Raw genomic sequence first — 56,518 nt, 5'->3', positions numbered from 1 at the left:
AATACCGCTACTCGCCTGGAGGCCGACTTCTGGCAAATGGGTCTCAACGCCGTCGCCGGTAGCGAGGCATGAGCGCGCCCGGTATTGAGATTAAGGACCTCACGCTGCGCTTCGGCAGCCGGGAGATTTTCAGCCGTCTGAATGTCGAAATTCGCGGCGGCGAGTGGGTCTCCCTGCTGGGCGCCAGCGGGTGCGGAAAAACCAGCCTGCTGCGCATTATCGCCGGACTGGTGGCGCCTACCGCCGGCACGGTCACTGCCAGCGACGGCAGGCCGCTGGCGGATCGGCTGGCGTGGATGGGCCAGCGCGATTTGCTCTATCCGTGGCTGACCGTGCGCGAAAACGTGGCGCTGGGCGCGCGGCTGCGCGGCGAAAAAGTCGACGGTGAAAAAGTTATGGGGCTGCTGGCAAAGGTCGGGCTGGCAGACTACGCCGACGCCCGGCCCGACGCGCTATCCGGCGGCATGCGCCAGCGTGCGGCGCTGGCAAGAACGCTGTACGAAGACCGGGATCTGGTGCTGATGGATGAGCCCTTTTCGGCGCTGGACGCCATTACCCGCACCCGCGTTCAGACGCTGGCGGCGGAACTGCTGGCAGAGCGCACCGTACTGCTGGTGACTCACGATCCGCTGGAGGCCTGCCGCTTAAGCCACCGCCTGCTGGTACTCGCGCCGCCATCGGGCATAGACGATACGCACGCCCTGACAGGAAAACCGCCGCGCAGGCCCGAGGATCCAACGCTGTTGGCAAGTCAGGCCCGGCTGCTACATCAGTTGACGGGAGCGAATCCATGAGGTCTCCGCTCCTGCGTGCCATCACGCTGTTTGCCGGCCTGCTGCTGCTGTGGCAACTTGTGGCCCTCACCGGCATCCCCGCCTTCCTGCTGCCCTCGCCCGCCGCCACCGCCGATGCACTCTGGCAAAACCGCGCCTACCTCGGCTGGCACAGTCTGATAACCGGCAGCGAGATCCTCTGCGGCCTGCTGCTGGGCACCGCGCTGGGCGTTGTTCTGGCGCTGGGGATGATTCTGTCCCCGATGCTCCAGCGCTGGCTGATGCCGCTGGTGCTCACCAGCCAAGCTATCCCGGTGTTTGCCCTCGCCCCGCTGCTGGTGCTGTGGCTGGGTTTCGGCATGCCGGCCAAAGTGGCCATGGCGGTACTGGTGATCTTTTTCCCGGTCACGTCGGCCTTCTTTGACGGACTGCGGCGGGTCAATAGCGACTATCTCGACCTGGCCCGCACGATGGGTGCCTCGCGGCGGGCGCAGCTGCGTCACGTCCTCGTGATGTCGGCGCTGCCGGCGCTGGGATCCGGCCTGCGGATGGCGGCAGCGGTCGCGCCTATCGGCGCCATTATTGGTGAATGGGTCGGCTCTTCCGAAGGGCTCGGCTACGTGATGATTAACGCTAACGCCCGGATGCAGACCGACCTCTGCTTTGCCGCGCTGTTTATTTTAGTGCTGATGACCGTCCTGCTCTGGCGGGTAACGGACACCCTGATCCGCCGACTGATTAGCTGGTCGCCGGAATAACCTGTTGAAGGAACTGTAAATGCGTAAATACGTTTTAACCGCCCTGCTGCTCTGCGCCGCAGGCAGCGGGCAGGCTGCTGAAAAACTGACTCTGGTGCTGGACTGGTATATCAACCCGGATCACGCGCCCATCATGGTCGCCGAACAAATCGGCGCGTTTAAAGCTCAGGGACTGGACGTCACCCTGATCCCACCGTCGGATCCGGCGCTGCCGCCGCGGCTGGTGGCGGCCGGCAAGGCCGATCTGGCCGTCAGCTATCAGCAGCAGGTGCACTTTTTTGCCGACCAGAACCTGCCTCTGGTGCGGGTCGGCACGCTGATCGACTCACCGCTCGACACGATTATTACGCTGGATAAGAACATCAAAACGCCCGCCGATCTGAAAGGAAAAACCCTGGGCTACTCCATCAGCGGCACCGAGGGCGCCACCATTGCTACCATGGCGAAGTTTTCGCATATCGATCCGGCAAGCATTAAGCTGGTCAACGTCAATTTCCAGCTGACCAGCGCCCTGCTGGCCGGGAAGGTGGATGCGGTGATCGGCGGCTATCGCAATATCGAAGCGCTGGAGCTGACGCTGCAGGGGAAAACGCCGGTGGTAATGAACGTAGAGGATTACGGCGTGCCCGCCTACGACGAGCTGGTGATTGTCGCTAACCGCAACGAGGTGAACGCGCCGAAGATTAAGAAATTCCTCACCGCGCTGCAGCAGGTCGTTGACTATCTGCGCGCCCATCCTCAGGAGAGCTGGGAGGCCTTCGCCCACGCCCATTCCGAACTGAATACGCCGTTCAACAAACTGGCGTGGGCAAAGAGCGTCCCGCTGTTCGCGGCGCATCCGGCGGCGCTGAACCGCGAGCGCTATGCGACCTACGAGCGCTTTTTGTTCGATCACGGCCTGATTAAATCCATCAAGCCGGTGGAGAGCTACGCGGTGGAAATAAAGTAGCGCCGATCAGCGCTGGTACAGCGGATCGCTGGTGCGGACGCAGGTCAGCGCCTGTGCCTGGCTGGCGACCACGTCCCACAGGGCCTGCGCCGCGGTAGAGAGAGAGCGGTTCTTGCGCCGGGCCAGCATCAGCTGGCGCTCTACTACCGGCGTCAGTCGCTTAACCACCAGGTGGCTGCCCTGGGGCAGCGGCAGCGCCAGCGCGGGCAAAATACTGATGCCGATACCGGCCTCAACCATCGGAAATAGCGTCGCCGGATGGCCTATCTCCTGCACGATGCTGGCGCTGATGCCATGCTGGACAAGCGCCGCGTCGATAAGCGGCCGGCTGCCGGAGGCATAGTCCTGCAGTACCAGCCGGGTGCCCTGCAGCGCCTGCCAGCTCACTCCGGGCCCGGCGGCGAGTGGACTGTCTTCGCGACACAACAAAAAGAAGGGTTCCGAAAGCACGGCGCGGCACTCCAAATCCCCTACCGCCCCCGGATCGATAACGATGCCGAAATCCACTTCCCCCTGGCGAATACTCTCCATCACCCACTGCTGCGGCCTGTCGTGCAGGACAAAATCGATATCCGGATACTGCCGGGTGCTGGCGGCAATGCACTGGGGGATAAGATGCGCCGAGATTGTCTGGCTGGCGGCTACCCGCACGGTGCCGGTAAGCTGCTGGCCGACGCGCCCGGCATCGCGCAGGGTGCTGTTCAGTTCGTCCAGCAGCCGCTCAAGCCTGCCCGCCAGCTGCTGGCCCGCCTCGGTCAGCACCACTTCCCGGGTGGTGCGGTCCAGCAGGCGCACGCCGGTCTGGTGCTCCAGCTCTTTGACGCTGTGGCTGACCGCAGACTGGCTGAGGCCAATCATCTCCCCGGCGCGGCTGAAGCTGCGCGCCCGGGCGACGGTGACAAAGACTTTTAGCTGTCGCAGCGAGTAATTCATCTATTCAGTTCATCAATGGATGCAATAAATCAATTTTATTTCTCAAAACGGAAAAAGCACAATAGCCAAATTACAATCAGGAGCGTCTATGAAACTTTTCCGCATTATCGATCCGTTTACTCTGACCCTTATCACCGTGGTTCTGCTGGCTTCCTTCTTTCCCGCGCACGGCAGCTTCGTGCCGTTTGTGGAAGGCTTAACCACCGCCGCCATCGCCCTGCTGTTCTTTATGCACGGCGCCAAGCTCTCCCGTGAGGCGATTATTGCCGGCGGCAGTCACTGGCGTCTGCACCTGTGGGTGATGTGCAGCACCTTCGTGATATTTCCCATACTCGGCGTGCTTTTCGCCCGCTGGGCGCCGATAGACGTCGATCCGGCCATTTACAGCGGCTTTTTGTATCTGTGCATTTTACCGGCTACCGTTCAGTCAGCTATCGCCTTCACCTCAATGGCGGGAGGCAACGTGGCGGCAGCGGTGTGCTCGGCATCGGCATCCAGCCTGCTGGGGATTTTCGTTTCGCCGCTGCTGGTGGGCCTGCTGATGCACCTCCACGGGGCGGAAGCCAGCCTGGAACAGGTGGGTAAAATTATGCTCCAGCTGCTGCTGCCGTTCGTCCTCGGCCACCTGTCGCGGCCGTGGATTGGCAACTGGGTGGCGCGCAATAAGAAATGGATCGGCAAAACCGATCAGACGTCAATTCTGCTGGTGGTTTACTCGGCCTTTAGCGAGGCGGTGGTGAACGGCATCTGGCACAAGGTGGGCGTCGGCTCGCTACTGTTTATCGTGGTGGTGAGCTGCGTCCTGCTGGCCATCGTGATCGCCATAAACATATTTGTCGCGCGGAAATGCGGCTTCAATAAAGCCGATGAGATAACCATTGTGTTCTGCGGCTCGAAAAAGAGTCTGGCCAACGGTATTCCGATGGCCAATATTCTCTTCCCGACGGCGATGATCGGCATGATGGTGCTGCCGCTGATGATCTTCCACCAAATCCAGCTGATGGTCTGCGCGGTGCTGGCCCGCCGCTACAAGCAGCAGACCGATGCGCTACAGGCGAAGAATGCACCTGCGGGGGAAGCGAAAGCCTAGCGGCGGCGCAGGGGCTCAACCAGGTGGCTGAGTCCCTCCGTCTTGATGAGCAGCGTAATCGCCATCAGCTCACCGAGCCGGCCGGCGGGAAACTGCTCCTTGCGGGCAAACCACAGCAGATACTCCTCCGGCAAATCAATCAGCATCCGGCCCTGGTATTTGCCGAACGGCATCACCGTGTTGGCGATTTCAATCAGCTGCTCTTTTTCCATTTCAGGCTCCCAGCAGGCGCAGCATTTCCGCTTCGTCAATCACCTCGATGCCCAGCTCCTGCGCTTTCGCAAGTTTGGAACCCGCGGCTTCGCCGGCTACAACCAGATCGGTTTTCTTCGACACGCTGCCGGCCACTTTCGCCCCCAGCGCCACCAGCTGCGCCTTGGCGTCATCGCGGGACATCTGGCTCAGGCTGCCGGTAAGCACCACGGTTTTACCGGCAAACGGGCTGTCTATCTCCTCGACGTTAATCACCACCGGCGCGGGCCAGTGAACGCCTTCCGCCTGTAGCTGCGCAATCACGTCGCGGTTGCTCTCTTCGGCAAAGAAGTTGAAAACGTGGGTGGCCACCACGATGCCGACGTCCGGCACCTTCTGCAGATCGTCAATGGAAGCCGCAGCCAGCGCATCCAGCGTGCCGTAGTGCGAGGCCAGGCCCGCCGCAGTGGCTTCGCCCACTTCGCGAATGCCCAGCGCGTACAGGAATCGGGCAAACGTCGTCTCTTTCGATTTCTCCAGCGCGCTCACTACATTCTGCGCCGATTTTGGCCCCATTCTGTCCAGCCCGGTCAGCTTGCCGGCGGTGAGGCGGAACAGATCCGCAGGCGTGTGGACGTACTCTTTCTCCACCAGCTGATCGATAATTTTGTCGCCCATTCCGTCCACGTCCAGCGCCCGGCGGGACACGAAATGCTTGAGCGCCTCTTTACGCTGCGCGCCGCAAATCAGGCCACCGGTGCAGCGGGTGACCACTTCCCCTTCCACCCGTTCGACGTCGGAACCGCACACCGGACAGTGCGCAGGAAATTCAATTGCCCGGGTATCGTCCGGACGCTCGGAGAGCACCACGTTGACGACCTGTGGGATAACGTCCCCGGCGCGGCGGATAACCACTTTATCGCCGATGCGCAGGCCCAGGCGCTCAATTTCATCTGCGTTGTGCAGCGTCGCGTTGCTCACCAGTACGCCGGCGACCTGCACCGGCTCCAGGCGGGCAACCGGCGTAATGGCGCCGGTGCGGCCAACCTGAAACTCCACGTCGCGCACGAAGGTCATCTGCTCCTGCGCCGGGAATTTGAAGGCGGTGGCCCAGCGCGGCGCGCGGGCTACGAAGCCGAGCTGCTCCTGTAAATCCAGGGAGTCCACCTTGATCACCACGCCGTCGATATCAAAGCCGAGGGTTGGGCGGTCGTCCTCCACTTTATGATAGTAAGCGAGCACTTCCTCCGGCGTATCGCAGAGCTTTACCCGGTTACTGACCGGCAGCCCCCACGCTTTAAACTGCTGCAGGCGCTCGTAATGGCTGCCCGGCAGCTCGCCGCCTTCAAGAATGCCGATACCGTAGCAGAAGAAAGTGAGCGGCCGCTTCGCGGTCACCCGCGGGTCCAGCTGGCGCAGGGAGCCTGCTGCGGCGTTGCGCGGGTTGGCGAACACTTTACCGCCGGTGCGGCGCGCGTCGTCATTGATTTTCTCGAAGCCCTTCTGCGGCAGGAAAACTTCGCCGCGCACTTCCAGCCGGGCCGGAATATTCTCGCCGCGCAGCTTCAGCGGGATCGCACGAATGGTACGCACGTTGGCGGTAATGTCCTCGCCGGTGGTGCCGTCACCGCGGGTTGCCGCCTGTACCAGCACGCCGTTTTCATACAGCAGGCTCACCGCCAGGCCGTCGAGCTTCAGCTCGCAGCAGTACACCAGCGCATCGGTGCTTTTGAGCCGATCATGTACTCGCTTGTTAAACGCCAGAAAGCTCTCTTCGTCGAAAACGTTGTCCAGCGACAGCATCGGCACTTCATGGCGTACCTGGCTGAAGGCGGTCAGCGGCGCGGCGCCCACGCGCTGGGTGGGCGAGTCCGGCGTGATCAGCTCGGGATGCGCCTCTTCCAGCTCGCGCAGCTCGCGCATCAGCCGATCGTACTCGGCATCCGGCACTTCCGGGGTATCCATAACGTGATACAGATATTCGTGATGGCGAAGCGTAGTTCGCAGGTGGGTTAGTTGGTCTTCAATTGAGTGCATAGTCATTCACCATCAATGATAAAAAACCCCCGACAGGCGGGGGTTCAGAAAAAAGCTGATTGGGCGCCGCGTCGTCAGGCGTTAGCTTCTTTAACTTCGCGGATGCGGTCCTGATACTCGCGCACCTTTTGCGGCGTAATCATCCGCCGCTGGTCGTCAAGCACCACGCCGCCGACTTCATCGGCAATGTACTGGGCAGACTGGAGCATCAGCTTAAAGTTCTGCAGCTCGTCGCCAAATGACGGGACCTGCATAAAGATAGTCACGCCCGGCGTCTGCATATCGGCCATGTTTTCCGGATCGAAGGTACCCGGCTTCACCATATTGGCGAGGCTGAACAGCGCCGGGCCGCCGCCGCCGGGATTGAGATGGCGGTGGTAAATGTTCATGTCGCCGAAAACAAAGCCGGTCTGCTCGATGCTGTTGCGCAGCAGCTCGCCGTTAATGAAAGAACCCTGATGCGCGGCAACGCTGAGCACCACCACGGTTTCTTTGCGCTCTTTCGGCGCCGGCTTAGGTTGTTCAACGCGCGCAGGCGGTTCAGGCGCTTTAGCCACCGGCTCTGGCTGAACGATCTCTGGCTCGTGCGGCTGGAAAGGAGAAGGCTGCGGCGCAGCGGGCTGCTGCACGGGAGCATGCTGGCTCGGCTGCGGCGCGGCAGGCTGCTGGGGAACCGGCTGCTGGCGCGGCGGCTCTTCATAATGCCGGGGAGCCGACTGCGGCTCCTGATGGCGTACCGGCTGCTCGTGACGCGCGGGCGTCACCTGCCGTTCATACGGCGGCTGGTACTGGTGTTGAGGCTGACGAGACGCTTCAGGCTCTGCGCTACCCGTATGCTGGGCAGGCGGATTGCGGTGAACGCGAACTTCACCGACGCCGTCGGCATCTTCATCTTCGTCGAACTCGTCTTCATCCGGCGCGTCTTCATCACGGGATCGCATACGCTTCATAGGGCGATCGCGGAACATCGACGAACGTTCTTTGCGGCTGGTCCAGAAACCGTGTACCAGCAGTGCAATAATGGCTATCGCGCCAACGATGATTAATATCAGACGCAAATCCTGCATCATTATATTCTCTGTTGTTCTAACACCTTGCCACCACGGCAAACATTTACTCACTAAGAGTATTTGTCCCTAAGGTCAAGTGCAAGTGCGGACCAGAAATTCAAAGCATAAAGATGAACTAAAACGTGCCTTTTGCTGTTTTTTCGAACATTTCTGAACTGGTCATTGCCTGACAAATGGATATTATAGGCCCGCAACACGCAGAGCATGAAAAAAGGAGTGCCGCCTGACTATGGCTTCATCAACCTCAACCGCTTCACAAAGCGGTGTTTATTACTTTTCTCAAGGCTGGCAGCTCATCCGCCTCCCCGGCATCCGCCGCTACGTTTTTCTACCGCTGCTGGTCAACATCTTATTAATGGGCGGCGCGTTCTGGTGGCTGTTCAGCCGTCTTGGCGAGTGGATCCCCGCCGTGATGAGTCATGTTCCGGGCTGGCTGCAGTGGCTGAATTATCTGCTATGGCCGGTGGCGGTGCTTTCCATCCTGCTGGTGTTTGGCTACTTTTTCTCAACCATTGCCAACTGGATAGCGGCGCCTTTTAGCGGCCTGCTGGCCGAGCAACTGGAGGCGCGGCTTACCGGAGCAACACCGCCGGATACCGGCATATTCGGCATCATGAAAGACGTGCCGCGCATCATGAAGCGCGAATGGCAGAAGTTTGCCTGGTATCTGCCGCGAGCAGTGGTCCTGCTGCTGCTGTACTTCATTCCCGGCGTCGGCCAGACGCTGGCTCCGGTGCTGTGGTTCCTGTTCAGCGCGTGGATGATGGCAATTCAGTACTGCGATTATCCGTTCGATAACCACAAAGTCCCTTTCAAAACCATGCGCGAGTCGCTGCGCGAGCGCAAAGTCATGAATATGCAGTTCGGGGCGCTGACCAGCCTTTTCACGATGATCCCGGTGCTGAATCTGGTGATTTTGCCGGTAGCTATCTGCGGCGCGACGGCAATGTGGGTAGACTGCTATCGCGACAGGCTGGCCGCCTGGAAATAGCAAATTTTCGTATATGAATGTAAAGATGGCGCGGCTTATTCCGCGCCTTATTCCATCATGACTCGCTTTATTTCTCATCTGCATAACGATATGCGAAAACTTTCCTTCCGCGTGGAGATCATCTGCGTATGCTGGAGACAATTACAGATATCAGACAGTTACAGTTAAGGACGGGCTATGAGTAAGATTTTTGAAGATAATTCGCTAACAATCGGTCATACGCCGCTGGTTCGACTGAACCGTATCGGTAATGGACGCATTCTGGCCAAGGTTGAATCACGCAACCCGAGCTTTAGCGTTAAGTGCCGCATCGGTGCCAATATGATTTGGGACGCCGAGAAGCGCGGCGTGCTGAAACCGGGCGTTGAGCTGGTTGAACCCACCAGCGGCAATACCGGTATCGCACTGGCCTATGTTGCAGCCGCCCGCGGCTACAAGCTGACGCTGACAATGCCAGAAACCATGAGCGTCGAGCGCCGCAAGCTGCTGAAAGCGCTGGGTGCCAATCTGGTGCTGACCGAAGGCGCGAAAGGGATGAAGGGCGCAATTCAGAAAGCCGAAGAAATTGTCTCCGGCGATCCGCAGAAATATCTGCTGCTTCAGCAGTTCAGCAATCCGGCAAACCCGGAAATCCACGAAAAAACCACCGGTCCGGAGATCTGGGAAGATACGGACGGTCAGGTTGACGTGTTTATCGCAGGCGTAGGCACCGGCGGAACCCTGACCGGCGTCACCCGCTACATCAAAAACACCAAGGGCAAACAGGATCTGATAAGTGTTGCGGTTGAGCCGACCGACTCACCGGTGATTGCTCAGGCGCTGGCGGGGGAAGAGATCAAACCCGGCCCGCACAAAATTCAGGGTATCGGCGCCGGCTTCATTCCGGGCAACCTCGATCTGAAACTGGTCGACCGCGTCATTGCTATCAGCAATGAAGAAGCCATCTCTACTGCACGCAGGCTGATGGAAGAAGAAGGCATCCTGGCCGGTATCTCCTCAGGCGCCGCCGTTGCCGCCGCGCTCAAGCTGCAGGAAGATGAGTCCTTTACCAACAAGAATATAGTGGTTATCCTTCCCTCTTCGGGTGAGCGCTATCTGAGTACCGCACTGTTTGCCGATCTCTTCACCGAGAAAGAATTGCAACAGTAGTGCCAGAGTGTAAATTTTGTTTAAAAAAGCACCCGGGCGGGTGCTTTTTTGTGGAGTCCATCATACTTTACCCCCACTTAGCATTGCCTCAACCCGCTGCCTCTGGTATTTAACCTGTCATTATTTCGATGCGCGAAATTAATCGAATAACGAATTGCTATTGCTGAATCGATTATATGATTTGGTTCAAATCTTGCTTTCGCTGCATAATGTTTAATGACGTATCAAACGTCTACGGTCAGAACGGCCACTCAGGATTGCTTTGACCCTCTGCGTCTCGGTTACCTGCATCGACGCTGACTATACTGACCCGAATGCCGCCTGCGGCTGCGTTCAGGTCCCACAACACTAAACCTATAAGTTGGGGAAATATAATGTTCCAGCAAGAAGTTACCATTACCGCGCCGAACGGCCTGCACACCCGCCCTGCTGCTCAGTTTGTGAAAGAAGCTAAAGGCTTCACCTCCGAGATCACCGTGACCTCCAATGGCAAAAGCGCGAGCGCTAAAAGCCTGTTCAAGCTGCAGACTCTGGGCCTGACTCAGGGCACCGTAGTGACGCTCTCTGCTGAAGGCGAAGACGAGCAGAAAGCTGTTGAACATCTGGTAAAACTGATGGCAGAGCTCGAGTAAGTTCAGAGTATCTTTAAGAATCAGTCACAAGTAAGGTAGGGTTATGATTTCAGGCATTTTAGCATCCCCGGGTATCGCTTTCGGCAAAGCACTGCTGCTGAAAGAAGATGAAATTGTCATCGACCGGAAGAAAATTTCTGCCGACAGCGTCGACGAGGAAGTAGCGCGCTTTATTGATGGTCGCGCAAAAGCCTCCGCGCAGCTCGAAGCTATCAAAATGAAAGCAGGCGAGACGTTTGGTGAAGAAAAAGAAGCCATCTTCGAAGGGCATATTATGCTGCTGGAAGATGAGGAGCTGGAGCAGGAAATCATAGCCCTGATTAAAGATAAGCACATGACTGCTGATGCAGCAGCCCATGAAGTTATCGAAGGCCAGGCCACTGCCCTGGAAGAGCTGGACGATGAATACCTGAAAGAGCGCGCTGCTGACGTGCGCGACATTGGTAAGCGCCTGCTGCGCAACATCCTCGGCCTTAATATTATCGATTTAGGCGCTATTCAGGATGAAGTTATCCTGGTGGCCAAAGATCTGACGCCGTCTGAAACCGCACAGCTGAACCTGAAAAAGGTATTGGGTTTCATCACTGATATCGGCGGTCGCACCTCCCACACCTCCATCATGGCCCGCTCTCTGGAGCTGCCGGCAATTGTGGGCACCGGTAGCGTCACTTCCGAAGTGAAAAACGGCGATTACTTAATTCTCGACGCGGTTAATAACAAAGTCTACGTTAACCCGACTAACGACGAAATCGAATCCCTGCGCGCGATTCAGGCCCAGGTTGCCGAAGAGAAAACCGAGCTGGCTAAACTGAAAGACCTGCCGGCGATCACCCTCGACGGTCATCAGGTTGAAGTCTGCGCCAACATCGGTACCGTGCGCGATATCGACGGCGCCGAGCGCAACGGCGCGGAAGGTGTTGGCCTGTACCGCACCGAATTCCTGTTTATGGATCGCGACGCGCTGCCGACGGAAGAAGAGCAGTTTGCTGCTTATAAAGCCGTGGCGGAAGCCTGCGGCTCCCAAGCCGTTATCGTGCGTACCATGGACATCGGCGGCGACAAAGAGCTGCCGTACATGAACTTCCCGAAAGAAGAGAACCCGTTCCTCGGCTGGCGCGCGATTCGTATCGCGATGGATCGTAAAGAGATCCTGCGCGATCAGGTTCGCGCCATCCTGCGGGCATCCGCTTTCGGCAAGCTGCGCATCATGTTCCCGATGATCATCTCCGTTGAAGAAGTTCGCGCGCTGCGCAAAGAGATTGAGATTTACAAGCAGGAACTGCGCGATGAAGGCAAAGCCTTTGATGAAGCCATCGAAATTGGCGTGATGGTTGAAACCCCTGCAGCCGCAACCATTGCGCGTCATTTAGCCAAAGAAGTGGATTTCTTTAGTATCGGAACCAATGATTTAACGCAATATACGCTGGCGGTTGATCGTGGTAATGATATGATCTCGCATCTTTACCAGCCGATGTCACCGTCTGTTCTCAACCTGATCAAGCAAGTTATTGATGCTTCTCATGCTGAAGGCAAGTGGACTGGCATGTGCGGTGAGCTTGCTGGCGATGAACGTGCTACACTTCTGTTGCTGGGTATGGGTCTGGACGAATTCTCAATGAGTGCCATTTCCATCCCGCGTATCAAGAAGATTATCCGTAACACGAACTTCGAAGATGCGAAGGTTTTAGCAGAGCAGGCTCTTGCTCAACCGACAACGGACGAGTTAATGACGCTGGTTAACAAGTTCATTGAAGAAAAAACAATCTGCTAATCCACGAGATGCGGCCCAAATTACTGCTTAGGAGAGAAGGCTAATGGGGTTCTTAAGTAAACTTTTCGGTGACAAAGGTAATAGTGATACCGGAACCATTGAGATCATTGCTCCACTGTCTGGCGAAATCGTCAACATTGAAGACGTACCCGATGTCGTATTTGCTGAAAAAATCGTTGGCGATGGTATTGCTATCAAACCGACCGGCAACAAGATGGTAGCGCCGGTTGACGGCACTATCGGTAAAATTTTTGAAACCAACCACGCGTTCTCTATCGAGTCCGACAGCGGCATTGAGCTGTTCGTCCACTTTGGTATTGATACCGTTGAGCTGAAAGGCGAAGGTTTCAAACGTATCGCGGAAGAAGGCCAGCGCGTTAAAGTTGGCGATCCGGTTATCGAATTCGACCTGCCGCTGCTGGAAGAGAAAGCCAAGTCTACCCTGACGCCGGTTGTTATCTCCAACATGGACGAAATCAAAGAGCTGACCAAACTGTCTGGTAGCGTAACCGTTGGCGAAACGCCGGTTATCCGCATCAAGAAGTAAGTTAGCTACTCTGTAAAGCGGGCCCGCCCTGCTTTAGAAAGCCGTAACGGTGAACGTTACGGCTTTTTTATTATTAACAGAAGCGCTATGATTTTGCTTTAAAAGACAATTACTTCCGCAGCAGGACCCGGGGCATGAAAAAGGATAAGGCAAAACAGCCTAACATCACCGAAGTGGCCAAAGCGGCTAACGTTTCGCGAACCACCGTTTCCCGGGCATTCAACAATCCTGAGCTGCTGGCCAAAGAGACCGTACAACGCGTGCTGCAGGCCGCCGAAAACCTGGGCTATGCTTCCAACCACGCAGCCAGAGCGCTGAGAACCGGACGCTTTGGCAATATCGCCATTATCGTTCCCGATATCGAAAATCCCTTCTTCCCGCCGGTGATCCGCGCCGCCCAGAGCCGCGCCGATGCCGCCGGAGTATGCGTTTTTCTCGGAGATGCCGATGAAAATGCAGCCCGGGAAGAGCTGTTGTTCAGTAAGTTCGCCAGCCAGGTGGATGGTATTGTGCTGGTCTCATCCCGCATGTCGCAGGCACAAATCCTGCGCTGCGCCAGCCTCTGCCCGCTGGTATTAATTAACCGCGATATCAAAGGCCTGCCGCGCGTATTAATTGACTCGGGTACCGGCATCGCTGCCGCCGTCAGGCATCTTGCAGCAGAAGGCCATCGCCACATTGTTTACGTTAACGGGCCAATTAACTCCTGGTCAAATCAGCAACGCAGCGAGTCGGCCCGCGAAGAAGCTCACCGATGCGGAATCACTATCGATACTCTTTCCGTTCCTCGTCCCACCTACGCCGCCGGTAAACATGCAGCAACACTGTTTCCTCAAGGTCCGACTGCCGCTATCGCTTTTGACGACTTGGTTGCTCAGGGCCTGATGGCAATGCTAGCTGAACAGAAAATTAAAGTGCCGGCCGCATTTAGTATTGTGGGCTGCGATGATGTTCTGGGTGAATACCTTTTCCCCACGCTGACTACCGTTTCCTCGCGAACTGCCGATGCAGGTAAAAGCGCTGTAGATCTGCTACTAAATTTGCTGCAGGAAGGTGAAATGCGCGATGTGCGCTATCTGCTGGATACGGAACTTATCCTGCGAAACAGCACGGCACCGCGCGCGGGCTCATAGCTGAGGATGGCCGCCAAGCCACGTCTGCTCTATCTCCAGCGCCCCGTGTCCCGGCATCCATCGAAAGCGAATCAGATCGGCTACCGAGCCGGGTGCGGTACCGTACGTTTTATTCAGCAGGCGGGCCGGATTAGCAACTGCCATTTTCAGCGTGCTTGCCAGACTCATACCAGGCAATCCCGTGCAGCGACCAACGCCGAAACGCAGCGGCAGCGCGGCTCCCGCAAGGTACGGCGATCCGGTCAGCCCCAGCCGTCCGTCTGGCTCCAGCGTCACTTTTCCACCCACCGGCGTATCATAATCGCCCGGCGGCAGCCCACCGGCCATCGCCGTATCTGAGACCAGAATCACGTTTTCAACTCCCTTTGCCCGCACCATTACAGTCAATACTTCATTTGAGAGATGATGCCCATCGGCAATTAACATTGCCATAAGTCGCTCCTCGGCAAGCTGTGACCATATATAGTTGGGATGTCGGGGCAGCATACCGTGGGCGCCGTTGCCAAGATGCGTTGACAAGCTGGCACCGGCTTCAACCGCATCAACGATCTGCTGATGGCTACTGTGGGTGTGTCCGAGGGAAACCCGCACACCTTGCTGCACCAGCGCACGGATATAACGTCCGCACTCCGGGAAGTGCGGCGAAAGCGTTACCAACTTGACCAGGTTACCGCTGGCCTGCTGCCAGCGAGCAAACTCTGCCAGATCAGGTGGACGAATGTGCTCCGCCGGATGCGCGCCCCGGGGGCCGTCCTGTGGTGAAATGGATGGCCCTTCCAGATGCACGCCGAAAATCATTGCCTTAGCAATCCCATCCTGCTGTCGGGCAGCAGAAATAGCACGCAGTGCGCAGAGAATTTTTTCTGGCGAGCTGGTAATAATCGTCGGTAAAAAGGCGGTAACGCCCTCTTTCAGCAGCGCCCGGCACAGGGCGCTGACCTCTTCCACTTGCAACGTGCCGGCATTGATATCGTGACCGAAGTAACCGTTCACCTGCAAATCCACAAGTCCGCCGGAGATGTAGCGAGTTTCCTCTGCCGGCCCTGGTCTCATTGCAACAATACGCCCGGCCTCCAGCTCCAGCTCTACACTCTCGCCAGACTCGGGCAAGCGTCCAGTGATAGTCTGCTTGCTCATCGGATTATCCCTCCGGCAGAGAATCTGCATCCAGATAAAGGGAGCAGGCCGCGTGCGTTCTGAGCACACTGGACGGCCAGCGTGTAGAAATTGGCCCGTGTAGCGTCTGATAAACTGCCTCGCGCTTTGCTGCTCCCGGCACCACGCAGAAAATTTCAGCAGCCGAAAGCAGGCAGGGGATCGTCAGCGTAAGCGCACTGGTTGGTACTTCATTCAATGCTGAAAAACATTGATCGTCTACCTGCTGCTGACGGCAGGTATTGTCCAGCTCCACGACCTTCACCACACAGGTATCGCCAAAATCTGCCACCGGCGGATCGTTAAAGGCCAGATGACCGTTTACCCCGATGCCCATTACCGCAATATCAATAGGCGCTTCGTTGAGCAGCTGCGTATAGCGTTCAATGCATGCCTGGCTGCCCTCTTCGGGGGTTAACAAATTCACCGCCTTGAAGTGCAAATGGCCAAAAATATGTTGGGTAAGCCACTGGCCAAAGCGTTGGGAGGCCGAAGGTGTGAGCCCGAGATATTCGTCCATATGGAACGCGGTAACCCGGCTCCAGTCAATGTCTGACATTTGCCGCAGGGTGGCGAGTGTTTCCGCCTGGCTTGGGGCTGCTGCAAAAATCATACGAACTTCCGGCTGCTGGCTCAGGCGAGCGCGGATAGTATCCGCAATATCCCGTGCCGCGCGTTCTCCCATGGTCTGACGATCGGCATAGCGGTGAATATTCAGTGGGTATTCTTTCATGGTAAAAAAGTGTCCTTTTTCAATAGTAGAGTGTCTTGATCAGTGTGCGCGCTTGAGGCGACGAGCGAGCTGCACGGCTGTAAGGGTCAGAATGCAGCAGGCAACGAGATAAAGCGCGACCAGCGTAGGCTTACCATCACCCACGGTCACCAGCGCGGTGGCGATCATTGGCGTCGCACCGGCGAAAATAACGCTGTTGAGTTCCCGCGACAGGGCCATACCTGAATAGCGATAACGTGCGGGAAAAAGGCTGGTGAGAAACGCACCCTGCGCCCCTGATGTGGCTGCATGACCAATCCCGTAGGCCATGCTCATACCAAGGATCGCCAGCAGCAAGCGGCCCGACTCCAGCATCAGAAAAAACGGGAACGCGAACAGCCCGAGGAAAATAGCGCCAAAAGAGAAGATAGCCGTGAAACCGAATCGGTCAGCAAGCCTGCCCATCACCGGAGTCATCAACGTGTTAACCGTAACGGCCACCATCAGCGCCGCCAACCCGTGGGATTTATCCATTCCTAAAGTGTTCGCCATGTAGCTCAGGCTGAACACACTCAGCACGTAGCCGTAAGCAAGATGTCCGGCCAGGCTACAGAAGCCGAGCAGCACTTCGCGCCAGCTATTTTTAAGTAAGATAACCAGCGGTACCTGCTCCTTCTTCCGTTTGCTAGCGCTCTTTTCCTGAGCAGCGGCATATTCCGGCGTTTCGTCGAGATTCTTACGGATATAAATCGCCACGACAAAAAGCAGTGCAGACAGCAAGAAAGGCACCCGCCACCCCCAACTCATAAAGGCCTCTTCAGGCAGCTGGGTGACTATCCAGAAAGCCCCGGTTGAGCAGAGGATCCCGACGCCTGTAGAGGACATAATGATGGAGGTATAAAACCCGCGTTTTTCTGGCGGCACAAACTCAGCCACGAATGTTTGCGCTCCCGCCAGTTCTGCCCCGGCGCCAAAGCCCTGCATCAGGCGCAGAAGCACCAGTAAAATGGAGGCCCACACGCCGATGTCGTACCAGGTCGGTAGCAGCCCCAGCGCTACCGTTGCCGTTCCCATCAGTAAAATCGAGAATAAAAGCGCCGGTTTGCGCCCGTACTTATCACCAATATGGGCAATCACGATCCCGCCAATTGGACGAGAAAGAAAACCAACGGCAAAGGTGGCGAAAGCCGCAAGCATCGCAAGCCCTGGCGAGAGCGCTGGGAAAAAAAGCTTGTTAATGACTAAACCGGCAATCGCGCCGTAAAGGGAGTAATCAAACCATTCGATTACAGTGCCGACAACGCTCGCGGTAACTACCTTACGCACGGTTTTTTGATCGGCTACATAAATTTGCTCGCGGCAGGCTGCCGCTGTTAGTACGCCCTGACTATCTGTCATAACGACCTCTCATGAAATCAATTTCATTGATATATTTAAATTAAATACTTAATTATCATTAAATTAAAAAATATATAATTCACTTAAAACAAAAATGATGAAATCGATTTCATTAAAAGAAAACCGAGGTTTAAAGTCAACCGGCGTGCAAAAAGGATCCTGGAAACGTGACTCTATTCACGCTCAGCGGAGGGATGAAAGCAGGCGATTAAGGGAGTGGGGAACTCTCCTTCCGCCTGCATCGAGGCAGAAGGAGACGCGGTACGGCACGTATATCAGAATTTTGCGAGGGGTGAGTGTTAAGAACGCGGCGGCAGCAGCAGTTCGTCATACTCTTTATCGAGGGTATAGCGCATCACTTCTACTACCCTGTCGCCCGCCGCCTGCACCGCGTCGGGCAGCGTTTTGCCCTGCACGATAGCGCAGATAAGCTCGGAGCAGAACAGATCGCCGGTGCCTTTCAGATCCGTGCCCACCCGCGGCCAGCCGCAGATACTGATGCAGTCGGCAGTGATCAGCACCACGTGAATATCGTCATCGCCGGGAACCGGCGCGCTAGTAATGGCAACCCACTCGAGGGTGGCGGACAGCAGGCTTTTCGCCGCCGCAATGGCCTCTTCCAGCGTCGTGCACGGTTTACCGCTCAGCACGCCGAGCTCGAACACGTTGGGGGTGATCCCCTGCGCCAGCGGCAGCAGATGATTGCTGTAGGCGGCCGGAATTTCTGGCTTCACGTAGATACCGCTGTCGGTATCACCGATTACCGGATCCACAAGTATCACCAGCTCGGGATGCTTTTCACGCAGCGCCTTCAGCCACGTCGCCAGCAGCTCAATCTGGCTGGCGCTGCCCATATAGCCGGTCGTGACGGCTTTTAGCGTCCGCAGCGCGTCGCGGTCTTCCAGCCCCTGCAGGTAGCCCTTAAACCACGCATCGGGAATGATGCCGCCGTAAATGGTGTCGTAATGCGGGGTGTTGCTGAATAACACGGTTGGGACCGCCAGCACGTTCAAATCGTGCAGCTTAATATTCGGTACCGCTACGCTGTTGCCGACGCTGCCATATACCACCTGCGATTGCACCGCGACGATATCCGCCTGCTGCGCCCGGGTCTTGTCCCGGAATAAAATCATTTCCACGGCTGTTAGATCCCCGCCCCTTGACTGTAACTCTCTTCATCAAACACACCGGTAGACAGATAGCGGTCGCCGCGATCGCACACGATCGCTACCACCACCGCACCCGGATTGGCTTTCGCCACCCGCAGCGCGCCTGCTACCGCACCTCCGGAACTGACCCCGCAGAAGATGCCTTCGCGCACCGCCAGTTCGCGCAGAGTATTCTCCGCTTCGCGCTGGTGAATATCCATGACCTCATCCACTAAAGCGGCATCGAATATGCCCGGCATATAGGCAGCCGGCCAGCGGCGGATGCCGGGGATGCTGCTGCCCTCTTCCGGCTGGAGGCCAATAATGCGCACGTCGCCCGCCTGCTCGCGCAGAAAGCGCGACACACCGGTAATGGTACCGGTGGTACCCATGCTGGAGACAAAGTGGGTCAGCCGCCCGCCGGTTTGCTGCCAGATCTCGGGGCCGGTAGTCGTGTAGTGCGCGTAGGGATTATCGGGATTGTTAAACTGATCGAGGAGCCTGCCTTCGCCGCGCGCCGCCATCGCCTTTGCCAGATCCCGCGCGCCCTCCATGCCCTGCTCCTGAGTGACCAGAATCAGCTCCGCGCCGTAGGCCAGCATCGCCGCCCGCCGCTCGTGGCTCATGTTGTCGGGCATCAGCAGCTTCATGCGGTAGCCTTTTAGCGCGGCGATCATCGCCAGCGCAATCCCGGTATTGCCGCTGGTAGCTTCAATCAGCGCGTCGTCGGGGCGGATCTCACCGCGCTTTTCTGCCTGCACAATCATCGACAGCGCCGCGCGGTCCTTCACCGAACCGGCGGGATTGTTGCCCTCGAGTTTTACCCAGACTTCGCTGCCGTTGTCCGGGCCAATGCGCTGCAGTTTCACCAGCGGCGTATTGCCAATGGTATGTTCCAGAGTTGTCACGGCCATCATCCAATAAAAAGCCCGGCTGCGCTGAGCGAACCGGGCCGGAAAATTAATTGCGTTCGGATAATCTAAACGTATCAGGCGCTCTGCGCCAGGGCAAGCTCCTCGCGGTTTTCGATACGCTCCTGCTCGTGATACAGCCTGGCGTGCTGCAGACCAACGAACAGCCGATCGCCGCGGTGCGGCACCTCGTCGCGCATCACCACCGTCAGCGGCTCGCTGTACCAGCCGAGCGGCTGCACCACCAGCTGGGTATAGTGGCCTTTCGGGCTGGCTTCCAGCACTTCCACCGGCAGCGGCGAATCGAGACTGGTGCGGCGGCTGATATCCACTTCCCACGGGCGCAGAAACAGATCCACCGGTCCCTGATACGCGGGCGTATAGCCCAGCGGCCAGCGGTGGGCCCCGACGTGAAACTGTCCGCCGCGCACCTCGCCCTTCAGGCGGTTCACTTCTCCCATAAACTCCACCACGAAGCGCGTTGCCGGCTCACGCCAGACCTGCTCGGGAATATCCACCTGCTCGATGTTGCCCTGGCTCATCACCACCACTCTGTCGGCAACTTCCATCGCCTCTTCCTGGTCGTGGGTGACGAACACGCTGGTGAACTTCAGCTCCTCGTGCAGCTGGCGCAGCCAGCGGCGCAGCTCTTTACGCACCTGGGCATCCAGCGCGCCAAAAGGTTCGTCGAGCAGCAGGATCTGCGGCTCCACCGCCAGGGCGCGCGCCAGGGCCACGCGCTGCTTCTGGCCGCCGGAAAGCTGGGCCGGATAGCGATCCGCCAGATGCGCCAGCTGAACCATCTCCAGCAGGCGGGTCACTTTGGCTTTAATTTCTGCCGCAGCCGGGCGCTCGCGTCTGGGCAGCACCGTCAGGCCAAAAGCGATGTTGTCGAACACCGTCATGTGGCGAAACAGGGCGTAGTGCTGAAAAACGAAGCCGACTTTGCGGTCCCTGGCATGCAGGCGGCTGACGTCCGTTCCCTGAAAGCGGATCTGCCCGCTGGTCTGGTGCTCCAGGCCAGCGATAATGCGCAACAGCGTGGTTTTACCGGAGCCGGACGGCCCGAGCAGCGCCACCATCTGGCCCGACGGAATATCCAGCGAGATGTCATTCAGCACCTGGGTGCGGCCAAAGGATTTTTTAATATTGACGATCTCAATGCTCATGTTGCTTCTCCTGCCGCGCGCGTTTTTCCTGATTCTCCAGGCGCCACTGCAGCATACTCTTTAAAAACAGGGTCAAAATAGCCAGCAGGGTCAGCAGGGCCGCTGCGGTAAAGGAGCCGACGGTATTGTAATCCTGCTCCAGCAGTTCAATTTGCAGCGGCAGGGACAGCGTCTCACCGCGAATCGAGCCCGACACCACCGACACCGCGCCGAACTCGCCGATGGCACGGGCGTTGGTCAGCACCACGCCGTACAGCAGCGCCCAGCGAATATTCGGTAGCGTGACCCGTCGGAACATCTGCCAGCCGGAGGCGCCCAGCAGGATCGCCGCTTCGTCTTCATTGCTGCCCTGGCTCAGCATCACCGGCACCAGCTCGCGGACCACGAACGGGCAGGTAACGAAAATGGTCGCCAGCACCATCCCCGGCCAGGCAAACATAATCTGGATGTTGTGGGCGTCCAGCCACGGGCCGATGGGGCCGTTGGCGCCGTAAAACAGCAGATACACCAGCCCCGCCACCACCGGCGAGACGGCAAAAGGAATATCCAGCAGGGTCAGCAGCAGCTGGCGGCCCGGAAAATTAAAGCGCGTCACCAGCCACGCCAGCAGCGTGCCGAACAGCAGGTTAACCGGGACGGTTATCAGGGCGATCATCACCGTCAGCCAGATGGCGTGCAGCATGTCCGGATCGGCCAGATTGTGCAGCACCGGCATCAGCCCCTTGCTGAACGCCTGCACGAAGATATAAATCATCGGCACCAGCAGAATAAATGCCGATATCAGCATCCCGGTGCCGATCAGCAGCCATTTGCCCCAGTTAATGCGGGGCGCGTCATAGTGTTTCAATTGCGTAACGTCCGTCATCAGTGACCCACAACCCGTCGTCCGAAACGGCTTTGCAGCGTATTAATTGAGAACAGCAGCAGCAGCGAAGCCGCAAGGATCACCGAGGCAATCGCGCTCGCCGCCGGGTAGTCGAACTGCTGCAGGTTGACGAAGATCATCAGCGAGGTCACTTCCGTCTTCCAGGCAATGTTGCCGGCAATAAAAATAACCGCGCCAAACTCGCCGAGGCTGCGGGTAAACGACAGCGCGATACCCGCGATCAGCGCGGGAGACAGCTCCGGAAGCACGACTTTGCGAAAGCTTTGCAGCCGCGTGGCGCCCAGGGTCTCGGCAGCCTCCTCGTATTCCGGGCCCAGCTCCTCCAGCACCGGCTGAACCGTGCGCACCACGAAGGGAATGCTGGTAAACGCCATCGCCACCGCGATGCCAAGCCAGGTGTAGGTCACTTTGATATCGAATTTCGCCAGAAACTCGCCGTAAAAACCGTTTACCGAGAACAGCGAGGCCAGCGTAAGGCCCGCTACCGCGGTGGGCAGGGCGAACGGTAAATCCATCAACGCATCGAGCAGCGTGCGCCCGGGAAAGCGGTAGCGGGTCAGGATCCAGGCCATCAGCAGGCCGAAGACGCCGTTAAAAATCGACGCAACAAAGGCCGACAGCAGCGTGACCTTATAGGCCGCCACCACCTGCGGGTTGCTGATAACCTCCCAGTACTGCGCCCAGCTCATCTGCGAAAGCTGGATAACCAGCGCGCTGAGCGGCAGAAGCAGGATCAGGCATACGAACAGCAGGCTGGTGCCGAGGCTGAGGGTGAAACCGGGCAGAACGCGCTTCGACGATGCTGCAAACATTACTTATGCCCCGCCGCCAGCAGCTTATCCAGCTCGCCGCCGTTGGCGAAGTGGGTCTTCATCGCTTCAGGCCAGGAACCGAAACGGTCTTCCACCCGGAACAGATCGGTCTGCGGGAACTTGTCTTTCAGCTTGTCCATTACCGCCGGATTGTTCACCCGGTAGTAAAAGTCGGTAATGATTGCCTGCGCCTGCGGCGTATAGAGCCAGTTCAGGTAGGCTTTCGCCGCTTTTTCAGTGCCGTTGGCCTTAACGTTTTTATCCACCCAGGCCACCGGGAACTCCGCCAGAATATTGGTTTTCGGCACCACCACCTCAAACCCTTTATCCTCGTACTGCTTGCGGATATTGTTCACTTCAGATTCAAAGGTAATCAGCACGTCACCCAGCCCGCGCTCGACGAATGAGGTGGTCGCGCCGCGCCCGCCGGTATCGAACACTTCGACGTTTTTCAGAAACTGCGTCATGAACTGTTCAGTTTTGGCTTTGTCATTACCGTCTGCTTTATCCGCCGCGCCCCACGCTGCCAGATAGGTATAGCGCGCGTTGCCGGAGGTTTTCGGATTCGGGAAAATCAGCTTCACGTCCGGGCGCACTAAATCGCTCCAGTCGTGTACGTTCTTCGGATTGCCCTTACGCACCAGGAACGCCATGGTCGAATAGAACGGCGAGCTGTTATTCGGCAGGCGGCTCTGCCAGTTGGCCGGGATCAGGTTACCCCTGTCGTGCAGGATCTGCACGTCGGTCACCTGGTTATAGGTAACCACATCCGCTTTCAGCCCCTGCAGAATAGCCAGCGCCTGGCGGGAAGAACCGGCGTGAGACTGCTTGATAACCAGCTTGTCGCCACCGTTGTCTTTCGCCCACTGCTGCTCGAAGGGCGGGTTCAGCGCGGCGAAAAGCTCACGGGAAACATCGTAAGAGCTGTTGAGCAGCTCGGTCGCCTGGGCCTGAGCCATCAGCAGCAACGCGCCCGCTGCCAGCGCGGCTTTTTTCAGTGAGTTAGCGGCCATGGAGCCCTCTTATAAATGTGATAACTATCTTATGGTCATAATATTTATAACGAGGATGAAAGCTGTAACGGTTTTATATACCGTTTAGTGATTTGGAAGTTTAAAAGAGAATAAGACGCCGTGCAGAGTTCAGCTGCCGTCGTTTTGCTACAGTAGATGGGATGAAATTAAAGGAGATAGCCATGCGACAAAGGACGATCGTCTGCCCGATTATTCAGAACAACGGCGCCTACCTGCTGTGTAAAATGGCCGATAACTGCGGAGTGTTTCCGGGCCAGTGGGCCCTGCCCGGCGGCGGCATGGAGCCAGGTGAAACTCTGCATCAGGCGCTGGCGCGGGAAATCGCCGAAGAGCTGGGGGACAACCTCAAAATTACCCACATCGCACCGTGGAAATTCCGCGACGATACCCGCGTTAAAACTTACCCCGACGGCACCACGGAAGAGATTTACATGATTTATCTGCTGTTCGACTGCATCTGCGCCAACCGGGAGGTAACGTTCAACGAGGAGTTTCAGGCGGTGGCCTGGGTCAGCCCGGAAGAGTTAATGAATTACGATTTGAATGTGGCGACGCGCCAGACGTTTCGCGAGAAGGGGCTGTTATAGACAGCATTGCGCCGGGCGGTACTGCCCGGCGCAATGAACGGCTTACAGCGACAGCAGCCTGTCGAGGGACGGCGCGAAGTAGTAGCCGCCGGTAACCGGACGGGTAAAGCGCAGCATCGCATCACGCTTGCCGTCAGTGTCGCCGAACATGCTCAGCAGCTGCTGCTCGATGTTGTGCAGCCGCGCGCAGTAGGCGCAAAAGTACAGGCCGTGAACGCCGCTGGCGGTGCCGTAAGGCAGGCTCTGGCGGACAATTTTCAGCCCCTTGCCGTCTTCTTTCAGATCGACGCGGCTCAGGTGTGACGTAACCGGGCGCGCGTCGCCGTCCAGCTCTTCATTGGCCACTTTGGTACGGCCAATCATCATCTCCTGATCGTGAATACTCATGCGGTTCAGCTGCTTGAGGTTGTGTTCCCAGCGCTGGACGAACACGTAGCTGCCGCCGGCATCAACGCCGTCCGCAATCACCGCCACTTCGCGGCGGGTCTCTTCCCCGGCCGGGTTTTCGGTGCCGTCCACGAAGCCGCTCAGATCGCGATCCTCAACCCAGCGGAAGCCGTGAATCTCTTCTTTTACCTCAATGGCGTCGCCGAAGGCTTCCAGCGCCGCCTGAGCGATTGAGAAGTTAACGTCGTGGCGCAGGGAAAGAACGTGGATCAGCACGTCGTACTGGGTGGCGGGGGCCAGGCCTTTACCGTAGGCGACAAAATCTTTCAGCTCGCCGGCACCGACGCCGCCGCTCAGGGCGCGCCAGGTATCGTGACCAAAAGCCACCACGGCGCCGGGATTGGCATCGGGGAACTGGCTTTCGAAGGTGGCTAATTTGTCGGCAAAAATGCGGCTGCCTTCGCGCAGGGCGTTAACGTCGCCTTTAACATTCGCTTCAATCCAGATTGCCGCCCGGCAATGCTCCGGCAAGATACCGCTCTGAACCTGTGACATAGTGACTCCTGAAAAAAAAGATGCCACGACTGCGTGGCATTATTATGGCGCGTATTGTATGCGTTTTTTCAGGCGTCGGGCTTGTCCTGACGCAAATTAACGACGCCAGATAATCTTGCTGACTTTCCAGTTATGCAGAATGTCGTCCGGAGGCATCAGCGCCTGCGGTCCGCTCCAGCTGCCGCTGAACACGTAGCTAATGTGCTGGCTGCCTTTCGCTTTGCACTCTACGCTTTCAGCATCGTCACCGCGCGCTTTCTGACAGTTGTCGAAGGCCTTGCTGTAGATATCGCTAAACGGCGTACCGATTTTCGTTCCGTCCTCAGCCTTGATATCACCGTCCATCACCTCAATCCGGCTAACGGTTCCCGCATCGCCGTTAATCACCAGCGCCACCTTGTTGTCTTTCATCGCTTCAAAAAACTTCACGATGCTGCCGCTGGCGGTCTTCATTCCGCTGCGCAGGCGGTAGTCGCTGCCGAGCGCGTCGCCGATAGCCGAATCGGTAAGCGGAGTCGCCGCGGTAATTTTACCCACGCCCTGCTCCGTGACTTCCGTCGACGAACCAAACCAGTTCCACGGATAGGCCGATGACCAGTTCACTGAACTGAGGGTTGAACAGCCCGTCAGCACCAGGGGCAGCGCGCAGAGCAGTACACGTATCGATTTCATTGCAGATCCTTTCTCCGTAAAGCAACGCCTGTTGGAGTACCAAATGCCAAAAAAGTGCCGCTAATCTTGCGACGGGGAAAAACAGACCCGCAGGCGGGCGTCGGTGAGCAGCCACCACAGCGCGAAAGCATCGATCGCGACCAGCAGCAGGCCGATGCCGGAGAGCGGTTCACCCATTAGCCACAGCGCCGGCTGCCAGCACAGCAACAGCAGCTGAGCGGCGACAAGCGCCGGGCGCAGGGCGGCCCACAGGCGTGGATACTGCTGGCGCCGTCCGCTCAGCAGAAACGCCGCCACCGCCGGAATACCCGGCAGCAGATCCAGCCAGAAGGCGTCCCGGTCGGGATAGAACAGGGAAAGCAGCACGTCGCCCTGCTGGCGTGAGGCGGCGGCAATCACAAACAGCACCCAGGTGCGCGCCTGCAGCAGCAGAGTCAGCCAAAAAAGAAGCGGCAGCCGAAGCCGCCCGCGGTGGTCATAATCGGAAGGGAGAAACTCAATACTCTTCATCTTCAATCAGGCGCTTGCCCATCAGCACGGTATCCGAATGCTCGTAGCCCAGCCGCTCGTACATGCCCTGCACCATGTCGTTCTCTTCCCGCACCATGATATTTATTTTCGGGCAGCCGCGGGCGATGAGCTTTTTCTCCAGCCGGCTCAGCAGCGCATTGGCAATGCCGCGCCCGCGGTATTCCGGATGCACGCCGAGATAGTAGGCCGAGCCGCGGTGGCCATCGTAGCCGCCCATCACCGAACCGACCACTTCGCCGTTAACCTCGGCCACCAGAAACAGGCTCGCGTCGTGATTGATTTTACGCTCGATATCCATCTCCGGGTCGTTCCAGGCCCGCAGCAAATCGCAGCGCTCCCAGAGGGTAATCACCTCTTCAAAATCAGACTGGCGAAAAACGCGTATCTCCATGGTATTGCCCATCTTCTGGTGGTTGATAATCGGTGATTATGGCTTGAACGTGCGCAATATCCAATATTTGACGAACCGTGAGGCAAAAAATGGCATAATGCCGCTCAGTCATGTATTGAAATGAAAAGTAAAACAATTCTCATCTTCGAGGGTCGTAACGGAAAACGCGATACGATATAACACGTTGAACCACTCCCTTAACAACTCAATTCAGGCCGCATGAGCACTTTTAAACCCTTAAAAAAACTCGCATCTCGCCGTCAGGTGCTAAAAGCCGGGCTGGCCGCACTGACGTTGTCAGGCATGTCTTCCGCCGTCGCCCGGGAAACGTCGACGCTAAAAACCAGCAACAGCCACAGCAAGCCGGCCAAAAAAACCGGCTCCAGGCGGATTGTGATGCTCGATCCCGGACACGGCGGCATTGATAGCGGCGCGATTGGTCACCAGGGCTCAATGGAGAAGCACGTGGTGCTGTCCATCGCCAAAAATGTGCGCGCCCTGCTGCGCAGCCACGGGATTGACGCCCGCCTGACCCGCGACGATGACACCTTTATTCCGCTCTACGATCGGGTCGAAATCGCCCATAAACACGGTGCGGATCTGTTTATGTCCATTCACGCCGACGGTTTTACCAATCCTAGTGCGGCGGGCGCCTCCGTTTTCGCCCTCTCCAACCGCGGCGCCAGTAGCGCCATGGCGAAATACCTGTCGGACAAAGAAAACGCCGTGGACGAGCTGGCCGGTAAAAAAGCGGTGGATAAAGACCACCTCCTGCAGCAGGTGCTGTTCGACCTGGTGCAAACGGACACCATCAAAAACAGCCTGACGCTGGGATCGCACATCCTCAAGCAGATTAAGCCGGTGCACAGGCTGCACAGCCGCAGCACCGAGCAGGCGGCGTTTGTGGTGCTGAAATCACCGTCGATTCCGTCGGTGCTGGTGGAAACCTCATTTATCACCAACCCCGGCGAAGAGAAGCTGCTCGGCACCACGGCGTTTCGCCAGAAAATTGCCCGCGCTATCGCCTCGGGGATCGTGAGCTACTTTAACTGGTTCGATAATCAGAAAGCCCATGCCAGGAAACGTTAATGAAGCCTGATGTCTACGCCGTGAAGACTTTTCTGCTGGCGCTGCAGGAGGATATCTGCCGCCAGCTTTCCGCCGCTGACGGCAGCGTATTTACCGAAGACAGCTGGCAGCGCGAGGGCGGCGGCGGCGGACGCAGCCGGGTGCTGCGCGACGGCGGCGTGTTCGAGCAGGCGGGCGTTAACTTCTCCCACGTTCACGGCGACGCTATGCCCGCCTCCGCCACCGCGCATCGCCCGGAGCTGGCGGGACGCAGCTTTGAAGCGATGGGCGTCTCGCTGGTGGTCCATCCCCGCAATCCTTACGTGCCCACCAGCCACGCCAACGTGCGCTTTTTCATCGCCGAAAAACCCGGTGCCGATCCGGTCTGGTGGTTCGGCGGCGGCTTCGACATGACGCCCTACTACGGCTTTGATGAGGACGCGGTGCACTGGCACAGCGTCGCCCGGGATCTGTGTCAGCCCTTCGGCGACGACGTTTATCCGCGCTACAAAAAGTGGTGCGACGACTACTTCTTCCTCAAGCACCGCAACGAGCAGCGCGGCATCGGCGGCCTGTTCTTTGACGATTTGAACACGCCGGATTTTGACCGCTGCTTCGCCTTTATGCAGGCGGTCGGCAACGGCTATGCCCGGGCCTACCTGCCGATTGTCGAGCGCAGAAAAGAGACGCCCTGGGGCGAGCGCGAGCGTAATTTTCAGCTTTATCGCCGCGGGCGCTACGTGGAGTTCAATCTGGTGTGGGATCGCGGGACGCTGTTTGGCCTGCAGACCGGCGGCAGAACGGAGTCGATTTTGATGTCGATGCCGCCGCTGGTGCGCTGGGAGTACGGCTATGAGCCAGAAGAAGGCAGCCCGGAGGCTGCCTTGAGTACGTTTATTCAGGTACGAGACTGGGTGTAGGCCGCGCCGCTTATAGCGGCTCGGTCTGCGCTTCCACCACCGCCAGCGCCACCATGTTAACGATGCGGCGCACCGAGGCAATCGGCGTCAGAATGTGCACCGGCTTGGCAGCGCCCATCAGTACCGGCCCCACCGTCACCCCTTCCGAACTGGAGACCCGCAGCAGGTTGTAGCTGATGCGGGCCGCTTCCATGTTCGGCATCACCAGAATATTGGCCGAGCCCTTCAGCGGGCTGTCCGGCATGCGCTCGTGGCGGATGCTCTCCACCAGCGCGGCGTCGCCGTGCATCTCCCCGTCAATCATCAGATCCGGATCGCGCTGGCGCACCAGCTCGAGCGTGTCGCGCATTTTGGTGGCCGCCGGGCAGTTCGAAGAGCCGAAGTTAGAGTGCGACAGCAGCGCCACCCGGGGTTCGATGCCGAAGCGGCGCACCGTCTCTGCCGCCATTACGGTGATTTCCGCCAGCTGCTCGGGCGTCGGGTCGTCATTGACGTAAGTATCAGCAATAAAGGTGTTGCCGCTCGGCAGCAGCAGCGCGTTCATTGCCCCGGCGGTGTGAACGCCGTCGCGGTAGCCAAACAGCTGCTGCACCACGCTAAAGTGTTCGTGGTAGTCGCCGATAGTGCCGCAGATCAGCGCGTCGGCCTCGCCGCGCTGAACCATGATCGCGCCGATCACCGTCGGGTTGGCAATCACGTGGCGCTGGGCCTGCTCCGGGGTGATCCCCTTGCGCTTCATGATGTTGTAGTACTCCATCCAGTACTCTTTGAAGCGCGGATCGGATTCGTTGTTGACGATTTCAAAGTCAACGCCCGGCTTGATTTGCAGCCCGAGCTTCTGCAGGCGCATTTCGATAACGTTCGGGCGGCCAATCAGAATCGGCTTCGCCAGACCCAGCGTAATCAGCTCCTGGGTAGCGTGCAGAACGCGGTTCTCTTCCCCTTCCGCCAGCACCACGCGCTTCGGCTCTTTGCGCGCCTGGGAGAAGATAGGCTTCATGAACAGGTTGGTTTTGTAGACAAACTCGCTGAGCTTCTCTTCGTAGGCGCTGAAATCCTCAATCGGACGCATTGCCACGCCGGAATCCATTGCCGCTTTCGCCACCGCCGGCGCAATCTTGACAATAAGGCGCGGATCGAACGGTTTCGGAATGATGTACTCCGGCCCGAAGCTGAGGTCCTGATCGCCGTAGGCCGACGCCACCACTTCGCTCTGCTCGGCGTGCGCCAGCTCGGCAATTGCGTGCACGGCCGCAAGCTTCATCTCTTCGTTAATGGCGGTGGCACCCACGTCCAGCGCCCCGCGGAAGATAAACGGGAAGCAGAGCACGTTGTTAACCTGGTTGGGATAATCCGAGCGGCCGGTGCAGATGATGGCGTCCGGGCGCACCTCTTTGGCCAGCGGCGGCAGAATTTCCGGCTCGGGGTTTGCCAGGGCCAGGATCAGCGGCGCCCGCGCCATGCCCTTGACCATCTCCGGGGTCAGCACTTTCGGGCCGGAGCAGCCGAGGAAAATGTCCGCGCCGTCCATCACGTCCGCCAGCGTGCGCCTGCCGTCGTCTGCCACCGCGTAGGCGGCTTTGGTTTCGGCCATATTCGGCTCGCGATCTTTATAGATAACGCCCTTCGAGTCGCAGACCACGATGTTGTGCTTCTGCATCCCGAGCGCCACCAGCAGGTTCATACAGGCGATAGCCGCCGCGCCCGCGCCGGACACCACCATCCGCACGTCGGAAATGTTTTTTTCTACTACCCGCAGGCCGTTGATGATGGCAGCGGTGCTGATGATCGCCGTGCCGTGCTGGTCGTCGTGGAAAACCGGAATGTTCATGCGCTCGCGCAGCTGCTGCTCGATATAGAAGCACTCCGGCGCTTTAATGTCTTCGAGGTTAATACCGCCGAAAGTGGGCTCCAGGGCCGCCACCACGTTAATGAACTTCTCCGGATCGGTTTCATCCACTTCAATGTCAAATACGTCGATACCGGCAAACTTCTTAAACAGGACGCCTTTACCTTCCATCACCGGCTTGCCCGCCAGCGCGCCAATATTGCCGAGGCCGAGCACCGCCGTGCCGTTTGAGATAACGGCCACCAGATTGCCGCGCGCCGTGTATTTGTAAGCCGCCAGCGGATCCTTTTCGATTTCAAGACACGGTGCCGCTACCCCGGGGGAATAGGCAAGCGCCAGATCGCGCTGGGTCGCGAGCGGCTTGGTGGGCGATACCTGGATTTTTCCCGGAACAGGGAACTCGTGGAAATCAAGGGCACTCTGTTTTAACTGGTCGTCCATCTTATTGTCCTTTTGCTTCACGTATCATTTTGACAGGAAAAATAACGTCTCTGGCGAACCGGGAAGTATCGCCGTTTAGCGCCGCATAAACTTTGAAGGCTGCCATACTCTTACCATCGTCGCGGCATTTGTTATTAAATTTTAACAATCATGTTATCGACTCTTACGCTTAATGCTATCGCCGTCTGCTATGCTTTTTTGTTAAGCATGTCTCATTTCCCCCAGAAGCCGAAACGCCAGAAATTAGCTAATACATTGCTTTACAGGAGATTTTTAATGAACCAGCTCGATGGAATTAAACAGTTCACTACCGTTGTGGCCGACAGCGGTGATATTGAGTCAATTCGCCACTACCAGCCGGAAGACGCCACCACCAATCCTTCGCTGCTGCTGAAGGCCGCCGGGCTGGAGCACTACGCGCACCTGATTGACGACGCTATCGCCTTTGCGAAGCGCCACGAGGGCAGCCGCGAGGAGCAGGTTGTTAACGCCTGCGACAAGCTGGCAGTGAATTTCGGCGCGGAAATTCTGAAAAGCATTCCCGGCCGCGTCTCTACCGAAGTGGACGCCCGGCTGTCGTTTGACACTGAAAAAAGCATTGAGAAGGCGCACCGCCTGGTGGCGCTGTATGAAGAACTGGGCATTGATAAATCCCGCATCCTCATCAAGCTGGCCTCTACCTGGGAAGGAATACGCGCCGCCGAGGCGCTGGAAAAAGAGGGCATCCACTGCAACCTGACCCTGCTGTTCTCCTTTGCCCAGGCCCGGGCCTGCGCCGAAGCGGGCGCATACCTGATTTCACCGTTCGTCGGGCGCATTTACGACTGGTATCAGCAGCGCGAGCCGCAGGATCCGTACGTGGTGGATGAAGATCCGGGCGTGAAGTCCGTGCGCAATATTTACGATTACTTCAAAGAGCACCGCTACGACACCATCGTGATGGGTGCCAGCTTCCGCCGCACCGAGCAGATCCTCGCGCTTGCGGGCTGCGATCGCCTGACCATTTCCCCGGCCCTGCTGAAAGAGCTGCAGGAGAGCGACGTCACCGTCGAGCGCAAGCTGATCCCGCCGGCGCGCCACTTCAATCGCCCTGACCCGCTGACCGAAGCGCAGTTCCGCTGGGAGCACAATCAGGACCCGATGGCCGTCGACAAGCTGGCGGAAGGTATCCGCCTGTTTGCCGTCGATCAGCGCAAGCTCGAAGACCAGCTTGCCGCCAAATTTTAATCTTTGTTATGGAGAATGTTATGTCTCATAAAGAGCTTGCCAACGCCATTCGCGCCCTGAGTATGGACGCGGTTCAGAAAGCCAATTCCGGACACCCCGGCGCGCCAATGGGCATGGCCGATATTGCCGAGGTGCTGTGGAACGGCTTCCTGCACCACAATCCCGCCGATCCGCTCTGGTACAACCGCGACCGCTTTGTGCTCTCCAACGGTCACGCCTCAATGCTGCTGTACAGCCTGCTGCACCTGACCGGCTACGATCTGCCGATGGAAGAGCTGAAAAACTTCCGCCAGCTGCACTCAAAAACTCCGGGCCACCCGGAGCACGGCCTGACGCCGGGTGTCGAAACCACCACCGGCCCGCTGGGTCAGGGGCTGGCCAACGCCGTCGGCTTCGCTATCGCCGAGCGCACCCTGGCGGCGCAGTTCAACCAGCCGCAGCACGACATTGTCGATCATTACACTTACGTGTTTATGGGCGACGGCTGTCTGATGGAAGGCATCTCCCATGAGGCCTCCTCGCTGGCGGGCACCCTGGGCCTGGGCAAGCTGATCGGCTTTTACGATCACAACGGCATCTCCATTGACGGCGATACCGATGGCTGGTTTACCGACGACACCGCGAAGCGCTTTGAGGCGTACCACTGGCACGTGATCCACGATATTGACGGTCACGATCCGCAGGCCATTAAAAAAGCGATTGAAGAGGCGCGCAGCGTGACGGATAAACCGTCGCTGATTATCTGCCGCACCACAATCGGCTTTGGCTCGCCGAATAAAGCCGGCAAAGAGGAGTCTCACGGCGCGGCGCTGGGGGAAGAGGAAGTGGCGCTGACCCGCAAACAGCTCGGCTGGAAGTATCCGCCGTTTGAGATCCCGAAAGAGGTTTATCAGGGCTGGGACGCGCGGGAAAAAGGCGAGAAAGCCCAGCACGCCTGGAACGATAAGTTTGCCGCCTACAAGCAGGCCTATCCCGAGCTGGCCGCCGAGTTTACCCGCCGCATGTCTGGCGAGCTGCCGCAGGACTGGCCGCAAACGTCTCAGGCCTATATCGAAAAGCTGCAGTCCGAGCCGGCAAAAATTGCCAGCCGCAAAGCCTCGCAGAATGCGCTCAACGCCTTCGGTCCGGAGCTGCCTGAGTTTCTCGGCGGCTCGGCGGATCTGGCACCCAGCAACCTGACGCTGTGGAAAGGCTCGGTATCGCTGAAAGAGGATCTGGCCGGCAACTATATCCACTACGGCGTGCGCGAATTCGGCATGACGGCCATCGCTAACGGTATCGCGATGCACGGCGGCTTTATCCCCTACACCGCCACCTTCCTGATGTTCGTGGAATATGCCCGCAACGCGGCGCGCATGGCGGCGCTGATGAAGGCGCGGCAGATCATGGTCTATACCCATGACTCTATCGGGCTGGGCGAAGACGGGCCGACGCACCAGGCGGTAGAGCAGCTGGCAAGCCTGCGCCTGACGCCGAACTTCAGCACCTGGCGCCCGTGCGATCAGGTTGAAACTGCGGTGGCCTGGAAAGCGGCCATCGAGCGGCACAGCGGGCCTACCGCGCTGATCCTCTCCCGCCAGAATCTGGCCCAGATGGAGCGTACCCCGGAGCAGGTGCAGCAGATAGCTCGCGGCGGCTACGTGCTGAAGGACGCCGGCGGTAAGCCGGATCTTATCCTGATTGCCACCGGTTCCGAGATTGAGATCACGGTGCTGGCGGCTGAGAAACTGCGCGCGGAAGGGGTTAACGTACGGGTGGTTTCCCTGCCGTCCACTGACGTGTTCGACGCGCAGGACGACGCGTACCGCGAATCGGTGCTGCCGTCCGACGTTAGCGCCCGGGTGGCGGTCGAGGCCGGCATTGCCGATTACTGGTACAAATATGTCGGGCTGAAAGGCGCGGTGGTCGGCATGACGACCTTCGGCGAGTCGGCCCCGGCTGACAAGCTGTTCCCGTTCTTCGGATTTACCGTGGAGAACATCGTGGAAAAAGCGAAAAAAGTACTTAAGAAGTAGCGTGATAGCGGGCCGCTCGCGGCCCGCCTTTTACCTTTACTGCATCAGGCCCGCGTGCTGCAGATAGTGCAGCAGCAGCACGGTTTTACCGTCGCGAATTTCGCCGGTTTGAATCATCTCCAGCGCCCGCGCCAGCGGCAGCTCCAGTACCTCAATGTCCTCATCCTCAACCCCGCCGCCGGCATTCGCCCGATGGCTGTCGTCATATTCGGCGATGAAAAAGTGGATAAGCTCGGTGACGCCTCCCGGTGACATATACAGCTCAAACAGCTTGCGCACGTTGCTGACTTCAAAGCCAGTCTCTTCTACCGCCTCTTTGCGCATGCACTCTTCGGGCTGATCGTCGTCCAGCAACCCGGCGCAGGTTTCAATCAGCTGGCCGTCGGCGTTGCCGTTAACCCAGGTAGCAACACGGAACTGGCGCACCAGCACCACCGTGGCCTTACGCGGATTATAGAGCAGCACCGTCGCGCCGTTGCCGCGGTCGTACACTTCGCGCCGGTGGCGCACCACATCGCCGCCTTTACGCGTCAGGTCGTAGGTAATATTGCGCAAAATAAAGTAGTTATCCGACAGGACCTTGTCTTTAATAATCTTCACGGGAAAGGACATAATTGCTCCACGGCGTCAGAAATAAGCCTCCAGTCTATACCCAAAATAGCGCCTGTTGCAGGCGGGAATATCCGCGGGCTCCATTCAGAAATATTGCCTAAAAGCTGCGCTTACCGTGCTATACCTTGATTTGCACAGGCTGACGGGACGATCATTTACACTATCTTCTTATTTTCTCCATGTTTGGCCCCTGGCCTGCCGCTACAGTGTCCCGGCCGGTTTTTTGTCCCGAAATAAGTATAAAAAGAGGTTCCAACGCCGATGGCGAACTTTTTTATCGATCGCCCTATTTTTGCCTGGGTTTTGGCCATCCTGCTGTGCCTGACGGGAACCCTGGCTATTTTCACGCTTCCCGTCGAACAATATCCCAAGCTGGTTCCGCCTAACGTCCGCATTATCGCTAACTATCCCGGCGCCTCGGCGCAGACCCTGGAAAACACCGTCACCCAGGTTATCGAGCAGAACCTCACCGGGATAGACAACATGATGTACATGACCTCCCAGAGCAGCTCCGCCGGGCAGGCCACCATCACCCTGACCTTTACCGCCGGCACCAATCCCGACGAGGCAATGCAGCAGGTGCAAAACCAGCTGCGTACTGCTATCAACAAGCTGCCGCAGGCGGTGCAAAATCAGGGCGTTAACGTCCGCAAGTCCGGAGATACCAACATTCTGACGATTGCTTTCGTCTCCACCGACGGCAGCATGGATAAGCAGGATATTTCCGACTACGTGGCGAGCAACATTCAGGACCCGCTCAGCCGCGTCAACGGCGTCGGCGAAATCAGCGCCTACGGCTCGCAGTACTCGATGCGCATCTGGCTCGATCCGGCAAAGCTCAACAGCTACCAGCTGACGACCCTCGACGTGACCAACGCCATTCGATCCCAGAATGCCCAGGTGGCGGTAGGACAGCTTGGCGGCACGCCCGCAATCGACACCCAGGCGATAAACGCCACGGTTAACGCCCAGTCTCTGCTGCAAACCCCGGAGCAGTTCCGCGACATTACCCTGCGGGTCAACCAGGATGGCTCGGTGGTCACTCTCGGCCAGGTGGCTAAAGTCGAGCTGGGGGCCGAGAAATACGATTTCCTCACCCGCTTTAATCGCCACCAGGCATCCGGGCTGGGGGTGCAGCTGGCCTCCGGCGCCAACGAAATGGAGACCGCCGAGGCGGTGCTGGCGCGCCTCGACGAGCTGTCGCACTACTTCCCCCACGGGCTGGAGTACAAGGTCGCCTATGAGACTACCTCGTTTGTTAAGGCCTCCATTCACGACGTAGTGAAAACCCTGCTGGAAGCCATCGCGCTGGTGTTCCTGGTGATGTTCCTGTTCCTGCAAAACTTCCGCGCCACGCTTATCCCCACCATCGCCGTACCGGTGGTGCTGATGGGGACGTTCTCCGTACTGTTCGCCTTCGGCTACAGCATCAATACTCTGACCATGTTCGCGATGGTGCTGGCTATCGGCCTGCTGGTGGATGACGCCATCGTGGTGGTGGAAAACGTCGAGCGCATTATGAGCGAGGAGGGACTCTCTCCCCGCGAAGCGACACGCAAATCCATGGGCCAGATTCAGAGCGCGCTGGTAGGCATCGCGATGGTGCTGTCGGCGGTGTTTATCCCGATGGCCTTTTTTGGCGGCACCACCGGCGCGATCTACCGCCAGTTCTCGGTCACTATCGTCGCCTCGATGGTACTGTCGGTGCTGGTGGCAATGATCCTCACCCCGGCGCTGTGCGCTACGCTGCTTAAGCCGCTGAAAAAGGGCGAACAGCACGGGCAGAAAGGCTTCTTCGGCTGGTTTAACCGCAACTTCAACCGCGAGGCCGACCGCTATCAGCGCGGCGTGGGCAAGATGTTGAACCGCAGCCTGCGCTGGCTGCTGATTTACGCCCTGCTGATTGGCGGCATGGTGCTGCTGTTTATCAAGCTCCCGACTTCCTTTTTGCCGCAGGAAGATCGCGGCATGTTCCTGACCTCCATTCAGCTGCCGAGCGGCGCCACCCAGCAGCAAACCCTGCGGGTAGTGCGGAAAGTGGAGGATTACTTCCTCAACAATGAGAAGGCTAACGTAGCGTCGGTGTTTGCCGCCGTCGGCTCCGGGCCGGGCGGCAACGGCCAGAACGTGGCGCGGATGTTTGTGCGCCTCAAGGACTGGAGCGCGCGCGATCCGCAAACCGGCTCCTCGTTCGCCATCATTGAGCGCGCGACCACAGAGCTGGACAAGATCAAAGAAGCCCGGGTTTACGCCAGCAATCCGCCGGCGATAAGCGGCCTCGGCAGCTCAGCCGGATTTGATATGCAGCTGCAGGACCACGCGGGACTCGGCCACGACGCGCTAATGGCCGCCCGGGATAGCCTGCTGCAGATGGCAAGCCGGGAGCCGCAGCTGATCCGCGTGCGCCACAACGGGCTGGACGACAGCCCGCAGCTGCAGATTGATATCGACCAGCGCAAAGCGCAGGCGCTCGGCGTGGCGGTAAGCGACATCAACGACACGCTGCAAACCGCCTGGGGCTCTGACTACGTGAACGACTTTATGGACCGCGGCAGGACCAAAAAAGTGTACGTCCAGTCCGCCGCGCCGTACCGGATGCTGCCGAACGACATTAATCTGTGGTACGTGCGCAATAAGAGCGGCGAGATGGTGCCCTTCTCCGCGTTTGCGACTTCGCACTGGGAGACCGGCTCTCCGCGCCTGGAGCGCTACAACGGCTACTCCTCGGTGGAGATTGTCGGTGAAGCGGCGTCAGGGGTCAGTACCGGCACGGCCATGCACGTGATGGAGACGCTGGTCAGCCAGCTGCCCGCCGGCTTTGGCCTGCAGTGGACGGCGATGTCCTATCAGGAGCGGCTCTCCGGCGCGCAGGCCCCGGCGCTGTATGCTATTTCGCTGTTGGTGGTATTTCTGTGCCTGGCGGCGCTGTACGAGAGCTGGTCCGTACCGTTCTCGGTAATGCTGGTGGTGCCGCTCGGGGTGGCCGGCGCGCTGCTGGCAACCTGGGTGCGGGGGCTGGAAAACGACGTCTATTTCCAGGTGGGCCTGCTGACGGTGATAGGGCTTGCGGCGAAAAACGCGATTCTTATCGTCGAGTTCGCCAATGAGATGAACGCCAAAGGACAGGATCTGCTGGAGGCGACGCTGCACGCCTGCCGCCAGCGCCTGCGGCCAATCCTGATGACCTCGCTGGCTTTTATCTTCGGCGTGCTGCCGATGGCGACCAGCACCGGCGCGGGCTCCGGCAGCCAGCACGCGGTAGGCACCGGGGTGATCGGCGGAATGATCTCCGCCACGCTGCTGGCAATTTTCTTCGTGCCGCTGTTCTTCGTGCTGGTCAGGCGGCGCTTCCCGCTGAAAGAGCGCGCCGAATAGCGCGCAAAAGCAAGGGGCGACGTTTCAGTCGCCCCCTTTTAGTTATTTCATCAGCGCCTTAGCAGCCGTTGGAATTATTTACGAAGCATATCTTCGATAAAGTCTTTCCAGTTCCCCAGTTCATGCTCAATCATAACTGCCTCTCTTTTATTATTGTGGGCAGTATACAAAAGGAGCATGACGAGATGAAGACGGTTTAATCAATTACTGTGATGCGCATCATTGCCATGGCAAGGGCTTAATAAGCAACGGTGGTCATTAAATGTCATGCCAGGCAACCTTCAGAAACACAATTTTCTGAGGAATTTCCGCAGCATGTGCACGTTAAAAAACCGGCGCAATCGCGCCTCAGCCTTGATGTTTTGACCCGGGATCACTATGTTGTAAGGCTTATTTCGGCGCGCGCAGATATAGCCAGAATAATTCGACCTGCCTGCAACGTGCATCAAAACGGTATAACGGGAGTAATTATGATTATCATGTACGGTATCAAAAACTGCGATACCATCAAAAAAGCCCGCCGCTGGCTGGAAGCGCAGCAGATTGAATATCGTTTTCACGATTATCGCGCCGACGGCCTCGACGCGGAGATGCTGCACGGCTTTATAAATGAACTCGGCTGGGAAGCTCTGCTCAACACCCGCGGCACCACCTGGCGCAAGCTGGACGAGTCCGTCCGCGCCGGCGTTGATAACGCCGAAGCTGCCGCCGCGCTGATGCTGGAAATGCCGGCAATCATTAAACGACCATTGCTCTGCGCGCCCGGTAAGCCTATGCTGCTGGGTTTCAGTGAATCCAGTTATCAGCGCTATTTTAAAGAGGTTTAGTCTATGTCATGCCCGGTCATTGAGCTGGCTCAACAGCTAATTCGCCGCCCTTCCCTTAGCCCCGATGACGCGGGTTGCCAGGCGCTGATGATTGAGCGGCTGCGCGCGATAGGTTTCACCATTGAACATATGGACTTCGGCGACACGCAAAACATCTGGGCGTGGCGCGGCGAAGGCGAAACCCTGGCTTTTGCCGGCCACACCGACGTGGTGCCCGCCGGAGATGCTAATCGCTGGATTAACCCGCCGTTTGAGCCCACTATTCGCGACGGCATGCTGTTCGGCCGCGGCGCGGCGGACATGAAAGGTTCTCTCGCCGCGATGGTGGTTGCCGCCGAGCGCTTCGTCGCCCAGCATCCAAACCACCGCGGCCGGCTGGCGTTCCTGATCACCTCCGATGAAGAAGCCAGCGCGGTGAACGGCACGGTCAAAGTCGTTGAGGCCCTGATGGCCCGCAACGAGCGCCTCGATTACTGCCTGGTGGGCGAACCATCCAGCACTGAAATCGTCGGTGACGTGGTGAAAAACGGCCGCCGCGGCTCGCTGACCTGCAACCTGACCATCCACGGCGTGCAGGGGCACGTTGCCTATCCGCACCTGGCGGATAACCCGGTCCACCGCGCGGCACCGATGCTTAACGAGCTGGTCTCCATCGTCTGGGACGAAGGTAACGAATACTTCCCGCCTACCAGCATGCAGATTGCCAATATCAACGCCGGCACCGGCAGCAATAACGTCATTCCGGGCGACCTGACCGTGCAGTTCAACTTCCGCTTCAGCACCGAGCTGACCGACGAGATGATCAAAGCGCGGGTATTGGCGCTGCTGGAAAAACACCAGCTGCGCTACAGCGTGGAGTGGTGGCTCTCCGGCCAGCCGTTCCTCACCGGGCGCGGAAAGCTGGTAGACGCCGTCATTAACGCCGTTGAGCACTATAATGAAATCAAACCGCAGCTGCTGACCACCGGCGGCACGTCAGACGGGCGCTTTATCGCCAGGATGGGTGCCCAGGTAGTGGAGCTGGGCCCGGTTAACGCCACCATTCATAAAATCAATGAGTGCGTGAACGCCGCCGACCTGCAGCTGCTGGCGCGCATGTATCAGCGCATTATGGAACAACTTGTCGCATAGGCGCATAACCCAGAGAGGTATCTGACATGGAATGGCTGTCTAAATACTGGTGGATTATCATTCTCGTGTTTCTGGCGGGCGTGCTGATCAACGTGATTAAAGATCTGAAGCGCGTTGACCCGAAAAAGTATATGGCGAATAAGCCGGATCTCCCCCCGCACCGCGATTTTAACGACAAGTGGGATGACGAGGACGACTGGCCGAAGAAGAAGTAACTGAGGCGGTCACATACGTAAAACGCCCGGCAGAGTCATCTGCCGGGCGTTTTTTTATTACATCATTTCAATAATATCGTCATCGTGCGGTTTGCCGCCGCTGAGCGCTTCATCGAAATAGTGTTTCGGCACTGTATAGCGCAGGTGATCCAGCGCGTGCGCCATGCTGCGATCGTCAATGGCGTGTCCCAGATCGTCCACGATATCCAGCGTCACATCGCCACCGGCTTCGATTAACGCTTCCTGCGCCGCCACCGCGTGGGCAAGATCGATAACCCGGTCTTCGCCGCCGTGGATCAGGTGCACCGTGGTGGCCGTTGTCGCGGTCACCGGCAGGGTGGCGTAGCGGCCGTTGAAAGCAATAACCCGCGAAGCCAGATCCGCCGTTGCCTTCACGCTTTCCAGCGACATGATTGCCCCCTGAGAAAAACCAATCAGCGCCGTGGCGTGCGGGCCAACGCCGCTCTCTTTTTGCCAGTGGCGTACAATCTCTACGAAGGCCGGTACGGCAGCATTCACCCGCGCCTGACGATTTTCCTCAGTAACGCCCTGCACGGAAAACCACTGGCGCCCCGGCGCCGGGCCCGAAGGTTCAACTCCGCCGATGCTGACGATCAGCGCGTCGGGAAAATGCGGCGCGAACCAGCTGCCGATTTGCCCCATGGATACCGGATTGTCGCCCAAACCATGAAACAACAGCAGCAGCTGTTTTGCCGGGGCTGAAGGACTTTGTACAACAAAATGGTCGTGTTTCATGGTGCTCTCCTTATTGCGTTACAGGAAAGTCTACGCCGCCAGTGGAAAATGACCACCGCATAGCGCTGAATGAGTTAGTTAAAAAAATTGTAACTCCGCACCTGCTCCAGCTGCTCGCGCGCCCGGCCGGCGTCCAGCGAGGCGAGCGCGCTACCCACTTCATCCCGAATAGCGGCAAGCAGCGCCTTGCGCCCGCTTAATCCGTGGCTTGCTGCCAGTTCGGCCTCCGGCTGCCGGGCAAGCGTCGCGCGCAGCAGCGGCAGGGAAAGCGTATCGTTAAGCGCCAGGCGGCTCAGGCTGCCGATCGCCGCCTGCAGGGGCCGGTGGGCGGCGGCAAATCCCGCCAGCTCCAGCCAGTCTTCATCCGTCAGGATAGCCGCATCTGGCTCCTCCTCAGGCAGCAGGGTCAGATCGCGCCAGAGGTTCAGCCAGCGGCTGTCGCGCCGCAGGCGCCGCTGCTCGCGCTGCACCAGCTGCCGGCCCGCCTCGCTCAGGGGATACAGCGCAATCGCGGTGTAGCAGCCGCTGCTGGCTTCTTTGTGGGTGCCGACGCGCGCCAGGGTAAAGCCGCAGCGCTGCCAGAAGCGGGCCAGCGCCTCGGTATAGCCAAAACTGACGGAGAGATAGTCCAGCCCGGCGGCGCCGTTTACCAGACAGCTCACCAGCTGCTGGCCGATACCCTCCCCCTGGCGCCGGGGATGCACGGCAATGCGGCTGATGCGCTGCCCCGCCAGCGTCGCCGCCAGCGGGCTGCCGCCGTGGGCAGCCAGGGATTGCGCCACCAGATTACCCCGCGGACGGCGGTATCCGGCCCACACCGCCCGGCTAAGTTCCGGGCTCAGATCCCCTTCGTCAACCATCCACAGCGCCCCCAGCGGATGTCCATCTTCCACCGCGCAAGTAAAGTGCTGGCCGCCCGCGTCCATCATCCGCCGCAGATCCAGCGGCGAAGTGCGGTAGTGCGCCGCCGACAGCAGGCGGTACATTGCCGCGGGCAGCGCAGGCGTGTCGCGCCACGCGCGCTGTGCAACCGGCACAATATCCCGCCGCGCGCCGGGAGGCGCGTCGGGGATCGCGTCGTCAAACAGCAGCGCCCGCGCCACCAGCGCCTCCAGCGGGCAGCCGCTGGCCCAGCGCACCGGCGCCTCAAGGGTATAGGTGTTCAGCTGCGGGAAAGCGACGCAGAATTTCAGTAAAAAGCCGCGCCCGGTGCCTTCATAGCCCTGCACGGTGGTGGTGAGCAGCGTTCGGGGAAAACGTGCCGCCAGCGCCGCCAGCAGCGGTCCGGGGATCGCCGCCGCCTCGTCAACAATCAGCCAGTCTGCCTGGCGATCGGACGCCAGCAGCGCGTCAGGAGCCATAAAGTCGAAGCTGTCTGCGGCAAAGTCTGCCAGCACCGCCGCGGCAGCTCTGGACGGCGCGGTGACCACCGCACTGCCGCGCAGGCGGCGCAGGTGCATGCCCGCCAGGGCTGACTTGCCGCGTCCGCGTTCGGCGGTGACCACCGCCACGCCGGGAGGCTGCTGTTGAAGGGCGCTGAGGATCGCGGCCTGCTCCGCCAGCGGCTCTCCGCCGGCGGCGTGCCAGCGCGGTCGGGCCGGCCAGTCGGGCAGCACCAGCGGCCTGTTCTGCTGCCAGATCGGCGCACCGGCGTCGGCCTGCACCACGCGGCAAAAATGGTGGATAAAGTGTGGCGTCGGGATCGGTTCAGGCGCGTCGTTCCAGCGCAGGGAATCTGTATCGGGGCGCCGGGGCCAGTCGGCGAGCGGCGGCGCCAGTAGCACCAGCCAGCTTCCGGGCATCAGCGTGCCGGCAAGCGCGGCAAACGCCGCTACGTCAAAGCCCTGCCGGGCGTCGAAAAAGGCGTGATGATACTCGCGCCCCAGCAGCTGCCTGAGCGCAGAGGGTGCGCTGCTGGGGGACGGCTGCCCGGGCTCGCCAATCCACAGTGCGTCGCCCCCAAGGCGCTGGCGCAGGGCCCGGGCCTGCTGCAGGCACCAGGCATCTTCGCCGCTCAGCACCAGCAGCCGGCGGATGCCGGCGGCCGCCATCTCAGCGGCCCGCGCGGCAAGCGCGTCCAAGGGGTTCATGGCTTAGATCAGATCGATTTGCCGAAGGTATTGCACTGGGCCGGATCGCCGCTGTCGAAGCCGCGCTTGAACCAGCTGTAGCGCTGCTCGGACGTGCCGTGGGTAAAGCTATCTGGCACCACGCGGCCCTGGCTCTGCTGCTGCAGGCGATCGTCGCCGATCGCCTCGGCGGCATTCAGCGCCTCCTGCACATCGCCCGCTTCCAGCACGCCCTGCTGCTGCATGCTGTGGCCCCAGACGCCGGCGAAGCAATCCGCCTGCAGCTCCAGCTTCACCGACAGGCGGTTAACTTCAGCCCGGGAGGCATTCTGCTGCATCTGGCGCACCTTAGGTTCAATGCCCAGCAGCTTCTGCACGTGGTGGCCAACTTCATGGGCAATCACGTAGCCCTGAGCAAAGTCGCCGCCCGCGCCGAGCTTGTCTTTCATATCATCGTAGAAGGAGAGATCGATATAGACCTTGCTGTCCGCCGGACAGTAGAACGGCCCCATGACCGATTGGCCCGCGCCGCAGCCGGTCTGAACATAGCCGCGGTACATTACCAGCTTTGGCCGCTGGTACTGCTGGCCCATTTTCTGGAAAATTTCGCCCCAGGTATCTTCGGTGGTGGCAAAGATTACCGAGGTGAACTTGGCGGCCTCATCATCGTTGGGGCTGACGGAGCGCTGGGACACCTGCTGCTGGGAAACCGGCTGGCCGGTCAGAAGACCGGTAAGATCGACACCGTAATAGCCCGCAACCACCACCACGATAAGCAGCACAATCCCGCCTTTGCCCGCGGGAAGGCGAAAGCCTCGCCCGCCTGACATTGGCGGCATTCCGCCGCCCTCATTTCGTCTGTCTTCAACGTTGTCGCTTTCGCGACGGCCTTGCCAGCGCATAACTGCCCCTGTTTTACCTTGCTAATAATCCTTAGATCGTAGGCGGTTATGCGGAGAATTACCACAGGTAAACGGCAGATAGCAAAAGAGGATGCCGGGCATCCTCTTTTTACAGCTCAATTGTTCTGCCAGCGTCGCCGGACGGTGGCTGAAAGTTTAATCCAGCTCAACGCCCAGGCGGCGGGCGACTTCTTCGTAGGCCTCAATCAGGCCGCCGAGACTCTGGCGGAAGCGGTCTTTGTCCATTTTGTCCATTGTCTGCTTGTCCCACAGGCGGCTGCCGTCCGGAGAGAACTCATCCCCCAGCACCACTTCGCCTTTGTACAGGCCAAACTCCAGCTTGAAGTCCACCAGAATCAGACCGGCATCGTCGAACAGCTTTTTCAGCACGTCGTTGGCTTTGTAGGTCAGCTCTTTCATACGCGCCAGATTTTGCTGGCTGACCCAGCCGAAAGTCTCGCAGTAGGACTCGTTAACCATCGGATCGTGCATTTCGTCGTTCTTGAGGAACATGTCAAACAGCGGCGGAGTCAGCTCGATGCCCTCTTCAATACCGAGGCGCTTAACCAGCGAGCCCGCAGCGCGGTTGCGCACCACGCACTCTACCGGCACCATCTCCAGCTTTTTCACCAGGCATTCGGTATCCGAGAGCAGCGCTTCCATCTGGGTCGGGATGCCGGCGGCTTCGAGCTTGCTCATAATGAAGTGGTTAAACTTGTTGTTGACCATTCCCTTACGATCGAACTGCTCAATGCGCGCACCGTCTCCGGCTGACGTATCGTTGCGGAATTCCAGCACCAGCAGGTCAGGATTTTCCGTGCTGTAAACGGTTTTCGCTTTACCACGATACAACTCAGCTTGCTTTTGCATCTTTCACTACTCCAGATTGAAAAGTATTCGATAAATCGGTTTTTCAGCCGACGCACACGTTTGCGTCACTATACAGAAAAAAGGGCCGGATTGCGCCAGCCCTTTTCGGTTTACTTGCTTAAGGCTGCCTGGAAGGCCGCCACCAGCGCATCGTTCTGCGACTGGGTCAGGGTGTGGCCTTTCGGATCGATAAACTGCAGGCTGCTGCGGTTATCGAGATCGCCCACCTGCAGCTTGTAGTCGCCGGAGCTCAGGCCCGGATCGTGCGCGCCAAGAGCCGCCCAGTCGCTGTCAGACAGCGGCTTGTAGCTGACCGCCATGCTGCCCTGAGAACGGGTGCTGTCGGTCACTTTCATGCCGACTTTCTCAAGGGCGCCCGGCAGGCGCTGCCAGACCAGGTTAAACGGCGCGCGCACCACCAGCATCGGCAGGCCGGTATCATCAGCACCGCTCTGCACATCGTAGGTGGCACCGGCGCGGCTCTGCGCGCTATTCGCCGCGCTGGTCGCGTACTGGTCCAGACCGTTAGAGATAACGTTCAGCAGCTCGGTACTGTAGCGCTGCATTGACGCCGCATCGGCTACCGGCTTGCCGCCCTGCTCCAGGTTCAGCAGCTTGACGATAACCGCCTGCTGATAACCCTGCTGCTGAACGGAAACCTGATAGCGGCTGCGATACTGCTCATCTTCATCCAGACGGTTCCACTGGATCCAGTCCGTGGTCAGGCTCTGAGAAGCATCGTCGCGCTTGTCGATGGTGTAGTGTTTATCCTGCACGATGCTGACCACCTGCGACCACAGGTTGCCGCTGCGGCCGTTTTCCACCAGCAGCGTGGCGGTGTCGCCGGTAAACTGGGTGCGGGCACCGGACACCAGCGCCAGCGGCTGTGCCGGCGGGCGGATGTCCAGCGCTTTACCCTGCGCACCGTTGCCGCGCACCACTGGAATGTCGTAGTCGCCATTCTCAAGAGGCAGAATCATGCCGGCAGGCGTATGAAGCTGGGCAAGCGGAGTTGCTTCCAGATAGGATTCATCACCGCTGACCTGGCGCTTGTAACGCGAATCGGAATTGCAGGCCGCGAGGAGCAGAACAAGCGAAACGCCCGCAACCTTTGCCAGCTGCGACTTCTGTACTGAGTAAGCCATCAAATCTCCCTAAACTTTACAGCAGGCCGGCATGCTTGAGCGCAGAAGCCACCGCGTCACGCCCGTGGGCAGTGATAGGTGTCATCGGCAGACGCAGCGTGTCGGTTGCTACAAGTCCCAACTCCTTGCATGCCCATTTGACCGGGATCGGATTGGGTTCGACAAATAATTTTGTGTGCAGCGGCATCAGACGCTGATTAACGATCCGAGCCTGCGCAAAATCGCCTTTGGCGGCCAGTTCGCACATCTCGGCCATTTCCCGCGCCGCCACGTTAGTGGTGACAGAGATAACGCCGTGACCGCCGAGCTGCATGAAATCCAGCGCCGTCGCATCATCGCCGCTCAGCAGGATAAAGTCGTCTGAAACCAGCTCTTTGATCTGGTGAACCCGGCTTAAGTTCCCGGTCGCTTCTTTAATCCCGATAATATTTTTAATCTCTGCCAGGCGGCCCACGGTCTCCGGCAGCATGTCGCAGCCGGTGCGGGACGGTACATTATACAGGATTTGCGGCAGATCGGTGCTTTGTGCAATCGCATTGAAGTGCTGGAACAGCCCTTCCTGCGTGGGGCGGTTGTAGTAAGGCACCACGGTCAGGCAGCCGACTATACCACTGTTGTTGAAGCGCTGGGTCAGGCCGATCGCCTCTGCAGTGGCGTTGGCGCCAGTTCCGGCGATAACCGGAATGCGGCCAGCGGCCAGCTCAACGGTCATTAACACCACGTCGGCGTGCTCGTCGTGACTCAGGGTGGCGGACTCGCCGGTGGTGCCCACCGACACAATGGCCGAGGTTCCGCTGGCGACATGGTAATCAATTATTTTTTTCAGGCTGGCGCGATCGACCTGCCCTTTTTCATCCATCGGCGTGACAAGCGCTACAATACTTCCCGTGAACATGGGCCATCCTCAGTGCAGATGTGCAAACAATGGCCTCAATGGTACGTTTGGTGCCGTGATAAAAGCAAGAGACTGAGGCGACTCAGGCTGTTGTATGCCGGTTTTTTTTATGCTTTCCTAATGATTAACCCATACTGATAACAGGAAGAACAGGTTTGACTGCCTCCTCTCATCACCACTACCTCGTTATTACCGCTCTGGGGGCCGATCGCCCTGGCATTGTGAATACTATTACTCGTCACGTCAGCAGCTGCGATTGCAATATCGAAGATAGCCGGCTGGCGATGCTCGGCGATGAGTTCACCTTTATTATGCTGCTCTCCGGCAGCTGGAATGCCATTACCCTGATTGAGTCGACGCTGCCGCTCAAAGGCGCCGAGCTGGATCTGCTTATCGTGATGAAGCGCACCTCCGCGTGGCCGCGCCAGCCGCTGCCGGTTACCGTGTGGGTACAGGTTGACGTGCCGGATTCTCCGCATATTATTGAGCGCTTTACCGGGCTGTTCGACGCGCACGAGATGAACATTGCCGAACTGGTTTCGCGTACCCAGCCCCAGGAACGCGGCGAGAGCGCGCAGCTGTTCATTCAAATATCGGCACACTGTCCGGGGCTGCAAAATGCGCCAAAGTTCGAACAGGACTTCAAAGAGCTGTGTACAGAACTGAATGCGCAAGGCAGTATAAACATCGTTAATTATTCACAGCATGATGAACAAGATGGAGTGAAGTGATGACCCCACTGAAAGCCGGTGACGTCGCACCGAAATTTAGCCTGCCGGACCAGGACGGCGAGCAGGTCAATCTGACGGATTTCGAGGGACAGCGCGTTCTGGTTTATTTCTACCCGAAAGCCATGACGCCGGGCTGCACCGTTCAGGCCTGCGGCCTGCGCGATAACATGGACGATCTTAAAAAAGCAGGCGTCGACGTGCTGGGCATCAGCACCGACAAACCGGAAAAGCTCTCCCGCTTTGCGGAAAAAGAGCTGCTGAACTTTACGCTGCTGTCCGATGAAGACCATCAGGTTTGCGAACAGTTTGGCGTCTGGGGCGAGAAGTCTTTTATGGGCAAAACTTACGACGGCATCCACCGCATCAGCTTCCTGATTGGCACCGACGGCAAGGTCGAGCACGTATTCGACGACTTCAAAACCAGCAATCACCACGACGTGGTGCTGAACTGGGTGAAAGAGAACGCCTGATACTCCGCGCTGGCCATCGCGGCCAGCGATTATTCCCCTCTCCTGCTTTCCCCCGCCGCATCCATTATTTTTTAACCGGTGCAGAATATTGTGCAGCGCCTCACCCTGGTATTACCAGCGCTTGATTATACTGCAGCGACACTTGCCCTTTACCTACCCTAAATAATGGATAACACAATGAATAAGAATATATTTTCCTGCCTGTTCGGCGCCGCTGCCGCGCTCGCCATTTCCGCCTCTGTAATGACGCCGGCTTTTGCTGCCGCTGCGCCGGCGCACAAGCCTAAAATCGCGCTGGTGATGAAGTCGCTGGCCAATGAATTTTTCCTGACCATGGAAAACGGTGCGAAAGATTATCAAAAGAAGAACGCCGATAAATTCACCCTCATCTCCAACGGTATTAAAAACGAAACCGACACCGCCAATCAGATTCAAATTGTGGAGCAGATGATTGTCTCTAAAGCCGATGCGATCATTATTGCCCCTTCGGATTCAAAAGCGCTGGTGCCGGTAGTTAAAAAGGCGATTGATGCCGGGATTCTGGTTATCAATATTGATAACAAGTTCGACGACGCGGTGCTGAAAGATAAAAAGCTCAACGTGCCTTTCGTCGGGCCAAATAACCGCAAAGGGGCAAAAGACATCGGCGACTACCTGGCGAAGCACCTGAAAAAAGGCGACGAGGTCGGCATTATTGAAGGGATCCCAACGTCCACCAACTCTCAGCAGCGCACTCAGGGCTTCCAGGATGCCATGGCGGAAGGTGGCATGAAGGTGGTTTCCGTTCAGTCCGGCCAGTGGGAGATGAACAACGCCAACACCATCGCTGCCGCGATGCTGAGCGAATATCCGAACATCAAAGCCCTGCTGGCGGATAACGACAATATGGCGCTGGGCGCGGTCTCTGCTATTCGAGCCGCCGGCAAGCGCGGTCAGGTGCAGGTGGTGGGTTACGACAACATCGAAGCCATCAAGCCGATGCTGCAGGACGGCCGCGTGCTGGCCACCGCCGATCAGTTCGCCTCTAAGCAGGCGGTGTTTGGTATCGACACCGCGCTGGAAGCCCTGAAAGACGGCAAGAAACAGGCGGATCTCTCCGGCAGCGTCGAAACGCCGGTTCAGCTTATTGTGAAGCAGTAATTCAGGCGGATTTACCGGGGCTGCACTTTTGCAGCCCCGGACTTTTTACAGGGTTTGAAACGTGCACCAATCCACTGACAGCCGGCCGATTATGGCCCTTTCCGGCGTGGGTAAAACCTATAACGAGCCGGTGCTCAACGATATCAACCTGACGCTGTATACCGGGCGCGTGCTGGCGCTGACCGGGGAAAACGGCGCGGGAAAAAGCACGCTGTCGAAAATCATCGGCGGCCTTATCTCACCCACCACCGGCAGCATGCGCTATCTCGATCGGCCCTACGCCCCGGCAAGCCGCAAAGAGGCGGAAAAGCTCGGCGTGCGGATGGTAATGCAGGAGCTTAACCTGCTGCCGACCTTAACCATCGCCGAGAACCTGTTTATTGACCAGCTGCCGAACCGCGTCGGCTGGATCAACCGCCGGCGGCTGCGGGAGATGGCTCGCCCGGCGATGGAACAGGTGGGCCTGCAAAACCTCGATCCCGATACGCCGGTGGGCGAGCTGGGGATCGGCCACCAGCAGATGATCGAAATCGCCCGCAACCTGATCGGCGACAGCCGGGTGCTGATCCTTGATGAGCCCACCGCGATGCTGTCGAGTCGGGAAGTGGAGCTGCTGTTTACCCAGATAGCCCGCTTCAAGCAGCGCGGCGTGGCGCTGATTTATATCTCCCACCGCCTCGACGAGCTGGCGCGCATCGCCGACGATGTCACCGTGCTGCGCGACGGCAATCTGGTCTGCACCGATGAGATCAAGCGCTACACCAGCGACCAGCTGGTGTCGCTGATGGTGGGTCGCGATCTCGACAGCACCTTCGACACCAGCGCGCGCCGCCGGGGGAATCCAATCCTGAAAGTGGAGCACTTCACCCGCGGCAGCGTGCTGCAGGACATCTCCCTGACGCTGCACCGCGGCGAAGTATTAGGTATCAGCGGGCTGGTGGGCGCCGGGCGCACCGAGCTAATGCGGGCGATTTTCGCCGCTGACCGCATCGACAGCGGCCAGCTGTCGGTAGGCGATCCGCCGGTGCCGGTCACCCTGCGCTCCCCTGCCGACGCCATTGCCCACCGCATCGCGTTGGTGACCGAAGACCGTAAGGGCGAAGGCCTGCTGCTGCCCCAGTCGGTGGGGGTCAACACCTCCCTTGGCAACAGCGAGAAAATCAGCCGCTTCGCCTGGCTCAGCGCCGGGCGCGAGCAGCAGCTGGCGCAGGAGTACATCAAGCGGATGCGCATCCGCACCGCCGGCACGACGCTGGACGTGGGCAGCCTCTCCGGCGGCAACCAGCAGAAAGTGCTGATCGGCCGCTGGCTGGCGCGCAACTGCGACGTGATCCTGTTTGACGAACCGACCCGCGGCATCGACGTGGGCGCCAAGCGGGATATCTATCTGTTACTGAACGAGCTTACCCAGAGCGGCAAGGGGCTGATTGTCGTCTCAAGCGATCTGCGTGAACTCATGCTTATCTGCGACCGTATTGCGGTCCTCTCCGCCGGACGGCTGGTGGAGACTTTTAGCCGTGAGAGCTGGTCGCAGGATGCCATTCTGGCTGCCGCGTTTTCCGGCTACCAGCACGCCACCGGGAGTACCGACCATGAGTAATGTTTCTCTACCTTTGAAAGCGCGCGGCGGATCGTGGCGCGGGCTCAGCAGCTATCTGGGCCTTATCGGCGCGCTGCTGGCGATGATTGTGCTTTTCTCAAGCCTTAGCGATCACTTCCTCAGCCTTAACACCTTCAGCACTATCGCCAACCAGATCCCGGATTTGATGGTGATGTCGGTGGGGATGACTTTCGTGCTGATTATTGCCGGGATTGACCTGTCGGTGGGTTCGGTGCTGGCGCTCTCTGCGGCGGTGGTAAGCGTGACTTCGCTAAACCTGCACTGGTCGCCGTGGCCGGCGGCGCTGGCGGGCATTGCCGCCGCAACAGCGGTAGGAACCCTCACCGGGCTTATCTCGGTTATCTGGCGCATTCCGACGTTTATTGTCTCGCTGGGTATGCTGGAGATGGCACGCGGCAGCGCTTACCAGCTCACCGATTCGCGTACCGCCTATATCGGCTCCAGCTTCGATTTTCTGGCGGACCCGATTGTATTCGGTATCTCGCCATCGTTTCTGATAGCAGTGCTGGTGATTATCGTCGGCCAGCTGGCGCTAACCCGCACGATTTTTGGCCGCCACCTGATCGGCATCGGCACCAACGAAGAGGCGGTGCGGCTGTCCGGCATTAATCCCGCACCGTACAAAGTGGTGGTTTTTGCGCTGATGGGCGCGCTGGCCGGACTGGCATCGCTGTTTCAGATTGCGCGCCTCGAAGCGGCTGACCCGAACGGCGGTGTGGGGATGGAGCTGCAGGTGATTGCAGCGGTGGTTATCGGCGGCACCAGCCTGATGGGCGGGCGCGGTTCGGTTATCTGCACCTTTCTCGGCGCGCTGATTATTTCGGTGCTGGCGGCCGGACTGGCCCAGATTGGCGCCAGCGAGCCCACCAAGCGGGTGATCACCGGGGCGGTTATCGTGGTGGCGGTAGTGCTGGACACCTATCGCAGCCGGCGCACGAAAAAGTAGCGCCCAACGCGGGCGGACGGCATACCGTCCGTCCGCGCTTACTTCTCTTCCAGCAGCGGGCTCTCCGGCCACGCATGGACAACCGCTTTAATAAGCGTCGCCAGCGGGATAGCAAAGAAGACGCCCCAGAATCCCCACAGCCCGCCAAAAATCACCACCGACAGGATTATCACCAGCGGATGCAGGTTGACCGCCTCCGAGAAGAGGATCGGCACCAGCACGTTGCCGTCCAGCGCCTGAATCACCAGATAAACGGCAAACAGGCTCCAGAATTCGGTGCCGAGGCCGAACTGGAACAGCCCTACGCCGACCACCGGAATCGTCACCGCAAAGGCGCCGATATAGGGGATCAGCACCGACAGGCCCACCAGTACCGACAGCAGCAGGCCGTAGTTCAGGCCGAACAGCAGGAAACCTATCCAGGTGGCGATACCGACCACAATCATCTCCAGCACTTTGCCGCGAATGTAGTTGGTTATCTGCTGGTTCATCTCCTGCCACACCTGCCCGGCCAGGCCGCGGTTGCGCGGCAGCACCCGGCGCACGGCGTTGAGCATCTGCTCTTTATCTTTAATAAGAAAGAACACCATCAGCGGCACCAGCACCAGATATACCGCCAGCGTCAACAGCCCCACCAGCGACGCGAGGGAGTATTTGACCACCGAATCCCCCATACTTTGCATCCTGCCGCGCATGTTTTCCGCCATCGCGTCAATAATTCCGGCGTCCATCAGCGCGGGATAGCGGCGCGGCAGCGTGGCGGCAAAGTCGGAGAGTTTATTGAGCATCCCGGGCATATCGCGAATCAGATAGATGCCCTGCTGCCAGGCTACCGGCAGCACCACCAGCGCCATCAGCAGCAGAATACCGACGAAAATTACCAGCACGATGGAAGTTGCCCATCCCCGGGAGCAGCCGAAGCGCTGCAGTCGGGCGGTGGGCCACTCCAGCAGATAGGCCAGCACAATCGCCACCAGCAGCGGCGCCAGCAGGCCGCTGAAGAAAAAGAGGATACAAAAACACGCCAGCAAAATAACCAGCAGCGCTATCGCTTCCGGATCGCTGAAGCGGCGACGATACCACTGCGTTAACAACTCAAGCATAGCTACACCGTTCCCTGTTTTGTGGGCTACAGGCCCGCGGCAGATTGTAGCGAAAGCTGACGGAAAAACCTGCGTTTTTTACAGATTCGCCCCACCGCGCAAAACCCCATAAATTAAGTTTTCAGGCCGCGCCTGGAGGGCTAAACTTGCAGCCAGACGAAGAAGGAACATAGCCAGGATTCGTCGGTCAAATACGCAAACCCTACAGACAGGATTGAGGTTATGTTCAGGCAGTTCAAAACGACGCTGATGGCAACGCTGATTGCCACGCTGACGCTGGGCCAGACCTTACCGGCATATGCGGACAACACCGATACGCTGCCGGATATGGGCACCTCCGCAGGAAGCACGCTCTCCATTGGTCAGGAGATGCAGATGGGCGACTTTTACGTGCGCCAGCTGCGCGGCAGCGCGCCGCTGATTAACGACCCGCTGCTGAGCCAGTACATTAACGGGCTGGGCAATCAGCTGGTGGCCCACGCCCACTCGGTGCGCACGCCCTTTCATTTCTACCTGATTAACAACGACGAGCTTAACGCCTTCGCCTTCTTCGGCGGCAACGTGGTGCTGCACTCGGCGCTGTTCCGCTATGCCGATACTGAAAGCCAGCTGGCTTCGGTAATGGCGCACGAAATTTCCCACGTTACCCAGCGCCACCTCGCGCGGGCAATGGAAGATCAGAAACGCAACGCGCCGCTAACCTGGGTGGGTGCGCTGGGCTCGATTCTGCTGGCGATGGCCAGCCCCCAGGCCGGGATGGCCGCCCTGACCGGCACGCTGGCCGGTACCCAGCAAGGAATGATCAGCTTTACCCGCCAGAATGAAGAAGAGGCAGACCGCATCGGGATTGACGTGCTCCAGCGTTCCGGGTTCGATCCCCAGGCAATGCCGCAGTTCATGGATAAGCTGCTGGATCTGTCGCGCTACGCGACCCGTCCGCCGGAGATGCTGCTGACCCACCCCTTGCCGGAGAGCCGCCTGTCGGACGCCCGCAGCCGGGCTAACCAGATGCCTGCAGTCGTCGTACAGTCGTCTGAAAGCTTCTATATGGCCAAAGCGCGCACCCTCGGCATGTACAACAACGGCAAGAACCAGCTCAGCAACGATCTGCTCGACAGCTGGGCGAAGGGCAATATCCGCGAGCAGCACGCCGCGCAGTACGGCCGCGCGCTGCTGGCGATGGGAAAAGACAACTTCGCCGAAGCTAACCGCCTTATGCAGCCGCTGCTGGCCGCGAATCCGCAGAACGTCTGGTATCTGGATATTGCCACCGATATCGACCTGGGGCTGAAGAAAAACAATGACGCGGTCAATCGCCTGAAAGCGGCAAAAGATCTGCGCAGCAGCCCGGTGCTGCAGCTTAACCTCGCCAACGCGCTGATTGAGAGCGGGCGCAATGCCGAAGCGGCAACCCTGCTTAACCGCTACACCTTCAATTACAAAGAAGATCTTAACGGCTGGGATCTGCTGGCGCAGGCGGAAGGCAAGCTCGGCAATCGCGATCAGGAGCTGGCAGCGCGGGCGGAAACCCTGGCGCTGACCGGCCAGCTCGATCAGGCCATTTCCCTGCTCGGCAGCGCCGGCTCTCAGGTGAAGCTCGGTAGCCTGCAGCAGGCGCGCTACGACGCCCGCATCGACCAGCTGCGCTATCTGCAAAATGTGTTTAAACCCTTTACCAAAATGTAAGGATACCCGATGAGCAATCCGGTCACTATTTACCACAATCCCCGCTGTTCAAAGAGCCGGGAAACGCTGGCGCTGCTGAAAGAAAAAGGCGTGGAGCCGCAGGTGGTGCTCTATCTCGAAACGCCGCCGGACGCGGCCACGATCAAGCAGCTGCTGAAGATGCTGGGAATGTCCAGCCCGCGCGCGCTGATGCGCCAGAAAGAGGATCTGTATAAGAGCCTCAATCTGGCTGACGACAGCCTCGACGACGCGGCGCTGATTCAGGCGATGGTGGAAAATCCGAAACTGATCGAGCGGCCGATTGTGGTTCACGGCGGCAAGGCCCGCATTGGCCGCCCGCCGGAAGCGGTGCTGGAGATCCTTTAAACCCGGCGCATCCCCGTTCGCCGCACGGGAACGGGGATGTACGCCTGCGGTACCCGCTACTTCGCCTCCTGCCGCCCGGCCTGCTGCTTAATCAGCGCGTAGCGGTTGAGCAATTGGGTAAGATACATGTCGGTTTGCGCGAGCTGCGCGGCCGGCAGCGGATCGCCCTTTTCAGACTGGCTCAGCTGATACAGCTGTTCCTCCACCGGCACCACCCGTGAAAAGTGCTGAACTATCTCAAACACCATCGACTTCAGCTCCGATCCGGTGAGGTATTTCCCTTTACGCTCGTCGAGAGCGTTCAGGCGGCGGGTCATCTCCTGCAAACCTTCCATTCCCTGATGCCAGCCGGAGAGCGCCTCCGGCGACAGCGCGTTGGCGCTGACCTGCTGCTGCCACTGCGCCCGCAGGCGCGGCGCGTCCTCGGGGGCGGCTTTCGCGGCCAGTGCAAATCCGTAATCCTGCAGCCACACCGGCGACTGCTGCGCCAGTGCGGTCAGGGCCGCGGTATCCGGTGCTGCTGGCAGAGGGTTCGTTTCCTGCGGATGTATTTTCTGCCAGCCCAGCAGCCCGGCGAAAGCCAGCGCCAGCGCCGCACACGCGCCGGCGATGAATGGCCGCCAGAAGCGCGGCGGCGCGGCAGGTTCGGGGATTGCCGCAGGTGCAGGCAGCGCTGCTGAGTCAGCGACTGCCGCAGGCTCAGCAACCACCAAAGACTCTGCGATAACGACAGGTTCGGGTTCTGCCGCTGCCGTGTGTTCAGGCACGGCGACAGATTCGATTATTGTCCCGGGTTCTTCAGCAATTTCATCCGCGCCGGGAATCCCGGCGCCCGCAGCCTCCCCCGGGCGCAAAACCCTGCGGGGGCGGCCAGGCAAATCAGGCACGCGGGCAGATTCAGGCGGCGCGATGGCGACAGCCGCCGGGATCGGCAGGACGTCCAGCCCGCGGTCTCCCGCATCCTCTTCCAGCTTCTCCAGTCGGGCGGAGGCGGCGTGCATAAACTGGCTCAGGGCCTCGATCAGGCTGGCGTTCTTTAGCTCAAGGCGCTGCAGCGTCGCGAGGATGGCGTCCAGGTACTGCGCGGCCTGATAGACCTGGGGCAGATCGGCATAGCCCAGCGTCAGGGTGCGCAGGGTAGACTGCAGGCGCTGGCTGAACCCGGCAAGGATCGATATGCGCGCGTGCACCGGCTGCGGCCACGCGGTGCCCCAGTGGTGCGTCACCAGCGCGTCCAGCAGCGCCAGTCCTTCATTCAGGCCCGACACCGACGCCAGCCGCGTGCGCGCCAGGGTGTACCACGCCACCGTCTGCAGATCCGTGCCGTTCTGGCGAAACAAGGCCAGACTCAGGCGCTCCACGCGCGGCCAGTCCACGTCCGGACGGGCGGGATGCGCCAGTTTTGCCAGCTCGTCACGCAGGGCGATATAGTCCGGCAGCGCGCGCGGGTCGCCGCCGGGGGTCATTTCAGTTGATGTGTTCACAGGCTGTTCCGTCATTATGTGAAGTTGAATAAGGAAGGGCTCAGAGACGAGCGTCTTTATCGAGATAGCGCTGCTGCTTCATGTGCCGCAGCAGCACCCTGCCCTCGGGCATAAAATCCGTGCCGTAGCGCACCAGCCCGATACTTTTTAGCTCGGCATCGATGGCGTAGCGCAGCTCCCCCGGCGTCTGCTGATCCAGCATCACCACCGTGACCTTATTCAGGCGCGGCTCGTACTTGAGCAGCACGTCGGAGAGAATGCTCATCAGCTGGTGGGCGGTA

The 56,518-nt window shown here is 59.0% G+C and carries 56 protein-coding genes (2 of these 56 only partly in view); 27 read left to right on the top strand and 29 right to left on the bottom strand.

The genetic code is table 11. From position 1 onward, the window contains the following. The 4 genes in view from QZ766_RS10745 to QZ766_RS10730 are tightly spaced (at most 19 nt apart) and all read left to right on the top strand, a layout consistent with a single transcriptional unit that may run on beyond the window. Positions 1–72 carry the 3' end of a TenA family protein gene (locus tag QZ766_RS10745; protein ID WP_297201491.1) on the top strand. 621 nt of this gene lie to the left of the window's left edge, so only the last 72 of its 693 coding nucleotides appear in the window; its start codon lies off the left edge, out of view; its stop codon occupies positions 70–72. Then, the gene (locus QZ766_RS10740; protein ID WP_297201488.1) at positions 69–794 is read left to right on the top strand and encodes an ABC transporter ATP-binding protein; all 726 of its coding nucleotides are present in this window, start codon (positions 69–71) and stop codon (positions 792–794) included. Before QZ766_RS10745 ends, QZ766_RS10740 begins: the two co-directional genes overlap by 4 nt. Further along, positions 791–1,531, top strand: coding sequence for an ABC transporter permease (locus QZ766_RS10735; RefSeq protein WP_297201485.1), 741 nt, complete (start codon positions 791–793; stop codon positions 1,529–1,531). Before QZ766_RS10740 ends, QZ766_RS10735 begins: the two co-directional genes overlap by 4 nt. 19 nt (positions 1,532–1,550) lie before the next feature. After that, positions 1,551–2,480, top strand: coding sequence for an ABC transporter substrate-binding protein (locus QZ766_RS10730; protein ID WP_297201482.1), 930 nt, complete (start codon positions 1,551–1,553; stop codon positions 2,478–2,480). Between the two features lie 6 nt (positions 2,481–2,486). Here QZ766_RS10730 and QZ766_RS10725 read toward each other — a convergent pair whose 3' ends face one another. Beyond that, a complete protein-coding gene (locus tag QZ766_RS10725; protein WP_297201479.1) occupies positions 2,487–3,413 on the bottom strand; it encodes a LysR family transcriptional regulator in 927 nt (308 codons plus the stop codon). An 88-nt stretch (positions 3,414–3,501) separates the two neighbouring features. Between QZ766_RS10725 and QZ766_RS10720 the strand changes: the two genes are divergently transcribed. Next, positions 3,502–4,503, top strand: coding sequence for a bile acid:sodium symporter family protein (locus QZ766_RS10720; protein ID WP_297201475.1), 1,002 nt, complete (start codon positions 3,502–3,504; stop codon positions 4,501–4,503). On the opposite strand, the gene QZ766_RS10715 is transcribed toward QZ766_RS10720, so the two are convergent. The 3 genes from QZ766_RS10715 to zipA all read right to left on the bottom strand — a co-directional run bounded on the left by QZ766_RS10715 (position 4,500) and on the right by zipA (position 7,802). Further along, on the bottom strand, positions 4,500–4,715 hold the full coding sequence (locus tag QZ766_RS10715; RefSeq protein WP_297201472.1) for a DUF3820 family protein: 216 nt from the start codon (positions 4,713–4,715) through the stop codon (positions 4,500–4,502). The two genes, QZ766_RS10720 and QZ766_RS10715, sit on opposite strands and share 4 nt — an antisense overlap. A gap of 1 nt (position 4,716) precedes the next feature. After that, the gene (gene ligA, locus QZ766_RS10710; RefSeq protein ID WP_297201469.1) at positions 4,717–6,732 is read right to left on the bottom strand and encodes an NAD-dependent DNA ligase LigA; all 2,016 of its coding nucleotides are present in this window, start codon (positions 6,730–6,732) and stop codon (positions 4,717–4,719) included. 74 nt (positions 6,733–6,806) lie between these two features. Further along, complete coding sequence (gene zipA, locus QZ766_RS10705; RefSeq protein WP_297201466.1) at positions 6,807–7,802, bottom strand: cell division protein ZipA; 996 nt, start codon at positions 7,800–7,802, stop codon at positions 6,807–6,809. Between the two features lie 229 nt (positions 7,803–8,031). On the opposite strand from zipA, the gene cysZ reads away from it, so the two are divergent. From cysZ to QZ766_RS10675, 6 genes are all read left to right on the top strand, one after another. Further along, entirely contained in the window at positions 8,032–8,793 is a 762-nt protein-coding gene (cysZ, locus tag QZ766_RS10700; protein ID WP_297201463.1) for a sulfate transporter CysZ, read from the top strand. A gap of 177 nt (positions 8,794–8,970) precedes the next feature. Then, positions 8,971–9,942, top strand: a complete 972-nt coding sequence (gene cysK / locus QZ766_RS10695) for a cysteine synthase A (RefSeq protein ID WP_297201459.1) — start codon at positions 8,971–8,973, stop codon at positions 9,940–9,942. Between the two features lie 374 nt (positions 9,943–10,316). Then, positions 10,317–10,574, top strand: coding sequence for a phosphocarrier protein Hpr (gene ptsH / locus QZ766_RS10690; RefSeq protein WP_002913505.1), 258 nt, complete (start codon positions 10,317–10,319; stop codon positions 10,572–10,574). Between the two features lie 43 nt (positions 10,575–10,617). Further along, entirely contained in the window at positions 10,618–12,345 is a 1,728-nt protein-coding gene (ptsI, locus tag QZ766_RS10685) for a phosphoenolpyruvate-protein phosphotransferase PtsI (RefSeq protein WP_297201393.1), read from the top strand. Positions 12,346–12,388: 43 nt separating this feature from the next. Then, positions 12,389–12,892, top strand: coding sequence for a PTS glucose transporter subunit IIA (gene crr / locus QZ766_RS10680; RefSeq protein WP_043082607.1), 504 nt, complete (start codon positions 12,389–12,391; stop codon positions 12,890–12,892). Between the two features lie 134 nt (positions 12,893–13,026). Further along, positions 13,027–14,025: a LacI family DNA-binding transcriptional regulator gene (locus QZ766_RS10675; RefSeq protein ID WP_297201387.1), complete on the top strand. Its 999-nt coding sequence runs from the start codon at positions 13,027–13,029 to the stop codon at positions 14,023–14,025. Here QZ766_RS10675 and QZ766_RS10670 read toward each other — a convergent pair. From QZ766_RS10670 to QZ766_RS10630, 9 genes are all read right to left on the bottom strand, one after another. Beyond that, on the bottom strand, positions 14,020–15,162 hold the full coding sequence (locus tag QZ766_RS10670; protein WP_297201384.1) for an amidohydrolase family protein: 1,143 nt from the start codon (positions 15,160–15,162) through the stop codon (positions 14,020–14,022). The two genes, QZ766_RS10675 and QZ766_RS10670, sit on opposite strands and share 6 nt — an antisense overlap. A 4-nt stretch (positions 15,163–15,166) precedes the next feature. Further along, a complete protein-coding gene (locus tag QZ766_RS10665) occupies positions 15,167–15,913 on the bottom strand; it encodes a 6-phosphogluconolactonase (RefSeq protein WP_297201381.1) in 747 nt (248 codons plus the stop codon). Positions 15,914–15,952: 39 nt separating this feature from the next. Next, complete coding sequence (locus QZ766_RS10660) at positions 15,953–17,290, bottom strand: MFS transporter (protein WP_297201378.1); 1,338 nt, start codon at positions 17,288–17,290, stop codon at positions 15,953–15,955. A 299-nt stretch (positions 17,291–17,589) separates the two neighbouring features. Further along, complete coding sequence (gene pdxK, locus QZ766_RS10655) at positions 17,590–18,429, bottom strand: pyridoxine/pyridoxal/pyridoxamine kinase (RefSeq protein WP_297201376.1); 840 nt, start codon at positions 18,427–18,429, stop codon at positions 17,590–17,592. A 5-nt stretch (positions 18,430–18,434) separates the two neighbouring features. Continuing rightward, positions 18,435–19,346, bottom strand: coding sequence for a cysteine synthase CysM (gene cysM, locus QZ766_RS10650; RefSeq protein ID WP_297201517.1), 912 nt, complete (start codon positions 19,344–19,346; stop codon positions 18,435–18,437). A gap of 80 nt (positions 19,347–19,426) precedes the next feature. Next, entirely contained in the window at positions 19,427–20,518 is a 1,092-nt protein-coding gene (gene cysA / locus QZ766_RS10645; protein ID WP_297201373.1) for a sulfate/thiosulfate ABC transporter ATP-binding protein CysA, read from the bottom strand. After that, positions 20,508–21,383, bottom strand: coding sequence for a sulfate/thiosulfate ABC transporter permease CysW (cysW, locus tag QZ766_RS10640; protein ID WP_297201370.1), 876 nt, complete (start codon positions 21,381–21,383; stop codon positions 20,508–20,510). Before cysW ends, cysA begins: the two co-directional genes overlap by 11 nt. Beyond that, on the bottom strand, positions 21,383–22,216 hold the full coding sequence (gene cysT, locus QZ766_RS10635) for a sulfate/thiosulfate ABC transporter permease CysT (RefSeq protein ID WP_297201367.1): 834 nt from the start codon (positions 22,214–22,216) through the stop codon (positions 21,383–21,385). Before cysT ends, cysW begins: the two co-directional genes overlap by 1 nt. Further along, positions 22,216–23,229 (bottom strand): sulfate ABC transporter substrate-binding protein, encoded by a 1,014-nt coding sequence (locus QZ766_RS10630; RefSeq protein WP_297201364.1) that lies wholly within the window; start codon positions 23,227–23,229, stop codon positions 22,216–22,218. Before QZ766_RS10630 ends, cysT begins: the two co-directional genes overlap by 1 nt. A gap of 182 nt (positions 23,230–23,411) precedes the next feature. Between QZ766_RS10630 and nudI the strand changes: the two genes are divergently transcribed. After that, entirely contained in the window at positions 23,412–23,837 is a 426-nt protein-coding gene (nudI, locus tag QZ766_RS10625; protein ID WP_297201362.1) for a nucleoside triphosphatase NudI, read from the top strand. A gap of 42 nt (positions 23,838–23,879) precedes the next feature. Here the strand turns inward: nudI and QZ766_RS10620 are convergent, their stop codons facing one another. From QZ766_RS10620 to QZ766_RS10605, 4 genes are all read right to left on the bottom strand, one after another. Next, positions 23,880–24,779, bottom strand: a complete 900-nt coding sequence (locus tag QZ766_RS10620; protein ID WP_297201359.1) for a Dyp-type peroxidase — start codon at positions 24,777–24,779, stop codon at positions 23,880–23,882. A 96-nt stretch (positions 24,780–24,875) separates the two neighbouring features. Further along, a complete protein-coding gene (locus QZ766_RS10615) occupies positions 24,876–25,451 on the bottom strand; it encodes an RpoE-regulated lipoprotein (RefSeq protein WP_297201356.1) in 576 nt (191 codons plus the stop codon). A 60-nt stretch (positions 25,452–25,511) separates the two neighbouring features. Further along, complete coding sequence (locus tag QZ766_RS10610; RefSeq protein ID WP_297201354.1) at positions 25,512–25,961, bottom strand: DUF2919 domain-containing protein; 450 nt, start codon at positions 25,959–25,961, stop codon at positions 25,512–25,514. Next, on the bottom strand, positions 25,948–26,373 hold the full coding sequence (locus tag QZ766_RS10605; RefSeq protein ID WP_297201351.1) for a GNAT family acetyltransferase: 426 nt from the start codon (positions 26,371–26,373) through the stop codon (positions 25,948–25,950). Before QZ766_RS10605 ends, QZ766_RS10610 begins: the two co-directional genes overlap by 14 nt. Positions 26,374–26,592: 219 nt before the next feature. On the opposite strand from QZ766_RS10605, the gene amiA reads away from it, so the two are divergent. Together amiA and hemF are read left to right on the top strand one after the other, a co-directional pair. Next, positions 26,593–27,462, top strand: a complete 870-nt coding sequence (gene amiA, locus QZ766_RS10600; RefSeq protein ID WP_297201348.1) for an N-acetylmuramoyl-L-alanine amidase AmiA — start codon at positions 26,593–26,595, stop codon at positions 27,460–27,462. After that, complete coding sequence (hemF, locus tag QZ766_RS10595) at positions 27,462–28,361, top strand: oxygen-dependent coproporphyrinogen oxidase (protein ID WP_297201345.1); 900 nt, start codon at positions 27,462–27,464, stop codon at positions 28,359–28,361. Before amiA ends, hemF begins: the two co-directional genes overlap by 1 nt. A 10-nt stretch (positions 28,362–28,371) precedes the next feature. On the opposite strand, the gene maeB is transcribed toward hemF, so the two are convergent. Continuing rightward, positions 28,372–30,651 carry an NADP-dependent oxaloacetate-decarboxylating malate dehydrogenase gene (gene maeB / locus QZ766_RS10590; RefSeq protein WP_297201342.1) on the bottom strand — a complete coding sequence of 760 codons (2,280 nt, stop codon included), beginning with the start codon at positions 30,649–30,651 and terminating at the stop codon, positions 28,372–28,374. Positions 30,652–30,927: 276 nt separating this feature from the next. Between maeB and tal the strand changes: the two genes are divergently transcribed. Both tal and tkt read left to right on the top strand, forming a co-directional pair. After that, entirely contained in the window at positions 30,928–31,878 is a 951-nt protein-coding gene (gene tal, locus QZ766_RS10585; RefSeq protein WP_297201339.1) for a transaldolase, read from the top strand. 20 nt (positions 31,879–31,898) lie between these two features. Further along, positions 31,899–33,893 carry a transketolase gene (tkt, locus tag QZ766_RS10580; RefSeq protein ID WP_297201337.1) on the top strand — a complete coding sequence of 665 codons (1,995 nt, stop codon included), beginning with the start codon at positions 31,899–31,901 and terminating at the stop codon, positions 33,891–33,893. Positions 33,894–33,929: 36 nt separating this feature from the next. Here the strand turns inward: tkt and nudK are convergent, their stop codons facing one another. Continuing rightward, the gene (nudK, locus tag QZ766_RS10575; protein WP_297201334.1) at positions 33,930–34,505 is read right to left on the bottom strand and encodes a GDP-mannose pyrophosphatase NudK; all 576 of its coding nucleotides are present in this window, start codon (positions 34,503–34,505) and stop codon (positions 33,930–33,932) included. A gap of 261 nt (positions 34,506–34,766) precedes the next feature. Between nudK and acrD the strand changes: the two genes are divergently transcribed. Then, a complete protein-coding gene (gene acrD, locus QZ766_RS10570; protein WP_297201332.1) occupies positions 34,767–37,880 on the top strand; it encodes a multidrug efflux RND transporter permease AcrD in 3,114 nt (1,037 codons plus the stop codon). A gap of 74 nt (positions 37,881–37,954) precedes the next feature. Here the strand turns inward: acrD and ypfM are convergent, their stop codons facing one another. Further along, positions 37,955–38,014, bottom strand: a complete 60-nt coding sequence (ypfM, locus tag QZ766_RS10565; RefSeq protein WP_087867655.1) for a protein YpfM — start codon at positions 38,012–38,014, stop codon at positions 37,955–37,957. Positions 38,015–38,350: 336 nt separating this feature from the next. Here ypfM and QZ766_RS10560 point away from each other — a divergent pair, with 336 nt between their 5' ends. From QZ766_RS10560 to QZ766_RS10550, 3 genes are read left to right on the top strand one after another with little or no spacing between them, the layout of a single operon-like run. Further along, complete coding sequence (locus QZ766_RS10560; RefSeq protein ID WP_297201329.1) at positions 38,351–38,707, top strand: ArsC family reductase; 357 nt, start codon at positions 38,351–38,353, stop codon at positions 38,705–38,707. 3 nt (positions 38,708–38,710) lie between these two features. Beyond that, a complete protein-coding gene (gene dapE, locus QZ766_RS10555; RefSeq protein ID WP_297201325.1) occupies positions 38,711–39,838 on the top strand; it encodes a succinyl-diaminopimelate desuccinylase in 1,128 nt (375 codons plus the stop codon). Between the two features lie 26 nt (positions 39,839–39,864). Then, the gene (locus QZ766_RS10550; RefSeq protein ID WP_297201322.1) at positions 39,865–40,053 is read left to right on the top strand and encodes a YpfN family protein; all 189 of its coding nucleotides are present in this window, start codon (positions 39,865–39,867) and stop codon (positions 40,051–40,053) included. A 57-nt stretch (positions 40,054–40,110) separates the two neighbouring features. Here QZ766_RS10550 and ypfH read toward each other — a convergent pair whose 3' ends face one another. From ypfH to dapA, 6 genes are all read right to left on the bottom strand, one after another. Continuing rightward, on the bottom strand, positions 40,111–40,809 hold the full coding sequence (gene ypfH / locus QZ766_RS10545) for an esterase (RefSeq protein ID WP_297201319.1): 699 nt from the start codon (positions 40,807–40,809) through the stop codon (positions 40,111–40,113). Positions 40,810–40,883: 74 nt separating this feature from the next. Next, complete coding sequence (locus QZ766_RS10540; RefSeq protein WP_297201317.1) at positions 40,884–42,899, bottom strand: GNAT family N-acetyltransferase; 2,016 nt, start codon at positions 42,897–42,899, stop codon at positions 40,884–40,886. An 8-nt stretch (positions 42,900–42,907) separates the two neighbouring features. Continuing rightward, positions 42,908–43,780, bottom strand: coding sequence for a neutral zinc metallopeptidase (locus QZ766_RS10535; RefSeq protein WP_297201314.1), 873 nt, complete (start codon positions 43,778–43,780; stop codon positions 42,908–42,910). A gap of 156 nt (positions 43,781–43,936) precedes the next feature. Next, entirely contained in the window at positions 43,937–44,650 is a 714-nt protein-coding gene (purC, locus tag QZ766_RS10530) for a phosphoribosylaminoimidazolesuccinocarboxamide synthase (RefSeq protein ID WP_297201311.1), read from the bottom strand. A 110-nt stretch (positions 44,651–44,760) separates the two neighbouring features. Beyond that, on the bottom strand, positions 44,761–45,795 hold the full coding sequence (gene bamC / locus QZ766_RS10525; protein WP_297201308.1) for an outer membrane protein assembly factor BamC: 1,035 nt from the start codon (positions 45,793–45,795) through the stop codon (positions 44,761–44,763). Between the two features lie 16 nt (positions 45,796–45,811). After that, positions 45,812–46,690, bottom strand: coding sequence for a 4-hydroxy-tetrahydrodipicolinate synthase (gene dapA, locus QZ766_RS10520; RefSeq protein WP_297201304.1), 879 nt, complete (start codon positions 46,688–46,690; stop codon positions 45,812–45,814). A gap of 155 nt (positions 46,691–46,845) precedes the next feature. Here dapA and QZ766_RS10515 point away from each other — a divergent pair, with 155 nt between their 5' ends. From QZ766_RS10515 to QZ766_RS10495, 5 genes are all read left to right on the top strand, one after another. After that, on the top strand, positions 46,846–47,421 hold the full coding sequence (locus QZ766_RS10515) for a glycine cleavage system transcriptional repressor (RefSeq protein ID WP_297201301.1): 576 nt from the start codon (positions 46,846–46,848) through the stop codon (positions 47,419–47,421). Further along, complete coding sequence (gene bcp, locus QZ766_RS10510; protein WP_297201298.1) at positions 47,421–47,891, top strand: thioredoxin-dependent thiol peroxidase; 471 nt, start codon at positions 47,421–47,423, stop codon at positions 47,889–47,891. The genes QZ766_RS10515 and bcp overlap by 1 nt, the downstream gene beginning before the upstream one ends. Before the next feature lie 177 nt (positions 47,892–48,068). Next, positions 48,069–49,031, top strand: a complete 963-nt coding sequence (locus QZ766_RS10505; RefSeq protein ID WP_297201295.1) for a sugar ABC transporter substrate-binding protein — start codon at positions 48,069–48,071, stop codon at positions 49,029–49,031. Positions 49,032–49,092: 61 nt separating this feature from the next. Further along, entirely contained in the window at positions 49,093–50,631 is a 1,539-nt protein-coding gene (locus QZ766_RS10500; protein WP_297201292.1) for a sugar ABC transporter ATP-binding protein, read from the top strand. After that, complete coding sequence (locus QZ766_RS10495; RefSeq protein WP_297201290.1) at positions 50,624–51,598, top strand: ABC transporter permease; 975 nt, start codon at positions 50,624–50,626, stop codon at positions 51,596–51,598. Before QZ766_RS10500 ends, QZ766_RS10495 begins: the two co-directional genes overlap by 8 nt. Before the next feature lie 38 nt (positions 51,599–51,636). On the opposite strand, the gene QZ766_RS10490 is transcribed toward QZ766_RS10495, so the two are convergent. After that, positions 51,637–52,701, bottom strand: a complete 1,065-nt coding sequence (locus tag QZ766_RS10490) for an AI-2E family transporter (protein WP_297201287.1) — start codon at positions 52,699–52,701, stop codon at positions 51,637–51,639. A 222-nt stretch (positions 52,702–52,923) separates the two neighbouring features. On the opposite strand from QZ766_RS10490, the gene QZ766_RS10485 reads away from it, so the two are divergent. Together QZ766_RS10485 and arsC are read left to right on the top strand one after the other, a co-directional pair. Then, positions 52,924–54,387, top strand: a complete 1,464-nt coding sequence (locus tag QZ766_RS10485; RefSeq protein WP_297201285.1) for a M48 family metallopeptidase — start codon at positions 52,924–52,926, stop codon at positions 54,385–54,387. A gap of 9 nt (positions 54,388–54,396) precedes the next feature. Next, complete coding sequence (gene arsC / locus QZ766_RS10480) at positions 54,397–54,753, top strand: arsenate reductase (glutaredoxin) (RefSeq protein ID WP_297201283.1); 357 nt, start codon at positions 54,397–54,399, stop codon at positions 54,751–54,753. Between the two features lie 56 nt (positions 54,754–54,809). On the opposite strand, the gene QZ766_RS10475 is transcribed toward arsC, so the two are convergent. Together QZ766_RS10475 and tssE are read right to left on the bottom strand one after the other, a co-directional pair. Continuing rightward, positions 54,810–56,237, bottom strand: a complete 1,428-nt coding sequence (locus QZ766_RS10475; RefSeq protein ID WP_366509406.1) for a VasL domain-containing protein — start codon at positions 56,235–56,237, stop codon at positions 54,810–54,812. Positions 56,238–56,277: 40 nt separating this feature from the next. After that, positions 56,278–56,518 carry the 3' portion of a type VI secretion system baseplate subunit TssE gene (tssE, locus tag QZ766_RS10470; RefSeq protein ID WP_297201278.1) on the bottom strand. The gene runs 209 nt beyond the window's last position, so the window shows 241 of its 450 coding nt (coding positions 210–450); its start codon lies off the right edge, out of view — the gene reads right to left on this strand; the stop codon is at positions 56,278–56,280.

Origin of the sequence: uncultured Pluralibacter sp., from assembly GCF_913775985.1 — a bacterium.
Lineage (GTDB): Bacteria > Pseudomonadota > Gammaproteobacteria > Enterobacterales > Enterobacteriaceae > Pluralibacter.
Note: the sequence above shows the minus strand (reverse complement) of the source record. Positions and strands in the feature narration are given on the sequence as shown.

Coding starts and splice junctions, on each gene's coding strand:
- QZ766_RS10740 (WP_297201488.1), top strand. CDS start 69: ATGAGCGCGCCCGGTATTGAGATTAAGGACCTCACGCTGCGCTTCGGC.
- QZ766_RS10735 (WP_297201485.1), top strand. CDS start 791: ATGAGGTCTCCGCTCCTGCGTGCCATCACGCTGTTTGCCGGCCTGCTG.
- QZ766_RS10730 (WP_297201482.1), top strand. CDS start 1,551: ATGCGTAAATACGTTTTAACCGCCCTGCTGCTCTGCGCCGCAGGCAGC.
- QZ766_RS10725 (WP_297201479.1), bottom strand. CDS start 3,413: ATGAATTACTCGCTGCGACAGCTAAAAGTCTTTGTCACCGTCGCCCGG.
- QZ766_RS10720 (WP_297201475.1), top strand. CDS start 3,502: ATGAAACTTTTCCGCATTATCGATCCGTTTACTCTGACCCTTATCACC.
- QZ766_RS10715 (WP_297201472.1), bottom strand. CDS start 4,715: ATGGAAAAAGAGCAGCTGATTGAAATCGCCAACACGGTGATGCCGTTC.
- ligA (WP_297201469.1), bottom strand. CDS start 6,732: ATGCACTCAATTGAAGACCAACTAACCCACCTGCGAACTACGCTTCGC.
- zipA (WP_297201466.1), bottom strand. CDS start 7,802: ATGATGCAGGATTTGCGTCTGATATTAATCATCGTTGGCGCGATAGCC.
- cysZ (WP_297201463.1), top strand. CDS start 8,032: ATGGCTTCATCAACCTCAACCGCTTCACAAAGCGGTGTTTATTACTTT.
- cysK (WP_297201459.1), top strand. CDS start 8,971: ATGAGTAAGATTTTTGAAGATAATTCGCTAACAATCGGTCATACGCCG.
- ptsH (WP_002913505.1), top strand. CDS start 10,317: ATGTTCCAGCAAGAAGTTACCATTACCGCGCCGAACGGCCTGCACACC.
- ptsI (WP_297201393.1), top strand. CDS start 10,618: ATGATTTCAGGCATTTTAGCATCCCCGGGTATCGCTTTCGGCAAAGCA.
- crr (WP_043082607.1), top strand. CDS start 12,389: ATGGGGTTCTTAAGTAAACTTTTCGGTGACAAAGGTAATAGTGATACC.
- QZ766_RS10675 (WP_297201387.1), top strand. CDS start 13,027: ATGAAAAAGGATAAGGCAAAACAGCCTAACATCACCGAAGTGGCCAAA.
- QZ766_RS10670 (WP_297201384.1), bottom strand. CDS start 15,162: ATGAGCAAGCAGACTATCACTGGACGCTTGCCCGAGTCTGGCGAGAGT.
- QZ766_RS10665 (WP_297201381.1), bottom strand. CDS start 15,913: ATGAAAGAATACCCACTGAATATTCACCGCTATGCCGATCGTCAGACC.
- QZ766_RS10660 (WP_297201378.1), bottom strand. CDS start 17,290: ATGACAGATAGTCAGGGCGTACTAACAGCGGCAGCCTGCCGCGAGCAA.
- cysA (WP_297201373.1), bottom strand. CDS start 20,518: ATGAGCATTGAGATCGTCAATATTAAAAAATCCTTTGGCCGCACCCAG.
- cysW (WP_297201370.1), bottom strand. CDS start 21,383: ATGACGGACGTTACGCAATTGAAACACTATGACGCGCCCCGCATTAAC.
- cysT (WP_297201367.1), bottom strand. CDS start 22,216: ATGTTTGCAGCATCGTCGAAGCGCGTTCTGCCCGGTTTCACCCTCAGC.
- QZ766_RS10630 (WP_297201364.1), bottom strand. CDS start 23,229: ATGGCCGCTAACTCACTGAAAAAAGCCGCGCTGGCAGCGGGCGCGTTG.
- nudI (WP_297201362.1), top strand. CDS start 23,412: ATGCGACAAAGGACGATCGTCTGCCCGATTATTCAGAACAACGGCGCC.
- QZ766_RS10620 (WP_297201359.1), bottom strand. CDS start 24,779: ATGTCACAGGTTCAGAGCGGTATCTTGCCGGAGCATTGCCGGGCGGCA.
- QZ766_RS10615 (WP_297201356.1), bottom strand. CDS start 25,451: ATGAAATCGATACGTGTACTGCTCTGCGCGCTGCCCCTGGTGCTGACG.
- QZ766_RS10610 (WP_297201354.1), bottom strand. CDS start 25,961: ATGAAGAGTATTGAGTTTCTCCCTTCCGATTATGACCACCGCGGGCGG.
- QZ766_RS10605 (WP_297201351.1), bottom strand. CDS start 26,373: ATGGAGATACGCGTTTTTCGCCAGTCTGATTTTGAAGAGGTGATTACC.
- amiA (WP_297201348.1), top strand. CDS start 26,593: ATGAGCACTTTTAAACCCTTAAAAAAACTCGCATCTCGCCGTCAGGTG.
- hemF (WP_297201345.1), top strand. CDS start 27,462: ATGAAGCCTGATGTCTACGCCGTGAAGACTTTTCTGCTGGCGCTGCAG.
- maeB (WP_297201342.1), bottom strand. CDS start 30,651: ATGGACGACCAGTTAAAACAGAGTGCCCTTGATTTCCACGAGTTCCCT.
- tal (WP_297201339.1), top strand. CDS start 30,928: ATGAACCAGCTCGATGGAATTAAACAGTTCACTACCGTTGTGGCCGAC.
- tkt (WP_297201337.1), top strand. CDS start 31,899: ATGTCTCATAAAGAGCTTGCCAACGCCATTCGCGCCCTGAGTATGGAC.
- nudK (WP_297201334.1), bottom strand. CDS start 34,505: ATGTCCTTTCCCGTGAAGATTATTAAAGACAAGGTCCTGTCGGATAAC.
- acrD (WP_297201332.1), top strand. CDS start 34,767: ATGGCGAACTTTTTTATCGATCGCCCTATTTTTGCCTGGGTTTTGGCC.
- QZ766_RS10560 (WP_297201329.1), top strand. CDS start 38,351: ATGATTATCATGTACGGTATCAAAAACTGCGATACCATCAAAAAAGCC.
- dapE (WP_297201325.1), top strand. CDS start 38,711: ATGTCATGCCCGGTCATTGAGCTGGCTCAACAGCTAATTCGCCGCCCT.
- QZ766_RS10550 (WP_297201322.1), top strand. CDS start 39,865: ATGGAATGGCTGTCTAAATACTGGTGGATTATCATTCTCGTGTTTCTG.
- ypfH (WP_297201319.1), bottom strand. CDS start 40,809: ATGAAACACGACCATTTTGTTGTACAAAGTCCTTCAGCCCCGGCAAAA.
- QZ766_RS10540 (WP_297201317.1), bottom strand. CDS start 42,899: ATGAACCCCTTGGACGCGCTTGCCGCGCGGGCCGCTGAGATGGCGGCC.
- QZ766_RS10535 (WP_297201314.1), bottom strand. CDS start 43,780: ATGCGCTGGCAAGGCCGTCGCGAAAGCGACAACGTTGAAGACAGACGA.
- purC (WP_297201311.1), bottom strand. CDS start 44,650: ATGCAAAAGCAAGCTGAGTTGTATCGTGGTAAAGCGAAAACCGTTTAC.
- bamC (WP_297201308.1), bottom strand. CDS start 45,795: ATGGCTTACTCAGTACAGAAGTCGCAGCTGGCAAAGGTTGCGGGCGTT.
- dapA (WP_297201304.1), bottom strand. CDS start 46,690: ATGTTCACGGGAAGTATTGTAGCGCTTGTCACGCCGATGGATGAAAAA.
- bcp (WP_297201298.1), top strand. CDS start 47,421: ATGACCCCACTGAAAGCCGGTGACGTCGCACCGAAATTTAGCCTGCCG.
- QZ766_RS10505 (WP_297201295.1), top strand. CDS start 48,069: ATGAATAAGAATATATTTTCCTGCCTGTTCGGCGCCGCTGCCGCGCTC.
- QZ766_RS10495 (WP_297201290.1), top strand. CDS start 50,624: ATGAGTAATGTTTCTCTACCTTTGAAAGCGCGCGGCGGATCGTGGCGC.
- QZ766_RS10490 (WP_297201287.1), bottom strand. CDS start 52,701: ATGCTTGAGTTGTTAACGCAGTGGTATCGTCGCCGCTTCAGCGATCCG.
- QZ766_RS10485 (WP_297201285.1), top strand. CDS start 52,924: ATGTTCAGGCAGTTCAAAACGACGCTGATGGCAACGCTGATTGCCACG.
- arsC (WP_297201283.1), top strand. CDS start 54,397: ATGAGCAATCCGGTCACTATTTACCACAATCCCCGCTGTTCAAAGAGC.